This is a genomic window from Afifella sp. IM 167 (genome assembly GCF_020144925.1).
Classification (GTDB): Bacteria; Pseudomonadota; Alphaproteobacteria; order Rhizobiales; family Afifellaceae; genus Afifella.
In genome coordinates this window covers 1-43,163 of record NZ_NSLC01000015.1, presented here as the reverse complement: position 1 = coordinate 43,163, position 43,163 = coordinate 1, and the positions used below count along the sequence as shown (strand labels likewise).

Genomic DNA, 43,163 nt, shown 5'->3' with positions numbered 1-43,163 from the left:
CCACCCCCTCATCCCGCAACACCCTGATCTCCGCCTCCGTCAGCCCCTCCCCTTCAAGCACCGCCTCCGTGTCGCGGCCGAGCGTCGGCGCCGGCTCCAGCGCCGCCTCGCCCCAGCCGCCCGAGCGGAAGGGGAGGCCCGGCACCTGAACATTCATGCCGAGCTCCGGCACGGCGAGGTTGCGCATCAGGCCGTTTTCCCGCATCTGCGGGTGCGCCAGGATCTCGGCGAGGGTGCGCACCGCCGCGGCCGGCACGTTCGCCGCCGTCAGCCGCGCCTCCCATTCCTCCGCGCTTTCGGAGACGAAGGCGGCGCGTAGCGCTGCGCCGATCTCCTCCGTCTCGGCCTCCCCATAGCCGCCCTTCGCCGCGGCGGCGTCGACATGCGCCGCGAGGTCGGCCCTTCCGATCGCCTCGCACAGCCGGCGGGCCTGCGGCACCGTGTTGGCCGTCACCACGATATGGCCGCCCGCCGTGTCGAAGCGGCCCGAAAAGGGGCTGTTCGAAAACGCCTCGTTGCCCTGCAGCCCGCGCAAGACGCCGCTCGTCTCGTGGGCGACGGCATAGGCGCCCATCAGCGAGACGAGGCTGTCCAGCATCGGCACGGTGAGGTGCTGCGCCCCCGCGCCATGCCGGTCGCGCTGCATGAGGGCGGCAAGGATCGCGATGACCGCGCTTTGGCCGGCGATATAGTCGACGATCGGAAAGCCGACGCGCATCGGCCCGCTTTCTGGGCTGCCGGTCATCGCCATCATGCCGGAATGGCCCTGCACGATGTGGTCGTAGGCCGGCGCGCCCGAGAGCGGGCCGGTCGGGCCGTAGCCGGTGAGACTGCAATAGACGATCTTCGGGTTCACCGCGGCGACCGCATCGAAGCCGACACCGAGCCGCTCCACGACACCGGGCCTAAAATTCTCCATGACGATGTCGGCGCGTTTCGCGAGCTTCAGGACGAGCTCGGAACCGCGCGGATCCTTGAGGTTGATCGCGACCGATTTTTTCGAGGCGTTCTGGCTGAGGAACGACGCGCCGAGGCCTTTCTCCTTCATCGCCGCCGTGCCGCCATGGGTGCGCACGAAATCGTCGCCGGCGATGCGTTCGACGCGCGTCACCTCGGCGCCGAGAAGCCCCAGCTGGTAGGTGGCGAAGGGCCCGGCGATCACATGGCTGAGATCGAGGACTTTTATTCCGGTCAGCGGCAGCTGGCCTTCCGATGCCATTTTTCACTCCAGAACGGTTGCCCTTCCGTCCTAAAGCGCCTCACCGGCAATGGAAACGGCTCCGCCCCGCTGCCCGGACGCGGCGTCAACCCAGCATCTCGAAGATCAGCCCCGACGCCAGCGAACCCGTCAGGGCAAGGGCGAGATAGAGCGCGAAGACCGGCGGGCGGGCGAGCGCGAAGACGGCGATGGCGGCCGGTAGCGAGGTGACGCCGCCGGCGACGAGGAAGGCAAGGCCGGCACCCTCGGACATGCCCTGGCCGATCAGGGCGGAGACGAGCGGCAGCGCCGCATAGCCGTTGAGATAGGCCGGCACGCCGACGAGCGTCGCTATCGCGATGGAGGCAAGGCCCTCGCCCCCGACGGCGCCGGCGATCCATTCACCTGGCACATAAGCGAGCATCAGGCTCTCCAGGAGGAAGGCGAGCGCCAGCCATTTGAGGAGAAAGAGGCTCGTCTTCGCCGCCTCGTGCGCGAAGAGGGCGCGGCGCGGCTCCTCGCGCCAGAAGCGCCAGACGGCCGGCTTCCTCGTGCGCACGGAAGCGGCGCCGCAGCCGCCATTGCCGACGCCCTCGCGCAGGGGGTTTTCGAAAGCGCCGGCGCGCTCCAGCATCAGCGTCGCGATGCCGCCGAACAGGCCGATGCCGATCGCGGCCAGCGTCTTGGCCACAGCGAATTCCATGCCGAGCAACCCGGCCGTCAGCACGAACATCGACGGATCGATCACCGGCGAGGCGAGCCAGAAGGCCATGACGGCCGAGAGCGGCACGCCCATGGCGAGAAGCGCGGCGATCAGCGGGATGACGCCGCAGGAGCAGAAGGGCGAAAGTCCGCCGAAGGCGGCCGCGAGTGCGATCATCAACAACGGCGAGCCGGTGAAGGCGCGCGCGATCAGCCCGTCGGCCCCGCTCGCCCGCGCATAAGCGGCAAGCGCGATCGCCAGAAGCAGATAAGGCGCGGTTTCGGCCAGATCGGCGAGCACGAAACGGGAGCTTTCCCGCCCCTGCGCCGGGTCGAGCAGCGAAACCAGCGTCAGAATGAGCGCCGTGGCGATCCATACCCGCTCGCGCAAGACAACATGCCGCCCGAAGGCCGCGCCGCGGTTGCGCCATTCCAGGACCGCTTCACTCATGCCGTACCCTTCCCTCGGGTTCAAACCATAAAACCGGAAACAACGTTATTTCCGGGCAAAAAAATCAGGCCGCGTCGCGCCGCACCAGTTCCACGCCCATGCAGCATTCGCCGGTGAGATATTCCAGCGTCCGGTCCATTGCCGCATAATCGGCGCGGCAAACGATCTCGCGGCCGCGCCTTTCCTGGGTCACGAGCCCGGCAGCAACCAATGCACGCAGGTGATGCGCCAGGGTCGAAGCGGCGAGGCCCGTATGGCCCGCGATGTCGCCGACGATCAGCCCGTCGGCGCCGGCGCGCACCAAAAGGCGGAATATATCGAGCCGGGCCTCATGGCCGAGAGCCGCCAAGGCCCGCGCGGCGGTGGTGCGTTCCGTGTCCATGCCGAGAACATAACCATATTTCCGGTTCTGTAAAGGAAAACCTCTCCCGCCGCGGGTGGCTGGCAGGTGGGCATGCGGAACTCCGGCGAGCCGCACACCATCCGGGCGAGGCCGCCAGCCCGAATCAAGGCGGCGCGCCCTCGCCTCGCGAAAGGCGAAAAGAAGCCGCCTACCCTTCTTCCTGCCTGCCGATATCGCCATGGCGGGTCCAGATCGTGCCGTCGATCTTGCCGGCGAGCTCGGGATAATGGTCGTTGTCGAAGACCGGCTGGCGGCCCTCCTTCTTCTGCTTGAAATAGTCGGCCGTCAGCTTCGTCACCGTGCCGGAGAGGGCGAGGATGGCGATCAGGTTGATCGTCGCCATCAGTCCCATGGAGGCGTCGGCCGTGTTGAAGACGGTGCGCACCGATTGCAGCGAGCCCCAGATCACCATGGCAAGGACGCCGATCCGCATGACGACGAGGCCCGGCTTGCCGGCAAGGCCGAGGAAGGTCAGCGCGTTCTCGGCATAGGAGTAATTGCCGATGATGGAGGTGAAGGCGAAGAAGAAGATCGCCACGGCAACGAAATAGATGCCGGCGCCGCCGATATGGGCGGAAAGCGCGTTCTGCGTCAGCTCCGTGCCGGTCACTTCCTGGCCGGGCGTGTAGACGCCCGACAGGAGGATCATCAGCGCCGTCGCGGTGCAGATCAGCAGCGTGTCGATGAAGACGCCGAGCCCCTGCACCATGCCCTGGCTGGAGGGATGGTGCGGATCTGGCGTGGCGACGGCGGCGATGTTGGGGGCCGAGCCCATGCCGGCCTCGTTGGAAAAGAGGCCGCGCTTGACGCCGTTCAGCATGGCCGCGGCGATGCCCCCGGTGATGCCGCCGGCGGCCGGCTCCAGGCCGAAGGCCGAGCGGAAGATGAGCGCGAAGACGCCCGGCAGCTCGGCGTAATGGACGACGAGCACGTAGATCGCCACGGCGAGATAGGCGACCGCCATGAAGGGCACGACGATCTCGGCGACGCGGGCGATCTGGCGGATGCCGCCGAAGATGACGACGGCGGTCAGCGCGGCGAGCGCGATGCCGATCCACAGCTTCTCGACCCCGAAGGCCGCCTCCACCGCGTCGGCGATCGAGTTCGCCTGCACGGCGTTGAAGACGAGGCCGAAGGAAAGGATGAGGAAGAGGGAGAACAGGCCGCCGAGCCAGGGCTGGCGCAGGCCGCGGGCGATATAGAAGGCCGGCCCGCCGCGATAGTCGCCGTCCTCGTTGCGCACCTTGTAGAGCTGGGCGAGCGTCGATTCGGCATAGGCCGTCGCCATGCCGACGAGCGCCACCATCCACATCCAGAAGATGGCGCCCGGCCCGCCGAGGGTGAGCGCCACCGCGACGCCCGCCAGATTGCCGGTGCCGACGCGCGAGGCGAGCGAGACGGTGAGCGCCTGAAGCGGCGAGATCCCCGCCTTGTCGGAGGAACGCGAGCCGCGCACGACCCGAAAGAACTCGAAAAAATGCCGGAACTGGATGAAGCCGAGGCGGATGGTGAAATAGATGCCCACCGCCAGGAGGCCGTAAATGAGCACGTAGCCCCAGAGAATATTGTTGAGAAAATCAATGACCGGATCCAAGAGCCCGCTCCCCTCTTGTCGTCGCCACGGTGCCGCAGCCGCACTTTGTGCAGGTTAGGCGGCAAAGGCATAAGTGCGGGAAGGCCGGTTCGGTTTCCTCCGGCGCCAGCGAAGACGACATCCGGCGCCCCGGTTCTTTTCCTCAGAGCGCCGCCACGCCCGTCTCCTCGACCATGCCCCTCAGCCCGAATTCCTCCCGAAAGACGCGCTCGCCGGCGCGGGTGACGAGGACGGCCCGGCTGCCCGGCAGGCGGCGAATCCAGCCTGCCTGCAGCGAATGGGTGCACAGCTCGGCCCCGAGCGCGCCGGCAAGATGGAAGCGCCGCTCGCTCCAGTCGAGGCAGGGGCGGCAGAGGATGCGGCCGGAGCGGGCCGCGCGCCTCGCCTTCAGGGCTTCGACATTAAGGCCGATGGCGGCCAGGAAGGCACAGCCGCCCTCCGTCAGGATACCGGCCTCCTCCGTCAGCTCGACATGCCCGGCCGCCGTCAGCGCATCGGCGAGGCCGACGCCGAGCGTGCCGGCGAGATGGTCGTAGCAGGTGCGCGCGTGGCGGAGCGCCTTCTCCTTCGGTCCGACCGAGAGCTTGCGCGGTCCGGGCGGGGCGCTGCTCGCCACCTCCATGATCGCCTCCAGCATGCGGGCGACGGCGGGTCCGGACAGGCGGAAATAGCGGTGCCGGCCCTGCGCCACGACGGCGATCAGGCCCGTCTCCTCCATCTTCGCCAGATGGCCGCTCGCCGTGGGCGCGGCAACGCCGGCGACACGGGCGAGCTCGCCCGCCGTCAGCGCCCGCCCGTCAAGGAGCGCATGCAGCATGGCCGCCCGGCCGGGCTCGCCGGCGAGCGCAGCGATTTCGGCGAAGCGGCGGTCATCGAAGCACCTTTTGCATGGCGCCGATCCTGCCAGAAAAGCGCGGGCGATGCTTCGGTCCATGCCGAAACATCGCGCCGCGCGGGCCGGCAGAGTGGCGGCATGGAAACCATTCTCGATCCTGCTGCCCGCGGGGCCGACCGCCGAGCCGCCCGCGGGGCCGTCCGCCGGGCCAGCCGCCGCCGCTCCCTCGCCGGCCTTCTCAGCCTCTGGCTCCGCCGCGCCCGCACCCGGCGGCAGCTGCGCGAGCTTGCGCCAGAGCGCCTCGCCGATATCGGCATCGGCGAGGCGGAACGGCGCCGGGAAGCAAAAAAGCCCTTCTGGGAGGGTTGAACCTTCAGGCGATCCTGCGCTCGGCCTCGCCGCCGGCGGCCAGCCAGCGCACGAAGTCCTGCGGGGGCACGGGCCGGGAGAACAGATAGCCCTGCGCCTCGTCGCAATCGCAGCTGGCGAGGAAGTCGCACACTTCCTGCGTCTCCACGCCCTCGGCGACGACCCGGTAGCCGAGATCGCGCGCCATGGCGACGATGCTGGCGACGAGGACGGAGCCCCGGCTGCCCGGCACGAGCGTGCGGATGAAGGCCTGGTCGATCTTGATCGTGTCGGCGGGAAAATCCTGCAGATAGGAGAACGAGGAATAGCCGGTGCCGAAATCGTCGATGGCGCAGGCGATGCCGAGCGCGCGGATCTCCGCAAGGTTGGCGATGACGCGGGCACGATGGCGGATGAGGGCGCTCTCGGTAAACTCGATCTCCAGCCACGAGGGCGAGACGGAATGGCGCGCCAGGGCCGCGGCAAGGCGAAGGCCAAAATCCTCCTCCTCCAGATTGGCGGCCGAGACGTTGACGGAGACGCGCACGGCAAGGCCCGCATGGCGCCAGCCCCGCATCTGCGAGAGCGCGGCGTCCAGCACCCAGTCGGTCAATGGACGGGCAAGATCGCTCTGCTCGGCGAGCGGGATGAACTCGCCCGGCGAGACGGCGCCGAGCTCGGGATGGTTCCAGCGCAGCAGCGCCTCGGCCCCGGTGCAGGTGCCGGAGGCGAGTTCGATGCGCGGCTGGTAGACGAGGCTGAACTGGCCTTCCTCCCGCAACGCGGCGCGCAGGCCCTCCAGGAGGGCATAGCGGCGCTGGTGCGCCTCGTCGGTAGTCGCCGAATAAAGGCCGAAGGCGGCATCCGCCTCGCGCGCGTCCTGCGCGGCGTGATGGGCCGAGCGCAGCACGGCACCGGCACTGGTTTCGCCGAGCCTGAAGGGCGCAAGACCCACGGCGATGCCGGGCGTGGCGGAAAGCCCGCTATGGCGCGCCGCCTCCGCGAGGGCGCCCAGATGCGTGGTCAGACGCTCGCGAAGCCGCTTCTCCTCCTCCTCGGGGAAGATGGCGGCGAACTGCGTGGTGCTGACATGGTAGATATCATGTCCCTCGTCGCGCATCGGCCGCAGCGCGCCGGAGGCAACGCGCGTCAGCTCGTCGAGATAGGCCGGGCCGAGGACCCGCATCGCCTGGGCGAGATCGGCGGCATCGGCGAGGTCGAACATCACCGCCGTGCGCGCTTCGCCCGGATGGTCGCGGGCAAGGTCCTCGATATCCTCGGAGAACTGGGCGCGGTTGGGCAGGCCGCTGGAGGGCTCCAGCCGACCCAGCGCATGCTGCAGCTCGATCTGCGCCATGACCATGGCGGCGAGGTCGACGAGGCTTCTCGCCTCCTCCTCGCTGAAGTCGCGCGGCTCGGTGTCGAGCACGCACATGGAGCCGAGCGTGTAGCCCTCCTTGGTCGTCAGCGGTGCGCCGGCATAAAAGCGCACGCCGCTTTCGGGAAGAATGCCGCCGGCAAAGCGCGGATCGGCGGCGAGATCGCGTACGAAGAGGAAATCGGAGGAGCGGGTGACCTCCGCGCAGGGTGCCTTGTCGCGCGGGATCTCGGTGCCGCAGCCGACACGCGACTTGAACCACTGGCGATCCACATCGGTCAGCGAGACCGCCGAGATCGGCGCTCCAAAAAGCCGGCTCGCCATGCGTGTGATGCGGTCGAAGGATTCGCTCGGGGCGGTATCGATGAGATTGAGCTCGCGCAGGGCGCGCATGCGCTCCGCCTCGATCTGCCCTTCGGTCTTCTTCAAGGAATTTTTCATGCGTCGTGCCGCAACTTTGCCTCTTCGCCTGATGTGACCTTTTGACGGATCGTCCACGACTACGCGCAAAGTGCGCATGCGGTTTCGACCGTTGCGGTGCAAGAAAGGTTATGATGAAGAAAGGCTTGCGCGTGTCCGCGCGCGGGCCGGGCCGCGCGCGGCGCTCTATGTCGGACACAGAGACTCCAGCCGCGCGTTGACGGGAACGGCACCTTGCAGGCAGGCGATCGGCCTTCCTCGGGCAGGACGCGACAGAGCGAGAGCGGGGAAGGATCGGGACGCGGTTTGACGCAGTGCATTTTGAAAAGCAGCCGGGCCTGGCTCGGCGTGGTCGTGATTCTTTTTTCCCTCCTCGCCGGCAGCGGCCCGGGTCTTGCTGCCCAGTTCACCGAGGCCGAGCGCGCCTGGATCGCCGACCATCCCAAGGTCACCGTCGGCGTCGTGGCGGATAACGAGCCGTATTCGTTCTTCCGCAATGGCAGCATGATGGGCTGGACGCTCGATGTGCTCGAGCGCATCGCGGCAGGCTCCGGCCTCTCCTTCGTGCCCCGCATGGGCACCTGGCCGGAGATCTACGGCACGTTCCGCGATGGCCGGCTCGACGTCATCGCGGACATTTCGCTGACGGAGGCCCGCCAGCCCTTCATCGCCTTTACCGATGCCTACCACCAGCGCCGCACCGTGGTCTTCCAGAACGTCGACCACCCTCTGGCCCTGCCCATCGACGTGAGCGGCCTCGCGCAGGCGCGCATCGGCGTCATCAAGGACATCTATTACGCCGGGGCACTGCGCGAGGCAGGCATCGAGCCGGTCGAATACGACACCTACCGCGACCTGATGGCGGCCCTCGCCTTCGGCTGGGTCGACGCGGTGATCGCCGCCGAGATGACGGGCAACTTCTTTGCCCGCGAGAACGGCTTCACCAACGTCAGCTCCATCGGCCCGGTCCCGTTGACCGGGGTGTCGCTTGAGGATTTTCGCCTCGGCGTCCTCAAGGAGAGCGGCAACCCGGACCGGCAGATGCTGCACACGATCCTCTCCAAGGCCGTGGCCGCCCTGCCGACCGACGAGCTTGCCGCGATCACCGAGCGCTGGCTCAGCTACCGGAGCGGCCGGGAGCTTTCGACCGGGCCCCTGCGCCTCTTGCCGGAAGAGCAGGCCTTCGTCGCCAATGCACCACCGCTCAAGGTCGGCTTCATCAGCGACTACGAGCCGTTCAGCTTCCTGGAAGACGGCAAGGGCCAGGGTTTTGCCGTCGACCTCGCACACGGGATCTCCGCCGCCACGGGGCTCTCCATGATCCCCGTCTATGACAACTGGTCGAACCTCCTTGCCGCGTTCCGCGCCGGCGAGATCGACATCATCAGCAACATCTCCCGCACCGAGGAGCGCGAGGAATTCACCCTCTTCTCGCGCGAATACAACCGGATCCCGAATGCGGTGTTCGTGCGCTCCGGCTTCGGCCCGTACCGGGGCCTGAAGTCTCTGGAAAACCGCACGGTCGGCATCGGCCGGGGCATCTATTATGCCGAGGCGCTGAAGGCCCGCCTCCAGGACGTGCGGACCTACCCCACCCAGGAGGAGATCCTCCAGGCGCTCGCCGACGGGGAGGTGGACGCGGCCATCCTGGCCCTTTCCAACGGCAACGCCGTCATCCGCCATCTCGGCCTCATCAATATCCAGATCGGCGGCGAATTCCTGATGGACGGGGTGGAGCGGGAGGATCTGAGATTCGGCGTCTCGCCGCGCTATCCCTACGCCCGCAGCATCATCGACCGCGCCATGAGCGCGATGCCGACGTCGCGGTGGAACGAGCTGGAGAGGCGCTGGCTGGGGCCTGCCGTCGCCGGCATGCGCCAGAAGCGACCGATCCTGACGAGCGAAGAGCGCGCCTTTCTGGAGGAGAAGGGCGTGCTCAAGGTCTGCGTCGATCCGCTGACGCCGCCCTATACGTCGGTCGACGAGGAGGGCACCTTCACCGGCGTGGCGGCCGACGTGATGGAGCGGCTCGCCGAGCGGGGCGGCTTTTCCTGGCAGGTCGTGCCCGTGCCGATCTGGAGCCGCGGCCTGCAGAAGGCGCAGGACTATGAATGCGACGTCCTGCCCTTCGTCACCGACAGCACGGATCTCGACGCACGCTGGACCTTCACCCTGCCCTATCTCGTCCTGCCGATGGCGGTGGCGAGTTCCCTGGAGGCGCCGATCGTCGGGCGGATGAACGAGCTTGCCGGCAAGCGGGTCGGTGTGGCGCCGGGCGAAAGCCCGCTGCGCGTCCTCGCCGAGCGCTATCCGGATGTCGTCCTCGTGGAGGTGGCGAGCGAGGCCGAGGCGCTCGACGAGGTGCGCAAGGGCGAACTCGACGCCGCGCTCGGCACGCTGCCGAGCCTTGGCTACCTGCTCGCCTCCAAGCGCCTCTACGACGTCAAGATCGCCGGCCGCATCTCCGAGGACTGGCGGGCCTCGATCGCGACGCGCTCCGACGAGCCGCAGCTCGCCGTGATCTTTTCCAAGCTCGTCGGCGAGCTCGACGACCAGGAGGTGCAGACGATGCTGAGCCGGCAGATGCTGGTGCGCATCGACCAGCAGGTCGACTATACCCGCCTTCTCCTGCTCGGCGGCGTGGCGCTGCTCATCCTCGTTCTCGTCATCTACTGGAACCGCAAGCTGCGGCGCCTCAACGCCGCCCTGGAGAGCGCCAACCAGAAGCTCCAGGACGTCTCCATCACCGATGCGCTGACGAGCCTTTACAACCGCCGCTATCTCGATGCGCGGATCACCGAAGAGTTCGGCTTGTGCCAGCGCAACGGCTGGCTGTTCTCCGTGGCGATGATCGACGTCGATCACTTCAAGCGCGTCAACGATGCGATGGGCCATGTCTTCGGCGATCAGTGCCTGCGCCACATCGCCGAGCTGGCGCGCAGCGCCTTCGCGCGCGACGGCGACATCCTCGGGCGCTACGGCGGGGAGGAATTTATCATCGTCACCTTCGGCGGCTCGAGCGAAAAGTTCTTCGCGCGCCTCGAGGCACTCCGCCGGATGGTGGAGGAGGAGCCATTCCGCAGCGGCGAGCAGACATGGCACCTGACGATCAGCGTCGGGGCCTACGCCGCCGTGCCGACGCGCGAAGTCACGCCGAGCGACTTCGTGCGCCATGCCGATGCGCGCCTCTACGAGGCCAAGCAGCTCGGCCGCAATCGCGTCGTCGCCGATCGCGGCCAGGAGTCCCGGGGCGAGGATCCGGCGCCGAAGGGCGCCGAGCAGGAGGGCGCGGCACGCTCGTAAGCGGCGCGCGCCCTGAGTAGGGGCGTGGCCGGCCGAAGGCGCGCCATGGTTGAGGCGGGCTTCGCGCCGCCCGAGGGGCGATTTCGGCCGGGTTGCCGCCATTGACCGGACGCGCGCGGTGCTTCACGGCAGGAAGGCGGGGCCGGGCCCCGGCCGGCGACAAGGCGGCAAAGACCTTTCGCGACAGCGTGGAGACACCGCAATGGCCCGCATGAACATCCTCGTCATCATGGTCGACCAGCTCAACGGCACCCTCTTTCCGGACGGGCCGGCGCCCTTCCTGAAGGTGCCGCATCTGGCCGAGCTCGCCGCCGCCTCGCTTCGCTTCAACGCCAATTACACCGCCAGCCCGCTCTGCGCGCCGGCGCGGGCGGCCTTCATGAGCGGCTGCCTGCCCTCGCGCACCGGCGTCTACGACAACGCGGCGGAGTTTCCCTCCTCGCTGCCGACCTTCGCGCATCTGCTGCGCCGCGCCGGCTACCGCACCTGTCTGTCGGGCAAGATGCATTTCGTCGGTCCGGACCAGCTGCACGGTTTCGAGGAACGCCTGACGACCGACGTCTACCCCGCCGATTTCGGCTGGACGCCGGACTGGACGCGGCCGAACGAGCGCATCGACTGGTGGTACCACAACCTTTCATCGGTCACGGAGGCGGGCGTCGCGGAGATCACCAACCAGCTGGAATTCGACGACGAGGTCGCCCATTTCGCCCGCCAGAGGCTCTACGATTTCGCCCGGGACGGTGACGGCACGGCGGCCGGCCGGCCCTTCTGCCTGACCGTCAGCTTCACCCATCCGCACGATCCCTACTTCGCCCGCCGGCGCTTCTTCGATCTCTACCGGGACGAGGATATCCCGATGCCCGAGGTCAAGATCGCCTTTGAGGATCTCGACCCGCATTCGCAGCGCCTCCTGCGCTCGTGCGACCACGAGCGCTTCGACATCACCGAAGCGCATGTGCGGCGCGCGCGGCACGCCTATTTCGCCGCCATCAGCTATCTCGACGCGCAGATCGGCTCGATCCTCGACGTGTTGAAGGATTGCCGCTTCGACGACAACACGGCCGTCGTCTTCACCTCCGACCACGGCGACATGCTCGGCGAGCGCGGGCTCTGGTTCAAGATGAGCTTCTTCGAAGGCAGCGCCCGCGTGCCCCTGCTTCTCAAGCTTCCCGGAAGCGACGGCCGCGCCATCGACGCCCCGACCAGCCTTCTCGACGTGGCGCCGACCCTCGCAGGCCTGGGTGGGGCCGGGTTCGCGGGCTGGGAGGTCGACGGCACCGACCTTCTCGCCACCGGCGCGGCCTCAGGGCCCGCGGAGCGCTTCGTCGCCGGCGAATACGCCGCCGAAGGCTCCGTCGCGCCGCTGGTGATGCTGCGGCAGGGCGCCTGCAAATACGTCGCCTGTCCGGCCGATCCGCCGCAGCTCTTCGATCTCGCCGCCGATCCGCGGGAAACCGACAACCTCGCCGGCCGGCCGGAGCATGCGGACATCGAGGCCCGGTTCGCGGACGAAGCGGCGCGGCGCTGGGACATGGAGGCCTTCACGGCCGAGGTGATGGAAAGCCAGAAGCGGCGCCACCTCGTCTACGAGGCGCTGCGCCAGGGCGGCTACTATCCGTGGGACTACCAGCCGCTGCGGCTCGCCTCCGAACGCTACATGCGCAACCACATGGACCTCAACGTGCTGGAGGTGAATGCGCGCTTTCCCCGCTCCGAAACCTAGCGGATCGGCGGCCGCCGATGGGACCGAAAGACCATTCGCGCAGGGGCGAGGAAGGGGCGCGTTGACAACCTCCGCCACGCCCTCAAGGATAGCCCGCATCTAGTGTGGGTAATTCGATGGATGGGAACGGTCTGCAGGCCGCACCTGCTATCGTGCTTTCGAACGTCTGGAAGGTGTTCGGAAGCCGTTCGCAGGAAGCGATGACCGCCATCGAGGCGGAAAATCTTGACAAATCCGAAGTCCAGGAGCGGTTCGGCTGCGTCGTCGGCGTGGCCGATGCCAGTTTCGAGGTCGCCAGGGGCGAGATTTTCTGTGTGATGGGGCTTTCGGGCTCGGGAAAATCTACCCTGGTGCGGCACATCAACCGCCTTCTGGAGCCCACCGCCGGCACGATCACCGTGCATGGCGAGGACGTCATGGCGATGAACGCCGATGCGCTGCGTCGCCTCCGGGCCGAGAAGATCGGCATGGTGTTCCAGAATTTCGGCCTCCTGCCGCACCGCACGGTGCGCGACAATGTCGGCCTGCCGCTGGAAGTGCAGAGCGTGCCCAAGCTCGACCGGTTCGACCAGGCGGAGCGCTGCCTCGACCTCGTCGATCTCGGCGACTGGGGCGACAGTTTCGCGCACGAACTTTCCGGCGGCATGCAGCAGCGCGTCGGCCTGGCGCGCGCCCTCGCCGCCGATCCGGAGATCCTGTTGATGGACGAGCCCTTCTCGGCGCTCGATCCGCTCATCCGCCGGCAGCTGCAGGCCGAGTTCATGGCGCTCTCCAAGGAGCTCCACAAGACCACCGTCTTCATCACCCACGATCTCGACGAGGCGATCCGCATCGGCGACCGCATCGCCATCATGAAGGACGGGCGCATCGTCCAGATCGGCACGCCGGAGGAGATCGTGACGGAGCCGGCGGACGATTACGTCGCCGATTTCGTCTCCGGCATCTCGCGGCTGAAGCTCGTCCATGCGGCCAAGATCATGCGCCCGCTGCCGGCGCCGGCCGGGGCGGCCGTCGATTTCTCCGCCATGCCGCGCGCCCCGCTCAGCGCCGATCTCGACCACCTCGTCGACCTCGTCCTGGCGCGCAAGGAAGACATCATCATCGTCGACGAGGCGGGCAGGGATGTCGGCCTCGTCACCCAGACCGACCTTTTGCGCGGCGTGCAGGGCGGCAAGGAAGCGCCGGTGGAGACCGACACGCAGGCCGCCACGGCCGCCTTCGAGGTCGGCGCCGGCTCCTCGCGCAAGGCGCAGGACGCGCTGATCGGCGAATTCGTCGCCAGCGGGGCGGACCATTACGTGCCGGCCTTCCGGCGGATCGGCGAGGGCCGTTGGGGCGTCTTCAACCCGGCTGCGGCACTCTTCGGTCCCGTCTGGGCGGGGGCGCGCTCGCTCTGGCCACTCTTCTGGGGCTTCGTCATCGCCGAGCTGATCGGGCTGGTGCAGATCGGCCGCGGCTATCTCGGCGACCTCGGCTCCGACGCGGCCGGGCGCGCCGCCTCACTCATCGCGCGGGCCGATGCGCGCGCCGAAAGGGCGGCCGAGGCGCTGGCTTCAGGTGCCGACAACGCCCAGCGGCTGGCGGAAAGCGCCGAGCGGCTGCGCAATGTCGCGGCCGCCGCCCAGGCGGAGGCCGACGCGCTCAGCGCCCAGTCGATGCAGGTCGCCATCACCGGCCTCGTCATCTTCCTTCTGGTCAAGCTGGCGGAGGGCTTTTACGGCGACCGGGCGCTGGAGAAGCGCTTCACGCGCTGGCGCTCGGAGCGCTCGATCCATGCCGGCCTTTCCTGGACCGGCGCGGCCATCGCCGGCGCGCTCGTCCTCTTCATCTATCCCCTCACCATCTACCGCTTCTCGGCCGCCGAGCCGCCTTCCTGGCTCACCACCTTCCCGGCCGATAGCGGCCTCAGGATCGGCGCGGCGCGGGCGATCGACGGCGCCTTCGACTGGCTGGCGATCGCCGGCGAGGGGGTGTTCGATTCCATCACCTTCGCCATCCGCACGCTGCTCGACGCGCTGGAGCTGATGCTGGTGGCGACGCCCTGGCCGGTGGTCATGGTGGCGATCTGCGCCATCGCCTGGCTGCTCGCCGGGGCGCGCGTCGCCATCTTCACCGCCGCGGCGATGGCCTATCTGGCGCTCTTCGGCTTCTGGGAAAAATCGATGGCGACGGTGGCGCTGCTCGGCGCGGCGGCCGTCATCTGCGTCGCCATCGGGGTGCCGGCCGGCATCTGGTTCTCCAAGTCGGAAAAAGCCTATGCCGCGGCGCGGCCGGTGCTCGACTTCATGCAGACCATGCCGGCCTTCGTCTATCTCATCCCGGTGATCGCCTTCTTCGGCACCGGCAAGCCGCCGGGCATCCTGGCGACGCTGGTCTTCGGCATGCCGCCGGTCATCCGCCTCACCGCGCTCGGCATGAAGGGCGTGCCGGGCAACGTCACGGAGGCGGCCGCCGCCTTCGGCGCCACGCGCCGCTTCCGGCTGTGGAAGGTGGAACTGCCGCTCGCCATGCCGTCGATCAAGACCGGGGTGAACCAGACCATCCTGATGTGCCTGTCGATGGTCGTCATCGCCTCGCTGATCGGCGCCAAGGGCCTCGGCGAGGACGTGCTGGAGGCCCTGCAATACGCCGCCGAGGGACAGGGGATGCTGGCGGGTCTCGCCATCCTCTTCTGCGCCATGGCGCTCGACCGGATCGTCGCCGGCCGCTCCGCGCCGGCCTCGGCCTGACCCAAAACTGAACCGCCGGCCCGAGCGGCCGGCCGTTTTCGATCAACAGGGAGACAAAGATGAAATCCATCCTGCTTTCCGGCGTCGTCGCCGGAACCCTTCTCGCCGCCGGCACCGCCCAGGCGGCCGACATCACCATCGGCGTGCCGAGCTGGCCCTCGGCCAAGGCGGGCTCGGCCATCCTCAAGGCGCTCGCCGAGCAGGAATTCGGCGCCAGGGTGACGCTGACGCCGGGCACCAACCCGGTGATCTTCGCCGCCATGGCCTCCGGCAAGGGCGACATGGACGTGCATCCGGAAGTCTGGCTGCCGAACATCCAGGGCCTGGTCGACGAATATTCCGACAGCGTCGTCCTCGGCGAGACGATGTTCGAGGGCGAGCAGGGCGACTGCGTGACCAAGGCGACGGCGGAAAAGCTCGGCCTCCAGTCCATTCAGGACCTCGCCGATCCGGACATCGCCAAAAAGTTCGATTCAGACGGCGACGGCAAGGGCGAGTTCTGGGTCGGGGCGACCGGCTGGGCCTCCGCCAATGTCGAGAAGGTCAAGCTGCGCGAATACGGGCTCGCCGATCTCTACGAGCCGGAGACGATCGACGAGGCGCTCGCCTATGCGCGCATCGACGAGAAGGAGCGCAAGGGCGAGCCATACGTCTTCTATTGCTACACGCCGCACCAGATCTTCTCGCAATACGACCTCGTCATGCTCAAGGAGCCGGCCTACGACGCCGAGAAATGGCACATGGTGCAGCCGGACGAGGACCCCGATTGGTACGAGAAGTCGAGCGTCGCCACCGCCTGGAAGCCGGCCGACATTCACCTTGCCTATTCCAAATCGCTGGAAGAGCGCGCGCCGGAGCTCGTGACGCTGTTCAAGAACTACAGCCCGACCAACGAGATGGTCGCCGACTGGACCTATCAGATCGTGGTCGAGGGCCGCGACGAGAACGAGCTCGCCAAGGAATGGATCGGCGCGCATCGGGACGTCGTCGACACATGGCTCGGCCTTTAAGCCGCGCCGGCTGAGCCGCGACAGCTCACTTTGAAGGCTCGGCTCCGGGGGCCGAACCCCGGGAGCTGAGCCGAAAGCCAGGGCCGCGCGGTAACGCGCGGCTTTTTTATGGGGAGGTGAGGGGTGCCGGCGGGAAGGCGCCCTTCTCAGCCGTTCCGGGGCGATCCAGAAAATCCTGAAACCGGACGTTTCCTACGAATCGACCTGTCTCGACGGCGACCTCATATGCATGCGAAAAAAGTGCCAATTGCGGTAATTCGCTGGATTGTGGCTACGCCGACCTCGGCCCACCAGCCATCCCAGCCATCAACGTGGCTGCATTCACAACCGTGGAAGCGATATTTGGTCAAGATCACCGATCGGGCGATCCGGCATGCGGGCCGGGGCACTCCGAGACGTCGGAGTACTTGACGCAAAGATCAGCCAACCAGTCGAGGAACTGCTGCACCTGGTCGGACAGCACGCCCTTACCGGTGATCGCATAATAGGTCGAGGTCACGTCCAGGGGCGAGTCGACGATGATCAGCCTGCCATCCGCCAGGTGCGGCCGAATGATCACCTCCGTGCTGATCGAGAGCCCGTAACCCGCCACGGCCGCTTCCAGTTCGAGATGCGGACTGCCGGTGTCGACGATCTTCAGGGCGGCGGGATCGAGGCCTGACTGCCGGTAGAAAGCCTGGAAGACGTCATCGATGTTCGGGTCGTGGAGCCAGGGCAATGACGACAGTTCGTGGCCGGCCGACTCGATCAGGCCGGGCGCGGCGCACACGACGAACGGCGAATCGAGAAGTGGCCGTGTCGCGTGACCGGGCCATGCGTCGGCGCCCTGGCCCGCGCGCACGCAGATGTCGAAATGCTCAAGGTCGACCGGCTGCCTGTTGCCGTCGGGCGAGAACGTCACCTGCACGCCCGGGTGCCGGCTCCAGAAGTCGCCCAGGTTTGGCAGGATCACCGCATCGACAAAGAACTGCGTGGTTGAGACACGGACGCCGCGTGCCGCCTGCTGATGGCGCATGTCGTCGATGCCGCCCGCAATCAGCGCGAACGCCTCCCGCAACGTGCCCGACAACTGTCTTCCGGCAGCCGTGAGCACCAGTCCGCGGCCTTCGCGGCGCACGAGGCTGGCGCCGATCTCCCTTTCGAGTTTGCGGACTTGCTGCGCGATGGCGGCGGGTGTGACGTTAAGCGCGCGCGCGGCGGCAGAATAGCCCTGAAGGCGCGCGGTCGCCTCGAACGCCCTAAGCGTGGAGAGGGAGGGAAGGCGATGCCAGTCAATCGCGATCATTTGATAGCTCAGATTAAAGATTGGAAAATATTGTTGGCTTCTTCAGCTCCAATTTTCAATCTATTTTCTACTTGAAAGAAGTGACTGGCTGGCCGTGCTTCAAGTTCAAGTGATGAACGAAGAGCGCTCAATCCCTTCGGGCGCTTCGTTTCGCGCCTGGACTAGCCGGCGAGCGCCTTTAACCGAAATTTCCATGACTGCAACAAAAGGGAAAAATGCCATGAAACGCTACGTCATCGAACGCGACATACCTTCCGTGGGAAGCTTCGATCGCGACCAGCTTCGCGGCGCTTCGAAGACTTCGAACACCGCGCTTGCCGAACTGGCGCCGCGCATTCAGTGGGAGCATTCCTACGTCGCGGGCGATAAGACCTTCTGCGTCTACCTCGCCGAAAACGAAGCGGCGATCCACGATCATGCCAAGCTGAGCGGCTTTCCCGCCAGTAGGATCACGCCGATTTCCGCGATCATCGACCCGACGACGGCAAACTGATTGCAGGCATCTGTCTGGCGAAGACAGCACGTCAAAGCAGATCCGGGAACAACGGTTTCTGAAGTCGTCTTTGTCAAGATGGCGGTTGATGATTCAATCCGTGAGCCAGTAACGCTCCCAAAGCTCCGCAAGCGCGACTCGGCAATTGCTCCAAATGCGACATCTGCTCGATGTCCGCTTTGGCGACTTGCATCCCGAAACCTGCCAGTCCCTGATCGGCCAGAAGCCGACAAGACCCGAGAAATAGTGCTCTCGACGCAGCGCCTTCCAAGGGACTGCCATCCCCTATTCCCCATTCCACAACCCACCGAGGGCGGCTCCTCCTCCCCCCTGAAGCTGGCCGCTTGACTCTCGTCCCGGCCTCGGGAATCAATCGGAACAAAGTGAGAACATATTCCCATGGCCGAGACCCGAACGAAAGCCGAGACCGGCTGGCGCGCCGGCATCCTTTCCCGCCTGCGCCAGGAGATCGGCGCGCTGGAAGGCGCGGCGGAAAGCCGCCATTGCCTCGCCTTCGGGGCAAAGGCGCTCGACGCGCATCTGCCCGACGGGGGGCTGCGCCTCGGCGCGCTGCACGAATTTTCCGGCGGGCCCGCCGGGCTTTTCCCGGATGAAGGCGGGGCGCGCCCCGCCACGAAAAATTTCGCCGGCGGGGCGGGGGAGATCGCCGCCGCGACGCTCTTCGTCGCCGCCATCCTCGCCCGGCTCGAGGGGCCGGTTCTGTGGTGCCTTTCGGCGCGCGACCTGTTTGCGCCGAGCCTTGCCGCCGCCGGGCTCGATCCCGAGCGGGTGATCTATGCGGAGACCTGGCATGCGCGCGACGTGCCCGTCGCCATGGAGGAGGGCCTCAAGCATGCGGGGCTCGCCGCCGTCGTCGGCGAGACGGGGCGGCTCGGGCTGACGGCCTCGCGCCGGCTGCAGCTTGCCGCCGAGGCCTCCGGCGTCACGGCGCTCGCCCTTTCCCGGCCCTTCCGGCGCGGAGCGGAGGGCGGCGAGCCCAATGCGGCCATGACGCGCTGGCGGATCACGCCGCTGCCCTCCTCCGCCCCCGCCCTGTCTCTGCCCGTCCTCTCTCTGCCCGCCGTCTCTGGCCTTGCCGGCGTCTCCGCCTCGCCGGTCGCCGGCATCGGGCGGGGAAGCTGGCGGGTGGAATTGTTGCGTTGCCGGGGCGCCGACCCGGCCCTGTTCGTCACGGAGGCCGCCGATGCAGCGGGCCATCTCGGTGTTTCTGCCCTTCTTCCCCGCGGAGAGGCTGCGCCGGATCGCGCGCGATCTGCCGCCTGAGCGCCCGCTGGCGCTGACGGCGCGGATCGGCTCGCAGCGCCTCGTCGTGGCGCTCGACCTTTGCGCGCGGCGCCAGGGCGTCTATCCCGGCATGCCGGCGAGCCGGGCGCAGGCGATGCTGCCCGGCCTCCTCCTCAAGGAGAGCATGCCGCAGGCGGAGGCACGGGCGCTGGAAAGGCTCGCCTTCTGGTGCGCGCGCTACAGCCCGCTCGTGGCCGCCGAGCCGCCGGACGGGCTCGTCCTCGACATCTCCGGCTGCGCGCATCTGTTCGGCGGGGAGGAAAAGCTTCTCGCCGACCTCCTTGCCCGCCTTGCCCGCATGGGGCTGACGGCGCGCGCCGCGCTCGCCGGCAGCCTCGGCGCCGCCCATGCGCTCGCCCGCTACGGCGAAAGCCGCGCCGCGCTGGTGCCGGCGGATGTTCCGCTGGCGGAGCGCCTCGCCCCCCTGCCCGTGGCCGCGCTGCGGCTGGCCGAAGAGCGCGGCGAGGCGCTCCGCCGGCTGGGCTTTGAGACCATCGGCGACCTTCTGGAGGCGCCGCGCGCGCCGCTTTCCCGCCGCTTCGGCCGCGAGGTCCTTGAGCGGCTCGACCAGGCGCTCGGGCGCGCCGCCGAGCCCTTCGTGCCGCTCGCCCACAGCGAAAGGATCGAAACGAAACTCTCCTTCCTGGAGCCGGTGGCGGCCGCCGAGGCGCTTTCGGGCGCGGTGGAAAGGCTGTGCGAGGAACTCTGCGGCCTGCTCGCCGCCCGCCAGGAAGGGGCGCGGCGGCTCGACCTCCTCCTGGCCCGGCTCGACCGCAGCACCGCCTTCCTCTCCGTGCGGCTCGCCCGGCCGAGCCGCAAGCCGGCGCATATGGCGCGGCTTCTGATCGAGCGGCTCGGCGAGCTCGATTGCGGGCTCGGGGTGGAAAATGCACGCCTCCTCGCCTCCGCCACGGCGCCGCTCCGCCCGGACCAGATCGCCTCCTCCCTCGCCGGCAGACAGGAGGAGCCGGACCTTTCCGAACTCGTCGACCGGCTGTCGAGCCGGCTCGGCGGGGCGCATATCTTCCGCACCGCGCCTGTGGAGAGCGATTTTCCCGAGCGGGCGGTCAGGCGCGTGCCGGCCATGGCGCGTGCCCGGGCCATGGCCAGGGCCGGCACGCGGCCGAAGGAATGGCCGCGGCCGGCGCGCCTGCTTGCCCATCCCGAGCCAGTCGAGGTGACGGCGCTATTACCCGATTACCCGCCCGCCTTCTTCATCTGGAAGGGGCGCCGCCACCGGGTCCGCCGTGCCGACGGGCCGGAGCGCATCTTCGGCGAATGGTGGCGCGAGGCAAGCGAGATCGCGCTGGTGCGCGACTATTTCCAGGTGGAGGACGAGGCGGGGGCGCGCTTCTGGCTCTTCCGGCAGGCAGGATCCGGCGGGCTCGCCCGCTGGTATCTCCACGGCTTCTTCGGCTGAGGCGCGGCGATGACCTATGCCGAGCTTCAGGCCGTCTCCAACTATTCCTTCCTGCGGGGCGCCTCGCATCCCGAAGAGCTCTTCGCCGAGGCCGCAAGGCTCGGCCTTGAGGCGCTCGCCCTCACCGACCATTCCTCGCTCGCCGGCATCGTGCGCGCCCACGAGGCGGCGAGGGAGACGGGCGTGCGCCTCATCGTCGGCACGCGGATTTCGCTCCAGGAGGGCCCCACCCTCCTCCTCTATCCGCGCGAGCGCGCCGCCTATGGCAGGCTCTGCCGGCTCCTTTCCATCGGCAAGGCGCGCGCCGGCAAGGGCGGCTGCACCCTGTCGCGCCAGGATGTCGAGGATCATGCCGAGGGCCAGATGGCGATCCTCGTGCCGGATGCGGCGGATGCGGCGCTCGCCGCAGGGCTTTTCTGGCTGCGGGAGACCTTCGGGGCGGACGCCTCGCTGGCGCTTTCCGTGCGCAGGCGACCGGGCGAGGCGCTCCGGCTGGCGGAGCTTGCGGGCCTGGCGCGCGCCCATGGCGTTGCCACCGTGGCCACCGGCGACGTCCTCTATCACAGCGCGGAGCGGCGCATCCTGCAGGATGTGGTGACGGCGATCCGCGAGGGCGTGACGCTCGACGATCTCGGCTTCAAGCGCGAGGCCTTCGCCGACCGGCACCTGAAAAGCCCGCAGGAGATGGCGCGGCTCCTGCACGCGCATCCGGAGGCGCTCCGGCGCAGCGCCGAGATCGCCGATGCCTGCCGCTTTTCCCTGGGCGAGCTCAAATACCAGTATCCGGCCGAGATCCTGATCCCCGGCCTTTCCCCGCAGCAGGCGCTGGAAAAGCTCACCTGGGAGGGCGCGGCGGAACGCTTTCCGGGCGGCGTGCCGGAGAAGGTGGCGGCCCAGCTCAGCCACGAATTATCCCTCGTCGCCGAGCTCGGCTACGCCCCCTATTTCCTCACCGTCCATTCCATCGTGCGCTTCGCCCGCTCGCAGAAAATCCTCTGCCAGGGGCGCGGCAGCGCCGCCAATTCGGCCGTCTGCTTCGTCCTCGGCATCACCTCCATCGACCCGGACCGCAACGACCTCCTCTTCGAGCGCTTCGTCTCGCGCGACCGGGGCGAGCCCCCCGATATCGACGTCGATTTCGAGCACGAAAGGCGCGAGGAGGTGATCCAGTGGATCTACGAGACCTACGGGCGCCACCGCGCCGCGCTCTGCGCCACCGTGGTGCGCTACCATGCCAAGGGCGCCATCCGCGAAGTCGGCAAGGCGCTCGGCCTCACCGAGGACCTCACCGCCACCCTCTCCTCCCATATCTGGAGCTGGAGCCGCGACGGGGTGGAGGAAAAGCACCTTGCAGAGCTCAACCTCAACGAGGCCGATTACCGGCTGCGGCTGACCCTCCGGCTGGCGCGCGCCCTCATCGGCTTTCCGCGCCACCTGTCGCAGCATCCGGGCGGCTTCGTCCTGACGGAGGACCGGCTCGACAGCCTGGTGCCGATCGAGCCGGCGGCGATGGCGGACCGGCAGGTCATCGAATGGGACAAGGACGATATCGACGAGCTCGGCTTCATGAAGGTCGACGTCCTCGGCCTCGGCATGCTCGGCTGCCTCCGGCGCTGCTTCGACCTTCTGAAGGAACATCGCGGCATCGAGCACGACATCGCCTCCGTCCCGGCGGAGGATCCGGCCGTCTACGACATGATCGGCAAGGCCGACACGACCGGCGTCTTCCAGATCGAAAGCCGTGCCCAGATGGCCATGTCGCCGCGCCTCAGGGCCCGCGACCTCTACGACCTCACCATCCAGATCGCCATCGTGCGGCCGGGGCCGATTCAGGGCGAGATGGTGCATCCCTATCTGCGCCGCCGGGAGGGCAGGGAGCGGGCCGAATACCCGACCGAGGAATTCCGGCGCGTCCTCGGCAAGACGCTCGGCGTGCCGCTCTTCCAGGAGCAGGCGATGGCGCTCGCCGTGCATTGCGCCGGCTTCACCCCCTCCGAGGCCGACCAGCTGCGCCGCTCCATGGCGACCTTCAAGTTCACCGGCAGCGTCAGCACCTTCCGGGAGAAGTTCATCGCCGGCATGCTGAAGCGCGGCTACCAGCAGGAATTCGCCGAGCGCGCCTTCAAGATGATCGAGGGCTTCGGCTCCTACGGCTTTCCCGAAAGCCACGCCGCCTCCTTCGCGCTCCTCGCCTATGCCAGCTCGTGGGTGAAGCGCTACCACCCCGACATCTTCCTCGCCGCCATCCTCAACAGCCAGCCGATGGGCTTCTACGCTCCGGCGCAGCTGGTGCGCGACGCCAGGGCGCACGACGTCACGGTGCTGCCGATCGACGTCAATTCCAGCCGCTGGGACACCATTCTGGAAAAGCAGGAGGGTCTGGAAAAGCAGGAGGGTCCGGAAGAACAGGAGGACGGCCCGCACGCCGTCCGCCTCGGGCTGCGCCTTGCAAAAGGGCTCGCCAACGCCGATGGGGCAGCACTGGTGGCGGCCCGCCATCAGCCCTACCAAAGCGTGGAAGAGCTCCACCGCCGGGCCGGCCTTTCCGCCGCCGCGCTGGAGCGGCTCGCCGAGGCGGACGCCTTTTCTTCGCTCGGCCTTTCGCGCCGCCAGGCGCTGTGGGAAATCCGCGGCCTTGCCGATCGCCCCCTGCCGCTCTTTGCCGCGGCGGACGAAAGGGAGGCGCAGATCCGCCCGGAGGCCCGCGAGCCTGATATGCGGCTTACCGAGATGACCGCCGGGCGCGAGGTGGTGGAGGATTATCGAAGCACCGGGCTGACGCTGCGCCAGCATCCGGTCTCCTTCCTGCGCGAGACGCTCTCGCACCGGCGCATCCGCCCGGCACGGGAGCTCCTGAACTGGCGCGACGGCGCCTGGATCGACATTGCCGGCATGGTGCTGGTGCGCCAGCGGCCGGGCAGCGCCAAGGGCGTCATGTTCATCACCATCGAGGACGAGACCGGCCAGGCGAACATCATCGTCTGGCCCTCGCTGCTGGAGCGCCAGCGCCGCGTCGTGCTGGCCGCCGGCATGCTCGCCTGCCGCGGCCGGGTGCAGCGCGAGGGCGAGGTCATCCATGTCGTCGCCCACCGGCTCACCGACCTTTCCGATCTCCTGAAGAAGGTCGGCGACCATGACGGGCCCTTCCCGAACCGGCTGAGCCGCGCCGACGTCTTCAAGGGCGGGCCCGGCGGGCCCGATCCGCGCGAGGCGAAGGCGCTCGGGCTGAAGCCGCGCGACATTCTCATCCCGGATCTGCGTCCGGGCACCGGCATCAGCGTCAAGGCGCGAAATTTTCACTGACTTCGGGGCCCGGCGCCGGCCGGCGACAAGCCGGGGCATTTCAGGCTCTTACGGCGAAGCGTACGATCATGACTCCAGGCCGGGAGGCAAATCGTGACCGCTTCTGTCATCCAACTGTCATCTAACTTTCACAGATGTGTTTTGGCCGAAGCCTAGGAAGGCCCCGGTCATCGCTGCATGGCCCATGCTTTCTGCGCAGCAATCAGGGAGATTTCTCAGTGACTTACAAACTTCTCGCCGGTGTAGCCGCGCTGGCTGTCGGCGTCGCCGTGACGTCCGGCGCCGCGCAGGCTCAGTCCCGCGACCAGATCCAGATCGCCGGTTCCTCGACCGTCCTGCCCTACGCCAAGATCGTCGCCGAAAATTTCGGCGAGGCCTTCCCGGACTTCAAGACGCCGGTCGTTGAATCCGGCGGCTCCTCCGCCGGCCTCAAGGAATTCTGCCGCGGCGTCGGCCCGGACACGATCGACATCGCCAATGCCTCGCGCCGCATCAAGGACAGCGAAGTGGAGGCCTGCAAGGCCAACGGCGTCAACGAAATCCAGGAAATCCGCATCGGCTATGACGGCATCGTCTTCGCCACCGACATCAACGGCCCGGACTTCAAGCTGACCCCGACCGACGTCTACAAGGCGGTCGCGGCCAAGGTCGCCGTCGACGGCAAGCTCGTCGACAACCCGAACAAGACCTGGAGCGACGTCAACCCGGACCTGCCGGACTGGGAAATCGCCGCCTACATCCCGGGCGAGAAGCACGGCACGCGTGAAGTCTTCGAAGAGAAGCTGCTCGCCGCCGGTTGCGAGGCGACGGGCGACCTCAAGGCCCGTGTCGACAGCGGCATGGACGAGAAGGCCGCCGGCAAGGATTGCATGGCGGTCCGCAAGGACGGCGCTGCGGTCGACATCGACGGCGACTACACCGAGACGCTGGCCCGCATCGACGCCAACAAGAAGGGCATGGGCGTCTTCGGCCTCGCCTTTTACGAGAACAACGCCGACAAGCTGAAGGTCGCCACCATCAGCGGCGTCACGCCGTCGACCGAGACGATCGCCTCCGGCGAGTATCCGGTCTCCCGGCCGCTGCAGTTCTACGTGAAGAAGGCGCATCTGGGCGTCATCCCGGGCCTCAAGGAGTATGTGGAGTTCTTCATCTCCGACCAGATGACCGGCCCCGACTCCCCGCTCGCCGAGTACGGCCTCGTTGCCGCCCCGGAAGCGGAGCGCGAAGAGGTTCGCCAGAGCTTCGAGTCCGGCGCAGCCATGTAAGAAGCAATCGGGCGGGCGCGGCTTGCAAGCCGCGCCCGCTTGGCTTTTCAAGATCTCCCGTTCCCGCCCTTTTGAAGCGGCCAGCCGGCCAGAGCACCCATGAGCACGACGACCATCATCACGCTCGTCATCGTCCTTGCCGCCGTCGGCTATGTGGCGGGGCGCATTCTGGCGGTGAAGCGCGCGGGCGGAAACGCCCAGACGCTGCATTCCCGCCCGGTCTATTACGGCTCCTACGCCTTCCTGTGGACGGCCCTGCCCTCCCTCATCCTCATGGCAATCTGGCTGGCCATCAGCCCCATCGTCATCCACGAGGCGGTGCTGGAAAGCCTTCCAGAGCGCATCCAGGAAGAATCGGCAGCCACCCAGAGCCTCTCCATGGGCATGATCTCGTCCATCGCGGAGGGGCTGACGCGTCTGACGCCGACCGAGCTGACGCGGGTCAGCGCGGGCTTCACGGCGCTTCGCCCGCTCCTGGCGGAAAAGGGCGTGCCGCTCGGCTCGAACGGCGAAGACTTCATGATCGCCGCCGCCAAGAATCTCAATCAATGGTCGGCCGAAAGCCATCTGTGGATGACGGTCGCCGTCATCGCACTCGCCGTGCTCGGCTTTGCCTATGCGCTTTTCGCCATCCGGCCGAGGATGCGGGCGCGCAATTCCGTGGAACGGGTCGTCCTCGTTTCCCTCATCGGCGCATCCGACATCGCCATCCTCACGACGATCGGCATCGTGCTGTCCATGCTGTCGGAGACGATCCAGTTCTTCTCGGCCGTGCCGCCGCATGAGTTCTTCTTCGGCACGGTCTGGGATCCGCGCTTTGCGGCCAATGTCGGCACCACCTCCTCGGAGGGCCAGTTCGGCCTCATCCCGCTTCTGGCCGGCACCATCTACATCGCTTTCGTGGCGATGCTGTTTGCCGTGCCGATCGGGCTCTTCGCCGCGACCTACCTTTCCGAATATGCCGGGCCGAAGTTCCGCTCCATCGCCAAGCCGCTCCTGGAAGTGCTCGCGGGCATTCCCACCATCGTCTACGGCTTCTTCGCCCTCGTGACGGTCGGCCCGTTCCTGCGCGACCTGTCGGCCGAGCTGAACCACCTCGTCACCGGGCACTACAGCAATTTCATCGAGGCGCAGAGCGTGCTGACGGCCGGCCTCGTCATGGGCATCATGCTCATCCCCTTCGTCTCCTCGCTCTCCGACGACATCATCACCGCCGTGCCGAAATCGATGCATGACGGCTCGCTCGGCCTCGGAGCGACCCGTTCGGAGACGATGCGCCGCGTCGTGCTGCCGGCGGCGCTGCCGGGCATCGTCGGCGCGCTGCTCCTGACCGCCTCGCGCGCCATCGGCGAGACGATGATCGTTGTGCTGGCCGCAGGCGTCGCCGCGCGGCTGTCGATCAACCCCTTCGAGCCGATGACCACGGTGACGGTGAAGATCGTCAACCAGCTGACGGGCGACCTGGAATTCAATTCGCCGCAGACGCTGGTCGCCTTCGCGCTCGGCATCACGCTCTTCGTCATCACGCTCGGCCTCAACATCTACGCGCTCTACATCGTGCGCAAATATCGAGAGCAGTACGAATGACCGATACGACCGCCGAAAGGGCGACCCCGGACAGCACGCGCGTGCCGCGCGAGATCGGCATTCGCCGGCGCTACGCTTCGGAGCGGCGCTTCAAGGCCTGCGGCCTCATCGCCATCCTGATCGGCCTCGCCTGCCTGGCGATCCTGCTCTTCACCGTCATCTCCAAGGGCTACACCGCCTTCTTGCAGACCGAGATGCGGCTGCCGATCACCTTCGAGAAGAGCGTCATCGATCCGAAAGGCGAGGCGGCGAACAATCCGCGCGTCCTGATGATGGCGAACTATCCGACCCTTGCCCGCGATGCGCTCGCCAGGGAACTCGGCGTCGATCCGAAGGACCGCGCCTATTCGCGCAGCCTTTCGGGGATGGTCTCCAACGGGGTCAGGACGCAGCTGCGCGACATGGTCCTCGCCGATCCTTCCCTGATCGGCACGACGCAGGATGTCTGGGTGCTGGTGGAAGCCAACATCGATTCCGCCTTCAAGGGCCAGATCGACCTTTCCGTCGACGAGGGCCGCCGCAAGATCAACGACCTGCAGGTCACGTGGATGAAGGAGCTCGCCGACCGGGGCGTGCTCAAGAAGCGCTTCAACACCGGCATCTTCGTCAACGGCGCCTCCAGTCGGCCGGAGACCGCGGGCGTCGGCGTCGCCATCATCGGCTCGGCCTACATGATGCTGACGGTGCTGGTGCTCGCCCTGCCGATCGGCGTCGCCGCCTCCATCTACCTGGAGGAGTTCGCGCCGAAGAACCGCTGGACCGATCTCATCGAGGTCAACATCAACAACCTCGCCGCGGTGCCCTCCATCGTCTTCGGCCTTCTCGGCCTCGCCATCTTCATCAATTTCGCCGGGCTGCCACGCTCCGCCTCGCTGGTGGGCGGGCTGGTGCTGACGCTGATGACGCTGCCGACGATCATCATCGCCACGCGCGCGGCGCTGAAGGCCGTGCCGCCCTCGATCCGCTCGGCGGCGCTCGGCGTCGGCGCCTCCAAGATGCAGATGGTCTTCCATCACGTCCTGCCGCTTGCCGCGCCGGGCATCCTCACGGGCACGATCATCGGCCTTGCCCAGGCGCTCGGCGAGACGGCGCCGCTCCTGCTCATCGGCATGGTGGCCTTCGTCGCCGACTATCCGACGACGCCGCTGCAGCCGGCGACGGCATTGCCGGTGCAGATCTTCATGTGGGCGAACGAGGCCGAGCGCGCCTTCGTGGAACGCACCTCGGGCGCCATCATCATCCTGCTGATGTTCCTGGCAGTGATGAACATTACCGCTATCATCCTCAGACGACGGTTCGAACGCAGATGGTAAACGCTTCAAGCAATGGCCCGGCTGCGGGCGTCCGCGAGGCGGAACAGCCTTCCGCCTCCTCCGTAACCGCAAGGAAAGAAGAAATGGACAGCGCAACGCCGACGAGCGCGAGCCAGGCGCAGGCCCAGCCCAAGGCCGAGGCGGCCCCACGCGTGAAGATGCGTGGACAGGATGTCTGCGTCTTCTACGGCGACAAGCAGGCGCTCTACGACGTCAATCTCGACGTGCTGGAGAACCAGGTGACGGCGCTGATCGGCCCCTCCGGCTGCGGCAAGTCGACGTTCCTGCGCTGCCTCAACCGGATGAACGACACGATCGACATCGCCCGCGTCACCGGCAAGATCGTGCTCGACGGCGGCGACGTCTACGACAAGAGCGTCGACGTGGTGGAGCTCAGGGCCCGCGTCGGCATGGTCTTCCAGAAGCCGAACCCGTTCCCGAAGTCGATCTTCGAGAACATCGCCTACGGACCGCGCATCCACGGCCTCGCCTCCAACAAGCGCGAGCTGGAAGAGATCGTCGCCTCCTCGCTGCGCCGGGCCGGCCTCTTCGAAGAGGTGAAGGACCGGCTGGAGGAGCCGGGCACCGGCCTTTCCGGCGGCCAGCAGCAGCGCCTGTGCATCGCCCGCGCCATCGCCGTCAGCCCGGAAGTCATCCTGATGGACGAGCCGTGCTCGGCGCTGGATCCGATCGCCACCGCCAAGGTGGAGGAGCTGATCGACGAATTGCGCGAGAACTACACGATCGTCATCGTCACCCACTCCATGCAGCAGGCGGCCCGCGTGTCGCAGCGCACCGCCATGTTCCATCTCGGCTACCTGGTCGAGGAGGGTCCTACGGACGTCATGTTCACCAACCCGTCGGACAAGCGCACGCAGGACTACATCACCGGCCGCTTCGGCTGAGGGAGGAAGCAAGTTGTCCGAACATATCGTCACCTCCTACGACGAGGAGCTGAGCCAGCTCTCCCGCTCGATCGCGGAGATGGGTGGCCTGGTGGAACAGCAGTTCGAGGAATCGGTCGCCGCGCTGCTGACCGGCAATTCCGAACTCGCCCAGAACGTCGTTTCCGGCGACCGGCAGATCAACGCGCTGCATACCCAGATCGAGGAACGCTCGATCCTGGTCATCGCCAAGCGCCAGCCGATGGCGCAGGATCTGCGCCAGACCGTCGCCTGCATCCGCATCTCCAACGACCTGGAGCGGGTGGGCGACCTTTCCAAGAACATCGCCAAGCGGGCGCTGGCCATCGAGGACCAGCGCATGGCCCAGACGCTGCGCCGCGGCGTGGAGCATCTGGCCCAGCTCGGCCTCAAGCAGCTGAAGGAAGTGCTCGACGCCTACGGGGCGCGCGACACGGACAAGGCGCGCGCCGTCTGGCGGGCCGACGACGAGATCGACGCCATGTATGTCTCGCTCTTCCGCGAGATGCTGACCTACATGATGGAGGATCCGCGCAACATCGGCATGTGCACGCATCTGCTCTTCTGCGCCAAGAACATCGAGCGGATCGGCGACCACGCCACCAATATCGCCGAGACCATCGTCTATCTCGTCACCGGCAAGCAGATGGAGCCCATGGAGCGCTCCGGCATCCTGCAGACGATGTAGGAAACAGGGAAACCCGAAGATGCAGGTGCCGCGCATACTGGTGGTGGAGGACGAGGAGCCGCTGACGCTCCTGCTGCGCTACAACCTCGAGGCGGAGGGCTATTCGGTCGATTCGGTGGGCCGCGGCGACGATGCCGAGCTCCGCCTCATGGAGGAGAGCTTCGACCTCCTCGTGCTCGACTGGATGCTGCCCGGGCTTTCCGGCATCGAACTGTGCCGGCGGCTGCGGATGCGCGATGCGACGGCCCGCCTTCCCGTCATCATGCTGACGGCGCGCGGCGAGGAGGACGAGCGCATCCGGGGCCTTGCCACCGGCGCGGACGACTATGTCGTCAAACCCTTCTCGGTGCCGGAGCTGATGGCCCGGGTGAAGGCGCTGCTGCGGCGCGCCCGGCCGGAGATGGTCTCCGACAAGCTCGCCGCCGGCGACATCGAGCTCGACCGCGAGACGCTGCGCGTCTTCCGCTGCGGCAAGGAGATCCATCTCGGCCCGACCGAGTTCCGCCTTCTGGAATTTTTGATGCGCAGCCCCGGCCGCGTCTTCACGCGCGAGCAGCTGCTCAACGGCGTGTGGGGCCGCGACGTCTATGTCGACGAGCGCACGGTCGACGTGCATGTCGGCCGGCTGAGGAAGGCGATCAATCGCGGGCGCATGCGCGACCCGATCCGCACCGTGCGCGGCGCCGGCTACGCCCTCAACGAGCAGTTCGTCACGAGCTGAGCGCCCGGCGGCGGCTCGAATTTTTCTGACCAGGCGGCATTTTCCGGTCCTCCCCCTCAAGGGAAGGCGGGGACATGCCTTGCCGGCATCCCCCGACTGTAGCTGCGCCGGCCAGTGCCGAAGCGCCTATTTCGTGCCGTACATGCGATCGCCCGCATCGCCGAGACCCGGCACGATGTAGCCGTGATCGTTCAGATGGCTGTCGATCGCGGCGGTTACCACCGGCACGTCGGGATGGGCGGCGCGGAAGGCCTTCACGCCCTCCGGGGCGGCGAGCAGGCAGACGAAATGCACGTCCCTGGCGCCGCGCTCCTTCAGCCGCTGCACGGCCGCGATGGCGGAATTGGCGGTCGCCAGCATCGGATCGACCGCGATGACGACCCGCTCGGCGAGGTCTTCCGGCGCCTTGAAGTAATATTCGACCGGATGCAGCGTTTCGGGATCGCGGTAAAGGCCGATATGGGCGACGCGGGCGGCCGGAACGAGGTCGAGCATGCCTTCCAGAAGGCCGTTGCCGGCCCGCAGGATGGAGGCGAAGACGAGCTTCTTGCCGGCCAGCGTCGGCGCCTCGATCTCGGCCAGCGGCGTCTCGATGGTCGTCGTCGTCAGCTCCAGATGGCGCGTCGCCTCGTAGGTCAGGAGCGCGGCGATCTCGCGCAACAGACGGCGGAAGGACGCCGTGGAGGTATCTTTGTCGCGCATGATGGTGAGCTTGTGCTGCACCAGCGGGTGATCGACGACCGTCACCCCTTCTTCCTTGTGCATGTGCCTCTCCTGCTTGCCGCTGTTCCCTAGGCGCGAAACGGCGCCGGCTCAACCGGCGCGAGGCGGGAAATTAGCCGCGCCCGCGTCGCCTCGTCGACGAAGGCGGCCTCGATCGCCGTCCGGGTGAAGGCGGTCAGGCCAGCCGCGTCGAGCCCGAGCGCCGCCGCCGTGGCGCGATACTCGCCGGCAAGGCTGGTGCCGAAGAAGGGCGGATCGTCGGAATTGAGCGTGACGCGCACGCCGGCGGCGATCAGCCTTGCCAGCGGATGGGCGGCGCGGTCCGAAAAAAGGCCGAGCGCGACGTTGGAGCCGGGGCAGACCTCCAGCACGATCTCCTCATCGGCGAGCCGGGCCATCAGCGCCGGATCCGCCGCCGCGGCGACGCCGTGGCCGATGCGCGTCACCGGCAGGGCGTCGAGGACATGGGCGACGCTTTCCGGCCCGCACACCTCGCCGGCATGGGCGGTACAGCCGAGCCCTGCCTCCGCCGCCATCGCGAAGGCCGGCGCGAACTCGGCCGCCAGATGCTCGCGCTCGTCGCCGGCAAGGCCGATGCCGGTCACCAGCGGATGCGGATGGGCAAGAATCGTGCGGGTCGCCCGCAGCGCCGCCTCCGGCCCGTTCTGGCGCAGGATGTGCGGCACCAGCCGTACCTCGATGCCGCTCCTGGCGCGAGCGCGCTCCGCCCCCTCGGCGACCGCCTCAAGGCAGGCGGCGTAGCTCATGCCGGCGCGTGTCGCATCGTCCGGCGCCAGGAAAAGCTCGGCATAGATCGCCCCGTCCGCCGCGATCGCGCTCAGATGCATCTCGGCGAGGCGGGCATAATCCTCCGGCCGCCGCAGGAGCCGCGTCGCGCGCCCATAGGCGGCGAGAAAGCCGGGAAAATCGTGCCAGAGATAGCGCTCGCCGTCGGTGAGCGCGGAGATGTCGACGCCCTCGCGGACCGCCAGCTCACGGGCGAGCGAGACGGGCAGCGCGCCTTCGACGTGGCAGTGCAGCTCCGCCAGCGCCACGCCCCGCAAGCGCCGTTCCTAGATCATGCTCGCGCCGGCAAAGAGCGGCGGCAGAGCGAGATGGGCGGCGAGCGTCTGGCCGATATCGGCATAGGTCTGGAGCTCGCCCGCCTTGCGCCCCTCGATGCCCGGACCGAAGGCGAGCACCGGCACGTTCTCGCGCGTGTGGTCGGTGCCGGTCCAGGTCGGGTCGTTGCCGTGATCGGCCGTCAGGATGACGAAATCGCCCTCCTTCAGCGCAGCGAAAAGCTCCGGCAGGCGCCGGTCGAAGGCTTCCAGGCAGGCCGCATAGCCCGCCGGATCGCGGCGATGGCCGTAGATCTGGTCGAAGTCGATGAAGTTGGTGAAGACGAGGTCGCCGTCCTTGGCCCTTGCGGCCGCCTCGAGCGTCCTGTCGAACTGGCTTTCGTTGTCGGGGGCCTTGAGGACCTCGGTGACGCCGCGCCCGGCGAAGATGTCGGAGATCTTTCCGACCGCCCAGACGTCGCGGCCGATCTCCGCCGCCTCGTCGAGAAGGGTCCGTGCGGGCGGCGGCACGGAAAAATCCTTGCGGTTGCCGGTGCGGGCGAAATCGTCCGGGCCGCTGCCGAGGAAAGGCCGGGCGATGACGCGGCCGATCCGGTATTTGTCGCAGAGTTTTCGGGCGACCTTGCAGGTCTCGTAGAGGCGCTCCAGCCCGAAGGCCTCCTCATGGGCGGCGATCTGGAAGACGCTGTCGGCGGAGGTGTAGCAGATCGGCTTGCCGGTCCTCACATGCTCCTCGCCGAGTTCGGCGATGATCGCCGTGCCGGAAGCGTGGCGGTTGCCGAGGATGCCGGGAAGCTTCGCCTCGGCGACCAGGGCCTCCGTCAGCTCGGCGGGAAAGGCCGGCTCTTCTTGCGGAAAATACCCCCAGGGCTGGCGCAGCGGGCAGCCCGCCAACTCCCAATGCCCCGTCGTCGTGTCCTTGCCGCGCGAGCGCTCGCGCGCAAAGCCCCAGATCGCATCCGGGTCCGCCTCGTAGGCAAGCCCCGCCGGATAGGCGCCCGAGGAAGCCTCCGCGGCGCGGCCGAGGCCGAGCCGGTTGAGGTTCGGAATATCGAGCGGGCCGGAGCGCAGGCCCTCGCGGTCGGCGTCGCCGGCGGCGCAGGCAGCGGCGATATGGCCGAGCGTGTCGGCGCCCTCGTCGCCGAATTCGGCGGCATCCTTGGCCCCGCCGACGCCGACGGAATCCATGACGAGGAGGAAGCCGCGAGCCATGTCAGGTGAGCCTTTCGATAATCAGCGGTGTGCCGGCCGGCGCCTCGGCGCCGATATGGCAGGCGGCGCGCACGGCCCTTGCGGCCGCCGCGGCGGCGGCCTCGTCGCGCGCATGCACCACGGCAAGCGGGCGGCCGGGGCCGACCTCTTCGCCTATCGCGGCGATCGCCGTCAAGCCGACCGCATGGTCGATATCGTCCTCGGCCCGGCGCCTGCCGCCGCCGAGGCCGATCACCGCCACGCCGAGGGCGCGCGTGTCGATCGCCGAGACGAAGCCTGCCTCCCCGGCCGCAATGTCGCGCACGAGCGGCGCGGCCGGCAGGTGCTCCCCAGCCCTTTCGACGAAATCGGCCGGCCCGCCGAGCGCCGCCACCATCTTCTGGAAACGCTCGGCCGCGCTGCCATCGGCAAGCTTCCCGGAGGCCAGCCTCTCGCCCTCCTCCGCCGAAGCAGCGAGCCCGCCGAGGCGCAGCATCTCGCCGGCGAGCGCGATCGTCACTTTCTCCAGCCGCGGGTCGCGATGGGCGCCGGTGAGGAAATCGACGGCGTTCTGCACCTCCACGGCATTGCCGGCCGCCGAGGCCAGCGGCTCGTTCATGTCGGTGATAAGGGCCGAGGCTGAGAGCCCGGCGCCCTGCGCCACCGTGACGAGGCTTCTGGCAAGCGCGCGCGCATCGTCGAGCCTCGCCATGAAGGCGCCGCTGCCGGCCTTCACGTCGAGAACGAGACCGGAAAGCCCGGCCGCGAGCTTCTTCGACAGGATCGAGGCGGTGATCATCGGCAGCGATTCCACCGTCGCCGTCACGTCGCGGATGGCATAAAGGCGCTTGTCGGCCGGGGCGAGGTCGGCGGTCTGTCCGATGATGGCGCAGCCCGCCTCGGCGGTGACCTTGCGAAAGGTCTCAAGATCGGGCTGGCTTTGATAGCCGGGGATGGAATCGAGCTTGTCGAGCGTGCCGCCGGTATGGCCGAGGCCGCGCCCGGAGATCATCGGCACGACGCCGCCGGCCGCCGCCACGATGGGTGCGAGCATAAGGGAGACGTTGTCGCCGACGCCGCCCGTCGAATGCTTGTCGAGGACGGGTCCGCCCGCCTTTTCCCAGGAGAGCGTGTCGCCGGAATCCTTCATGGCGAGCGTCAGGGCGACGATCTCGTCCGGCTCCATGCCGTTGAAGAAGACCGCCATGGCGAGCGCGGCGACCTGGCCCTCGCCGATGCTCCCGTCGGTGAGGCCCTCGACGAAGAAGGCGACTTCCTCGGGCGTCAGCGCCATGCCGTCGCGTTTCTTGCGGATCACCTCCTGCGGCAGGAAGCTCATGCGGGCACCTTTGCGAAATGGCGGGCGAGCAGGGCCTCCAGCTTGCGCCCGCCCTGTGGCGCCAGCTCCTTGGTCTCGTCATGCGAGAGCTCGCGGCCGGTCATGCCGGCGGCGAGATTGGTGATGACGGAAAAGGCGGCGACCTTCATGCCGAGGTAGCGCGCCAGGATCACTTCCGGCACCGTCGACATGCCGACGGCATCGGCGCCGAGCGCGTGGGCAGCGCGGATCTCGGCCGGGGTCTCGAAGGACGGCCCCGTCACCCAGAGATAGACGCCCTGATGCAATTCGATGCCTTCCGCCTGCGCCTCGCCCTGAAGGCACATGGCGAGCTGGCGGTCATAGGCCTCCGTCATGCCGACGAAGCGGCCGTCGCTCGTCTCGCCGATCAGCGGGTTCACGCCGAAGAAGCCGATATGGTCGACGATCTGCATCAGCGATCCGGGCGGCATCTCCTCGTGCAGGCTGCCGGCGGCGTTGGTGAGGAACAGCGTTTCGACGCCGAGCGCGGCGAGCGCGGCGAGCGCCGGTCGCATCGCGTCGGAACGGCCGTGCTCGTAGAAATGCGAGCGCCCGGCCATGACGGCGACCTCCGTGCCGCCGATCCGGCCGAGGACCAGGCGCCCGGCATGGCCGGAGACGGAGGGACGGGGAAAACCCTCAAGATCGGCGTAGGCGATCTCGACGGCGCCCTCGATGCGGTCTGCCAGCCCCGACAGGCCGGAGCCGAGAATGAGCGCCGTGCGGGGCGCAAAACCCGCCTTGCCGGCAATCGTCTCCGCCGTCCGCCTTGCGGCCTCCTCGGGGCTCATCCGACGCCCTTCATGCCGAAGGCGAAGGGAAGGAGCTCGCCGAGCGTGACGCTGGCGACCGGGCCGTCCTCGTCGCACAGATGGACGATGGTCTCCTTGGTGCCGAACTCGCAGATCCTCTGCCGGCAGCCGCCGCACGGCGTTACCTTCTCCTGCCGTTCGGCGACGACGGCGATCTCGGCGATCCGGCGCTCCGTCTTCGGCGTGCCGGCGACCATGGCGGCGATCGCCGAGGCCTCCGCGCACCAGCCTTCCGGATAGCTCGCATTCTCCACGTTGCAGCCGGCGAAGATCCTTCCCGACACCGTCACCAGCGCGGCGCCGACGCGGAACTCCGAATAGGGCGCGTGCGCATGCTGCATGACCTCTCGGGCCGCCTCGAAGAGTTCGCGTTCGATCGTCACGGCTAGCGCTCCTTCACATAGGGCACGCCGCCCGCCTTCGGCGGCACGGCGCGGCCGATGAAGCCGGCAAGCAGCACGACGGTCAAGACATAGGGCAGCGCCTGCATGAACTGGACCGGCACCTCGCCGATGAAGGGCACATACGCCCCCTGCAGGCGGATGGCGACGGCGTCGAGGAAACCGAAGAGGAGGCAGGCCCCCATCGCCGGCCAGGGCCGCCATTTGGCGAAGATGAGCGCGGCAAGCGCGATGAAGCCCTTGCCGGCCGTCATGTTGACGATGAAGCCGGCCGACTGGGCGATGGCCAGATAGGCGCCGGCGACGCCCGTCAGCACGCCGCAGATGAGGACGGCGCGGTAGCGCAGGAACGGCACGGAAATGCCGGCCGTGTCGACGGCGGCGGGGTTCTCGCCGACCGCCCGCAGCCGCAGCCCGAAGCGCGTCTGGAACAGCACCCACCAGGTGAGCGGCACCATCAGGAAGGCGATGTAGACGATGAGGTTATGGCCGGAGATCAGCTCGTAATAGATCGGCCCGAGGACCGGCACGTCGCGCAACGCCTCCGCCCCCGGCAGGGTGAGGGAGGAAAAGCGTGCGTCGCCCGAGAGCTGGGGCGTGCGCCCGCCCTGCGAGAACCAGGCCTGGCCGAGCAGCGCCGTCAGCCCGGCGGCGAGGAAGTTGATGGCGACGCCGGAGACGATCTGGTTGCCGCGCTGGGTGATGGAGGCAAAGCCGTGCACCAGCGCAAGCGCGATCGCCGCGCCGATCGCAGCGAGAAGGCCGAGCCAGGCCGAGCCCGTCCAGTAGGCGACCGCCCCGGCGGCGAAGGCGCCGGCGAGCATCTTGCCCTCCAGGCCGATGTCGAAGATGCCGGAGCGCTCCGAATAAAGCCCGGCAAGACAGGCCAGAAGCAGCGGCGTCGCGAGCCTTACGGCCGAATCGAGAACGAGAACGGCGGCCGTCAGGTCCATCACCCCGCCTCCCCGCCGTCCAGCATCCGGGCCCGCTGCGGGCTCGACATCAGCGCGAAGGCGCGGGCGATGCCCGGCCGGAACATGTGCTCCAGCGCGCCGGCGAAGAGAATGACGAGGGCCTGGATGACGACGATCATGTCGCGCGAGATCGCCGGCATGTCGAAGGCGAGCTCCGCCCCGCCCTGATAGAGCATGCCGAAGAGAAAGGCGGCCAGCACGATGCCGACCGGGTGCGCCCGGCCCATCAGCGCCACGGCGATGCCGACGAAGCCCGCCCCCTGCACGAAGTCGATCTGCAGGCGCTGCTGGTCGCCCATCACCGGGTTCAGCGCCATCAGGCCCGCCAGCGCGCCGGAAACGAGCATGGCGATGATGGTGATCTTGACGGTCGAGATGCCGGCATAGACAGCCGCCGTCGGGTTGAGGCCGGTGGCGCGGATCTCGTAGCCGAGGCGCGTCCTCCAGATGAACACCCAGACGAAGAGGCAGGCGGCGAGCGCCACGACGATGGAGATGTTGGCGGGCGCGGCGCCCATATCGGCGCCGAACATCTCGAACAGCCCGCCGAGCTTGGGCAGCGCCCCGCCGGCCGCAAAGGTGCGCGTCTCCGGCTGCATCGATCCGGGCGGGGAGAGATGGTCGACGAGGAGCCAGACCATCAGCGAGGCGGCGATGAAGTTGAACATGATCGTGGTGATGACGATGTGGCTGCCGCGCCTTGCCTGCAGATAGGCCGGGATCAGCGCCCAGGCGGCGCCGAAGAGCGCCGCGCCGCAAATGGCGAAAGGCAGCGTCACGTACCATGGCACGTAGCGGTCGAGCGCCATCGCCGCGAGCGCCGTGCCGAGGCCGCCGAGATAGGCCTGGCCCTCGCCGCCGATGTTGAAGAGGCCGGCATGGAAGGCGACGGCGACGGCGAGGCCGGTAAAGATGAAGTTGGTCGTATAGAAAAGCGTGAAGCCGATCCCCTCGCCGAAGCCGAGCGCCCCCCAGACGAGGATCTTCACCGCCTGGAGCGGGTTCTCGCCGATGAAGAGGACGACGAGGCCGGAGACGAGGAAGGCGACGGTGACGTTGAGGAGCGGGATAAGGCCGACCTCCACCCAGGCCGGGAGCTTGGCCACCGGCGCGCTCAAGCCGCCGCCTCCTCGTCGGCGATCCCCGCCATCATCAGGCCGAGCTCGCCCTCGTCCGCCTCCGGCCCGGCCTCGCCGACGATGCGGCCGGCGAACATGACGAGGATGCGGTCGGAAAGGGCGCGGATCTCGTCGAGCTCGACGGAAACGAGCAGGATCGCCTTGCCGGCGTCGCGCATGGCGACCAGTTGGCGGTGGATGAACTCGATGGCGCCGATATCGACGCCTCTGGTCGGCTGGCCGACGAGGAGCACCGAGGGATCGCGCTCCATCTCGCGCGCCAGCACGATCTTCTGCTGGTTGCCGCCGGAGAAATTGGCCGTCTTCAGCCGGCAGTCCGGCGGGCGGATGTCGTAGCGCTCGATCTTCCGGCGGGCATCCTCGCGCATGGCATCGAGCTTGAGGATCGGGCCGGCGGCGTATTCCGGGCCGAGATGATAGCCGAGAACGGAATTCTCGTTCTCCTCGAAGGCCATGACGAGGCCCATGCGGTGCCGGTCCTCCGGCACATGGGCGAGCCCGTCGAGCCGCCGGCGCGCCGGGTCCGCCTGCCTCGCAAGGTCCTTGCCGCCCTCCAGCCAGATGGAGCCGGAGGTGGCCGGGCGGATGCCGGCGATCGCCTCCAGAAGCTCCGACTGGCCGTTGCCGGAAACGCCGGCGATGCCGACGATCTCGCCGGCGCGGACCTCGAAGGAGACGTCGTCGACGCGCCTCACGCCCTTGCCGTCGACGACGGTGAGGCGCTCCACCGAAAGAAGCGGCGCACCGGGCGCGGCCTCGCCCTTTTCGACCCGGAGCAGCACGCGGCGCCCGACCATCAGCTCGGCGAGCTCCTCCGGCCCGGTCTCGGCCGTCGGCAGCGTCCGGACGATCTCGCCGCGGCGCATCACCGAGACGTTGTCGGTGATCGCCATGATCTCGCGCAGCTTGTGGGTGATGAGGATCACCGTCTTACCCTGGCTCTTCAGCTGGCGGAGGATGCGGAAGAGATGGTCGGCCTCCGAGGGCGTCAGCACGCCCGTCGGCTCGTCGAGGATCAGGGTATCGGCGCCGCGAAACAGCGCCTTGAGGATCTCCACGCGCTGCTGCAGGCCGACGGGCAGTTCGCCGATGATGGCGTCGGGGTCCACCTGCAGCTCGTATTCGCGCTCCAGGCGCTGAAGCTCCGCCCGCGCCCTGGCGACGCCGGCCTTCAGCAGGATGCCGCCCTCCGCGCCGAGGATGACGTTCTCCAGCACCGAGAAATTGTCGACCAGCATGAAATGCTGGTGGACCATGCCGATGCCGGCGGCGATGGCGTCGTCCGAAGAGGCGATCTCCACCTTCCGGCCGCGCACGAAGATGTCGCCGCGATCGGCCTGGTAGAAGCCGTAGAGGATCGACATCAGCGTCGACTTTCCCGCCCCGTTCTCGCCGACGATACCGTGGATGGTGCCCTCCTCGACGGTCAGCGCGATATCCCTGTTGGCGCGCACAGTGCCGAAGCTCTTGTCGATGCCGGAAAGCCGTATCGCCGGGGCGGCGCCCGGCCGGCTCTTTTCGAGCGGGCGGGAGGGCTCCCTGCCGTCCTTTTCGGAGTCGTCCTTGTCGGGGCTCATTCAGGGCCGGAATACGTACGCTTTCGGCCATCCTGACATCTTGCCGCCCGCCTTGCACGCCGAAATCCGCCTCTTCCACGGCAGGTTGCGGACCCTTTCCCTCGGGGTGCGAGCGCACCGCAGGCACGGCGCCAAGCCTCTCCCTTGAAGGGAGAGGCCGGCAAGTCCCGAGCGCAGCGAAGGGAATGCCGGGTGAGGGTGAGATCTCATCCAGCAAGGGCGCGAGCGAGCAGGCACAGCCGAGTTCGTGGCGACCTCCCCCTCACCCGGTCGGCTCCGCCGACCACCCTCTCCCTCGGTGGGGAGAGGGTCAGGCAGCGCCACCGGCGAATATCCCGCCTACCGCTGCGCCACGGCACTCCGCTCCACGCCGAGGATCAGCGCATAGAAGAAACCCTTGCGCGCGCTCGGTGCGACCGCCGCAGCGAAGCCGATCTCGGTCGCGTAGCGATTGCGAAGGTTCTTCTCGTGGCCGGGCGAATCCACCCAGCCCTGGAACGCCGCCGCCTGGCTCCGATAGCCGCCGCCGAGATTTTCCGCGATCGCGCCCCAATCGTAGCCGAGGGCCTCGACGCGCTTGGGCAGCGGCCCGGCGACCGTGTGGCTGATGTCGTTCTCGCGCGCCATCGCCAGCGCCTGGCGCTCGGCGGCCTCAGTGAGCTTCGCCGAGATCGTCACCGGGCCGAGCCCGTGCCGCGCCCGGTAGTCGGAGACCATCGCGCGCATCGCCGCCTGATCGACCGGCACGTTGCGCGCCTCGAACATGTCGGCCGGGCCGGCGCAGGCGGCGAGGAAAAGCGTGAGGAGGAGGGCGAGGCGCATCAAACTGAATCTCCAGGAAGCTCGGCCGGATGCCATGGCAAAATGACCAAAAGAGGCAGACCTTGTCGAACCTGGCCGAAATGAAGACGCCCCGGCCTTCGCCGGGGCGCCTGATCTCCAATCACCGCCTTCCGGCGGCCCTGCCTCACATCGCCGGGCAGGAATCGTCGGACATGTAGTCGTGGACCTCGATGTCGCCGGAAGTGATCTTCTGCGAGGCCTCGTCGACCTTCGCCTTCATATCGTCGGTGACGAGGTCCTTGTTGTTGTCGTCGAGCGCCCAGCCGACGCCTTCCTCGGCAAGGCCGAGATTTTCCACGCCGCCCCAGTCTTCCATGGAGACGCCGTTCTTCACGTCCATGAAGGCGTCGTAGACGGCGTTGTCGACGCGCTTGACCATGGAGGTCAGCACCGAGCCGGGATGCAGCATGTTCTGGTTGGAATCGACGCCGATGCCGAGCTTGCCGGCATCGGCCGCCGCCTGCAGGACGCCGATGCCCGTGCCGCCGGCGGCGTGGTAGACGACGTCGGCGCCGCGGTCGAACTGGCTCTTGGCAAGCTCGCCGCCCTTCACCGGATCGTTCCAGGCCGCGCCCGTCGTGCCCGTCATGTTGGCGTAGACCTCGATGTCGGGGTTCACCGCCTTGGCGCCCTCCACATAGCCGCATTCGAACTTGCGGATGAGGGGAATGTCCATACCGCCGACGAAGCCGATCTTGCCGGTCTTCGTCGCCATCGCCGCCATCATGCCGACGAGATAGGAGCCCTCATGCTCCTTGAAGACGATGGAGCGCACATTGGGCTTTTCCACGACGCTGTCGATGATGGCGAACTTCGTCTCCGGGTATTCCTCGGCCACCTTCTCGATCGCCTGTGCCTGCGAGAAGCCGATGCCGATCACCGGGTTGAAGCCGCGCTGGGCGAAGCGGCGCAGCGCCTGCTCGCGCTGGGAATCGTTCTGCAGCTCGAAATCGCGGTAGTCGATGCCCGTCTCTTCCTTGAAGCGCTCGGCGCCCACATGCGCCGCCTCGTTGAAGCTCTTGTCGAACTTGCCGCCGAGATCGTAGACGACCGCGGGGTTCACCTCGTCCTGGGCGAGCGCGGCCGCGGGCGCCGAAGCGAGCCCGAGCGCGGCGAGGGCGCCAAGCGCGAAACGTGTCAAACGCATCCTGTTCTCCTCTTTGAACGTTAGCGTGGGCGGGCGCGCCGCCAAAAACGGAAATGGCGGGCGGCTCGCCGCCCCTGGCCGGCAGATTGACACGGCCCGGAGCGCGTTGCACCTCCTCAATGGACATAGAAACAGCCCCGTTTCCAAATGGCCTCTCCCCCGAAGACCAAGCCTTTCGCCTTCCCCGTCATCTTCGGCGATATCGGCGGCACCAATGCCCGCTTCGCCCTCCTCGAGGATGAAGGGGCGGCGCTGCGTTCCTTCCCGCCGGTGCATACGGGAGACTTCGAAAGCATCGAGGAGGCGGTGAAGGCCGCCGTTTTCGAAAAGACGGAGACCCGGCCGAAATCGGCGCTCTTTGCGCTTGCCGCTCCGATCGACGGCGACGAGGTCGACCTCACCAACGCCGACTGGGTGATCAAGCCGCGCGAGGTGATGGCGGCGACCGGCATCGCCGACATCGCCCTCCTCAACGATTTCGAGGCGCAGGCGCTCGCCGTCTCGGCCGTCGGCGAGGAGACGGAAATGACCACCGTCACCATCGGTCCGGAGATCGCCCTGGAGCGCAACTGCCGCGTCGTGCTCGGTCCCGGCACCGGGCTCGGCGTCGCCGGGCTCGTCTATGCGGCGGGGCTGTGGATCCCCGTTCCGGGCGAGGGCGGGCATGTGGCGCTCGGCCCGGTCAGCGAGGAGGAGTTCGCCCTGTGGCCGCATATCGAGAAAGAGGGCGGGCGCATCTCCGCCGAGGCGCTGCTTGCCGGACGGGGCATCGTGCGCCTCTACCGCGCCATGGCCTCGCTCCGCGGCCGGCGGGCGACGCTCCACTGGCCGAAGGAGGTGACGGGCGCGGCGCTCGCCGCCTCCGACGAAACGGCGGTGGAGACGATGGCGCTCTATTGCCGCCTCCTCGGCCGGCTCGCCGGGGACCTTGCCCTCGTCTTCATGGCGACCGGTGGCGTCTTCGTCGGCGGGGGCATCGCGCCGAGGATCGCCACGCTGCTGGAAGCGGGCGCCTTCCGGCAAGCCTTTGAGGAAAAATACCCGCACGAGAACCTGATGCGGACGATCCCGACCCGCCTCATCACGGCCTCGCGGCCGGCGCTGACCGGCCTTGCCGCCTTCGCGCGGCGGCCGGAGGAATTCGCCGTGCCGCTGCATACGCGCCGCTGGCAGGCCTGAGACGAGCCTCCGGCGAGGAGGGCCGTGCCAGGGCTCCTTCCTGGCGCTCAGTCTGTTGGTGTAGTCATGCCAGGGCTCGACCCTGGCATCCATTCCCCTCCGTCATCGGCAGGCCGGCCCCCGGCGAGGACGAGCGCGCGCGGGCGCAGCCGTGCGCTCCCCACCTCCCCCTTGTGGGGAGGTCGCCGCTCCGGCGTCAGACGGGCGGCGGGTGGGGGGTAAAGACGGGAATGGCAAAGCCACCGCCCGGCTGGCGCGCCAGATTCCTCTTCCTGCGACCCCCACCCCCTGTCCCCTACCCCTGTCCCCTCCCCACAAGGGGGAGGGGACAGGGG

General features: G+C 68.0%; 34 protein-coding genes and 1 pseudogene. 17 read left to right on the top strand and 18 right to left on the bottom strand.

All coding sequences use genetic code 11. The annotated features are described in order from the left end of the window. From CLD20_RS19715 to CLD20_RS19695, 5 genes are all read right to left on the bottom strand, one after another. Positions 1-1,219: CaiB/BaiF CoA-transferase family protein (locus CLD20_RS19715; RefSeq protein WP_224408386.1), on the bottom strand; the 1,219-nt coding region annotated here is incomplete at its 3' end. A gap of 85 nt (positions 1,220-1,304) precedes the next feature. After that, on the bottom strand, positions 1,305-2,351 hold the full coding sequence (locus tag CLD20_RS19710; protein ID WP_224408385.1) for a permease: 1,047 nt from the start codon (positions 2,349-2,351) through the stop codon (positions 1,305-1,307). A 64-nt stretch (positions 2,352-2,415) separates the two neighbouring features. Beyond that, a complete protein-coding gene (locus tag CLD20_RS19705) occupies positions 2,416-2,733 on the bottom strand; it encodes a helix-turn-helix transcriptional regulator (RefSeq protein ID WP_224408384.1) in 318 nt (105 codons plus the stop codon). A 169-nt stretch (positions 2,734-2,902) separates the two neighbouring features. Then, positions 2,903-4,348 carry a sodium:alanine symporter family protein gene (locus CLD20_RS19700; RefSeq protein WP_224408383.1) on the bottom strand — a complete coding sequence of 482 codons (1,446 nt, stop codon included), beginning with the start codon at positions 4,346-4,348 and terminating at the stop codon, positions 2,903-2,905. A gap of 142 nt (positions 4,349-4,490) precedes the next feature. Next, positions 4,491-5,282 carry a helix-turn-helix transcriptional regulator gene (locus tag CLD20_RS19695; protein ID WP_224408382.1) on the bottom strand — a complete coding sequence of 264 codons (792 nt, stop codon included), beginning with the start codon at positions 5,280-5,282 and terminating at the stop codon, positions 4,491-4,493. 39 nt (positions 5,283-5,321) lie between these two features. Here CLD20_RS19695 and CLD20_RS19690 point away from each other — a divergent pair, with 39 nt between their 5' ends. Beyond that, positions 5,322-5,552: a DUF1127 domain-containing protein gene (locus CLD20_RS19690; protein ID WP_224408381.1), complete on the top strand. Its 231-nt coding sequence runs from the start codon at positions 5,322-5,324 to the stop codon at positions 5,550-5,552. Between the two features lie 4 nt (positions 5,553-5,556). On the opposite strand, the gene CLD20_RS19685 is transcribed toward CLD20_RS19690, so the two are convergent. Further along, positions 5,557-7,338, bottom strand: coding sequence for an EAL domain-containing protein (locus CLD20_RS19685; RefSeq protein WP_224408380.1), 1,782 nt, complete (start codon positions 7,336-7,338; stop codon positions 5,557-5,559). Positions 7,339-7,683: 345 nt separating this feature from the next. On the opposite strand from CLD20_RS19685, the gene CLD20_RS19680 reads away from it, so the two are divergent. The 5 genes and pseudogenes from CLD20_RS19680 (at position 7,684) to CLD20_RS19660 (ending at position 16,097) form a co-directional block, all read left to right on the top strand. Next, positions 7,684-10,632 carry a transporter substrate-binding domain-containing protein gene (locus CLD20_RS19680; protein ID WP_224408379.1) on the top strand — a complete coding sequence of 983 codons (2,949 nt, stop codon included), beginning with the start codon at positions 7,684-7,686 and terminating at the stop codon, positions 10,630-10,632. Positions 10,633-10,834: 202 nt separating this feature from the next. Next, the gene (gene betC, locus CLD20_RS19675) at positions 10,835-12,358 is read left to right on the top strand and encodes a choline-sulfatase (RefSeq protein ID WP_224408378.1); all 1,524 of its coding nucleotides are present in this window, start codon (positions 10,835-10,837) and stop codon (positions 12,356-12,358) included. A gap of 116 nt (positions 12,359-12,474) precedes the next feature. Beyond that, positions 12,475-13,536 (top strand): annotated as a pseudogene (locus CLD20_RS19670) (glycine betaine/L-proline ABC transporter ATP-binding protein); the annotation flags it as partial. Positions 13,537-14,013: 477 nt separating this feature from the next. Beyond that, positions 14,014-15,087: an ABC transporter permease gene (locus tag CLD20_RS20465; RefSeq protein ID WP_370636947.1), complete on the top strand. Its 1,074-nt coding sequence runs from the start codon at positions 14,014-14,016 to the stop codon at positions 15,085-15,087. A 59-nt stretch (positions 15,088-15,146) separates the two neighbouring features. Beyond that, positions 15,147-16,097, top strand: coding sequence for a glycine betaine ABC transporter substrate-binding protein (locus CLD20_RS19660; protein WP_224408377.1), 951 nt, complete (start codon positions 15,147-15,149; stop codon positions 16,095-16,097). Between the two features lie 352 nt (positions 16,098-16,449). Here the strand turns inward: CLD20_RS19660 and CLD20_RS19655 are convergent, their stop codons facing one another. Beyond that, the gene (locus CLD20_RS19655; protein WP_224408376.1) at positions 16,450-17,382 is read right to left on the bottom strand and encodes a LysR family transcriptional regulator; all 933 of its coding nucleotides are present in this window, start codon (positions 17,380-17,382) and stop codon (positions 16,450-16,452) included. Between the two features lie 220 nt (positions 17,383-17,602). Here CLD20_RS19655 and CLD20_RS19650 point away from each other — a divergent pair, with 220 nt between their 5' ends. From CLD20_RS19650 to phoB, 10 genes are all read left to right on the top strand, one after another. After that, positions 17,603-17,875, top strand: coding sequence for a DUF4242 domain-containing protein (locus CLD20_RS19650; RefSeq protein ID WP_224408375.1), 273 nt, complete (start codon positions 17,603-17,605; stop codon positions 17,873-17,875). 399 nt (positions 17,876-18,274) lie between these two features. After that, the gene (locus CLD20_RS19645; RefSeq protein WP_224408374.1) at positions 18,275-19,159 is read left to right on the top strand and encodes an ImuA family protein; all 885 of its coding nucleotides are present in this window, start codon (positions 18,275-18,277) and stop codon (positions 19,157-19,159) included. Next, positions 19,080-20,600, top strand: a complete 1,521-nt coding sequence (locus CLD20_RS19640) for a DUF6504 family protein (protein WP_224408373.1) — start codon at positions 19,080-19,082, stop codon at positions 20,598-20,600. The genes CLD20_RS19645 and CLD20_RS19640 overlap by 80 nt, the downstream gene beginning before the upstream one ends. Before the next feature lie 9 nt (positions 20,601-20,609). Beyond that, positions 20,610-23,903, top strand: coding sequence for an error-prone DNA polymerase (locus CLD20_RS19635; RefSeq protein ID WP_224408372.1), 3,294 nt, complete (start codon positions 20,610-20,612; stop codon positions 23,901-23,903). A 218-nt stretch (positions 23,904-24,121) separates the two neighbouring features. Continuing rightward, positions 24,122-25,168, top strand: coding sequence for a substrate-binding domain-containing protein (locus tag CLD20_RS19630; protein ID WP_224408371.1), 1,047 nt, complete (start codon positions 24,122-24,124; stop codon positions 25,166-25,168). 99 nt (positions 25,169-25,267) lie between these two features. Further along, the gene (gene pstC, locus CLD20_RS19625; RefSeq protein ID WP_224408370.1) at positions 25,268-26,755 is read left to right on the top strand and encodes a phosphate ABC transporter permease subunit PstC; all 1,488 of its coding nucleotides are present in this window, start codon (positions 25,268-25,270) and stop codon (positions 26,753-26,755) included. After that, positions 26,752-28,068, top strand: coding sequence for a phosphate ABC transporter permease PstA (gene pstA / locus CLD20_RS19620; protein WP_224408369.1), 1,317 nt, complete (start codon positions 26,752-26,754; stop codon positions 28,066-28,068). The genes pstC and pstA overlap by 4 nt, the downstream gene beginning before the upstream one ends. 158 nt (positions 28,069-28,226) lie before the next feature. After that, the gene (gene pstB / locus CLD20_RS19615) at positions 28,227-28,973 is read left to right on the top strand and encodes a phosphate ABC transporter ATP-binding protein PstB (RefSeq protein WP_224408388.1); all 747 of its coding nucleotides are present in this window, start codon (positions 28,227-28,229) and stop codon (positions 28,971-28,973) included. Positions 28,974-28,986: 13 nt separating this feature from the next. Continuing rightward, a complete protein-coding gene (phoU, locus tag CLD20_RS19610) occupies positions 28,987-29,679 on the top strand; it encodes a phosphate signaling complex protein PhoU (protein ID WP_224408368.1) in 693 nt (230 codons plus the stop codon). Between the two features lie 19 nt (positions 29,680-29,698). Next, positions 29,699-30,400, top strand: coding sequence for a phosphate regulon transcriptional regulator PhoB (gene phoB / locus CLD20_RS19605; RefSeq protein WP_224408367.1), 702 nt, complete (start codon positions 29,699-29,701; stop codon positions 30,398-30,400). Between the two features lie 126 nt (positions 30,401-30,526). Here phoB and upp read toward each other — a convergent pair whose 3' ends face one another. The 11 genes from upp to CLD20_RS19550 form a co-directional block, all read right to left on the bottom strand. Continuing rightward, positions 30,527-31,165: a uracil phosphoribosyltransferase gene (gene upp, locus CLD20_RS19600; RefSeq protein WP_224408366.1), complete on the bottom strand. Its 639-nt coding sequence runs from the start codon at positions 31,163-31,165 to the stop codon at positions 30,527-30,529. Positions 31,166-31,191: 26 nt separating this feature from the next. Next, the gene (gene add, locus CLD20_RS19595; protein ID WP_370636946.1) at positions 31,192-32,178 is read right to left on the bottom strand and encodes an adenosine deaminase; all 987 of its coding nucleotides are present in this window, start codon (positions 32,176-32,178) and stop codon (positions 31,192-31,194) included. An 18-nt stretch (positions 32,179-32,196) separates the two neighbouring features. After that, positions 32,197-33,417 carry a phosphopentomutase gene (locus CLD20_RS19590; RefSeq protein ID WP_224408364.1) on the bottom strand — a complete coding sequence of 407 codons (1,221 nt, stop codon included), beginning with the start codon at positions 33,415-33,417 and terminating at the stop codon, positions 32,197-32,199. A 1-nt stretch (position 33,418) separates the two neighbouring features. Next, complete coding sequence (deoA, locus tag CLD20_RS19585; RefSeq protein ID WP_224408363.1) at positions 33,419-34,735, bottom strand: thymidine phosphorylase; 1,317 nt, start codon at positions 34,733-34,735, stop codon at positions 33,419-33,421. Next, positions 34,732-35,547: a purine-nucleoside phosphorylase gene (locus CLD20_RS19580; protein ID WP_224408362.1), complete on the bottom strand. Its 816-nt coding sequence runs from the start codon at positions 35,545-35,547 to the stop codon at positions 34,732-34,734. The genes deoA and CLD20_RS19580 overlap by 4 nt, the downstream gene beginning before the upstream one ends. Further along, positions 35,544-35,945, bottom strand: coding sequence for a cytidine deaminase (gene cdd / locus CLD20_RS19575; RefSeq protein ID WP_224408387.1), 402 nt, complete (start codon positions 35,943-35,945; stop codon positions 35,544-35,546). The genes CLD20_RS19580 and cdd overlap by 4 nt, the downstream gene beginning before the upstream one ends. Before the next feature lie 8 nt (positions 35,946-35,953). Then, positions 35,954-36,922, bottom strand: a complete 969-nt coding sequence (locus CLD20_RS19570) for an ABC transporter permease (protein WP_224408361.1) — start codon at positions 36,920-36,922, stop codon at positions 35,954-35,956. After that, positions 36,922-38,061 (bottom strand): ABC transporter permease, encoded by a 1,140-nt coding sequence (locus tag CLD20_RS19565; protein WP_224408360.1) that lies wholly within the window; start codon positions 38,059-38,061, stop codon positions 36,922-36,924. The genes CLD20_RS19570 and CLD20_RS19565 overlap by 1 nt, the downstream gene beginning before the upstream one ends. After that, positions 38,058-39,659 (bottom strand): ABC transporter ATP-binding protein, encoded by a 1,602-nt coding sequence (locus tag CLD20_RS19560; RefSeq protein ID WP_224408359.1) that lies wholly within the window; start codon positions 39,657-39,659, stop codon positions 38,058-38,060. Before CLD20_RS19560 ends, CLD20_RS19565 begins: the two co-directional genes overlap by 4 nt. A 339-nt stretch (positions 39,660-39,998) precedes the next feature. Next, the gene (locus tag CLD20_RS19555; protein WP_224408358.1) at positions 39,999-40,481 is read right to left on the bottom strand and encodes a CAP domain-containing protein; all 483 of its coding nucleotides are present in this window, start codon (positions 40,479-40,481) and stop codon (positions 39,999-40,001) included. Between the two features lie 145 nt (positions 40,482-40,626). Further along, the gene (locus CLD20_RS19550; RefSeq protein WP_224408357.1) at positions 40,627-41,649 is read right to left on the bottom strand and encodes a BMP family protein; all 1,023 of its coding nucleotides are present in this window, start codon (positions 41,647-41,649) and stop codon (positions 40,627-40,629) included. 147 nt (positions 41,650-41,796) lie between these two features. Between CLD20_RS19550 and glk the strand changes: the two genes are divergently transcribed. Next, positions 41,797-42,828 (top strand): glucokinase, encoded by a 1,032-nt coding sequence (glk, locus tag CLD20_RS19545; protein ID WP_224408356.1) that lies wholly within the window; start codon positions 41,797-41,799, stop codon positions 42,826-42,828. Positions 42,829-43,163 lie beyond the last annotated feature (335 nt).

Excerpts from the sequence above, each read along its gene's own strand:
- pstB (WP_224408388.1), top strand. The coding sequence starts at position 28,227 with ATGCGTGGACAGGATGTCTGCGTCTTCTACGGCGACAAGCAGGCGCTC.
- upp (WP_224408366.1), bottom strand. The coding sequence starts at position 31,165 with ATGCACAAGGAAGAAGGGGTGACGGTCGTCGATCACCCGCTGGTGCAG.
- CLD20_RS19635 (WP_224408372.1), top strand. The coding sequence starts at position 20,610 with ATGACCTATGCCGAGCTTCAGGCCGTCTCCAACTATTCCTTCCTGCGG.
- CLD20_RS19655 (WP_224408376.1), bottom strand. The coding sequence starts at position 17,382 with ATGATCGCGATTGACTGGCATCGCCTTCCCTCCCTCTCCACGCTTAGG.
- CLD20_RS19570 (WP_224408361.1), bottom strand. The coding sequence starts at position 36,922 with ATGGACCTGACGGCCGCCGTTCTCGTTCTCGATTCGGCCGTAAGGCTC.
- CLD20_RS19555 (WP_224408358.1), bottom strand. The coding sequence starts at position 40,481 with ATGCGCCTCGCCCTCCTCCTCACGCTTTTCCTCGCCGCCTGCGCCGGC.
- CLD20_RS19640 (WP_224408373.1), top strand. The coding sequence starts at position 19,080 with ATGCAGCGGGCCATCTCGGTGTTTCTGCCCTTCTTCCCCGCGGAGAGG.
- CLD20_RS19650 (WP_224408375.1), top strand. The coding sequence starts at position 17,603 with ATGAAACGCTACGTCATCGAACGCGACATACCTTCCGTGGGAAGCTTC.
- betC (WP_224408378.1), top strand. The coding sequence starts at position 10,835 with ATGGCCCGCATGAACATCCTCGTCATCATGGTCGACCAGCTCAACGGC.
- CLD20_RS19645 (WP_224408374.1), top strand. The coding sequence starts at position 18,275 with ATGGCCGAGACCCGAACGAAAGCCGAGACCGGCTGGCGCGCCGGCATC.
- glk (WP_224408356.1), top strand. The coding sequence starts at position 41,797 with ATGGCCTCTCCCCCGAAGACCAAGCCTTTCGCCTTCCCCGTCATCTTC.
- CLD20_RS19710 (WP_224408385.1), bottom strand. The coding sequence starts at position 2,351 with ATGAGTGAAGCGGTCCTGGAATGGCGCAACCGCGGCGCGGCCTTCGGG.
- CLD20_RS20465 (WP_370636947.1), top strand. The coding sequence starts at position 14,014 with ATGCAGGTCGCCATCACCGGCCTCGTCATCTTCCTTCTGGTCAAGCTG.
- deoA (WP_224408363.1), bottom strand. The coding sequence starts at position 34,735 with ATGAGCTTCCTGCCGCAGGAGGTGATCCGCAAGAAACGCGACGGCATG.
- CLD20_RS19580 (WP_224408362.1), bottom strand. The coding sequence starts at position 35,547 with ATGAGCCCCGAGGAGGCCGCAAGGCGGACGGCGGAGACGATTGCCGGC.
- pstC (WP_224408370.1), top strand. The coding sequence starts at position 25,268 with ATGAGCACGACGACCATCATCACGCTCGTCATCGTCCTTGCCGCCGTC.
- CLD20_RS19695 (WP_224408382.1), bottom strand. The coding sequence starts at position 5,282 with ATGGACCGAAGCATCGCCCGCGCTTTTCTGGCAGGATCGGCGCCATGC.
- CLD20_RS19690 (WP_224408381.1), top strand. The coding sequence starts at position 5,322 with ATGGAAACCATTCTCGATCCTGCTGCCCGCGGGGCCGACCGCCGAGCC.
- CLD20_RS19550 (WP_224408357.1), bottom strand. The coding sequence starts at position 41,649 with ATGCGTTTGACACGTTTCGCGCTTGGCGCCCTCGCCGCGCTCGGGCTC.
- phoB (WP_224408367.1), top strand. The coding sequence starts at position 29,699 with ATGCAGGTGCCGCGCATACTGGTGGTGGAGGACGAGGAGCCGCTGACG.
- pstA (WP_224408369.1), top strand. The coding sequence starts at position 26,752 with ATGACCGATACGACCGCCGAAAGGGCGACCCCGGACAGCACGCGCGTG.
- CLD20_RS19705 (WP_224408384.1), bottom strand. The coding sequence starts at position 2,733 with ATGGACACGGAACGCACCACCGCCGCGCGGGCCTTGGCGGCTCTCGGC.
- CLD20_RS19660 (WP_224408377.1), top strand. The coding sequence starts at position 15,147 with ATGAAATCCATCCTGCTTTCCGGCGTCGTCGCCGGAACCCTTCTCGCC.
- CLD20_RS19560 (WP_224408359.1), bottom strand. The coding sequence starts at position 39,659 with ATGAGCCCCGACAAGGACGACTCCGAAAAGGACGGCAGGGAGCCCTCC.
- CLD20_RS19590 (WP_224408364.1), bottom strand. The coding sequence starts at position 33,417 with ATGGCTCGCGGCTTCCTCCTCGTCATGGATTCCGTCGGCGTCGGCGGG.